The 55236-nt window shown below is 70.9% G+C and carries 58 protein-coding genes (1 of these 58 only partly in view); 32 read left to right on the top strand and 26 right to left on the bottom strand.

Annotation, left to right across the window (positions count from 1 at the left end; all coding sequences use genetic code 11):
* Positions 1-365: the 3' end of a hypothetical protein gene (locus ACFUJ1_RS00290; protein ID WP_378640851.1), read on the top strand. The gene continues 1849 nt to the left of window position 1, outside the view; 365 of the gene's 2214 nt are visible here — the last part of the coding sequence; its start codon lies beyond the left edge, outside the window; the stop codon is at positions 363-365.
* Here ACFUJ1_RS00290 and ACFUJ1_RS00285 read toward each other — a convergent pair.
* A complete protein-coding gene (locus ACFUJ1_RS00285; protein WP_378640849.1) occupies positions 328-1161 on the bottom strand; it encodes a DJ-1/PfpI family protein in 834 nt (277 codons plus the stop codon). The genes ACFUJ1_RS00290 and ACFUJ1_RS00285 overlap by 38 nt on opposite strands.
* Before the next feature lie 87 nt (positions 1162-1248).
* Between ACFUJ1_RS00285 and ACFUJ1_RS00280 the strand changes: the two genes are divergently transcribed.
* The 4 genes from ACFUJ1_RS00280 to ACFUJ1_RS00265 all read left to right on the top strand — a co-directional run bounded on the left by ACFUJ1_RS00280 (position 1249) and on the right by ACFUJ1_RS00265 (position 5041).
* Positions 1249-1902: a GntR family transcriptional regulator gene (locus ACFUJ1_RS00280; protein ID WP_378640847.1), complete on the top strand. Its 654-nt coding sequence runs from the start codon at positions 1249-1251 to the stop codon at positions 1900-1902.
* A 132-nt stretch (positions 1903-2034) separates the two neighbouring features.
* Positions 2035-3348 carry a nucleobase:cation symporter-2 family protein gene (locus ACFUJ1_RS00275; RefSeq protein ID WP_378640845.1) on the top strand — a complete coding sequence of 438 codons (1314 nt, stop codon included), beginning with the start codon at positions 2035-2037 and terminating at the stop codon, positions 3346-3348.
* Positions 3345-4382, top strand: a complete 1038-nt coding sequence (locus ACFUJ1_RS00270; protein ID WP_378640843.1) for a ring-opening amidohydrolase — start codon at positions 3345-3347, stop codon at positions 4380-4382. The genes ACFUJ1_RS00275 and ACFUJ1_RS00270 overlap by 4 nt, the downstream gene beginning before the upstream one ends.
* Positions 4379-5041, top strand: a complete 663-nt coding sequence (locus tag ACFUJ1_RS00265) for an alpha/beta fold hydrolase (protein ID WP_378640841.1) — start codon at positions 4379-4381, stop codon at positions 5039-5041. Before ACFUJ1_RS00270 ends, ACFUJ1_RS00265 begins: the two co-directional genes overlap by 4 nt.
* On the opposite strand, the gene ACFUJ1_RS00260 is transcribed toward ACFUJ1_RS00265, so the two are convergent.
* On the bottom strand, positions 4977-5906 hold the full coding sequence (locus ACFUJ1_RS00260; protein ID WP_378640839.1) for a LysR family transcriptional regulator: 930 nt from the start codon (positions 5904-5906) through the stop codon (positions 4977-4979). The two genes, ACFUJ1_RS00265 and ACFUJ1_RS00260, sit on opposite strands and share 65 nt — an antisense overlap.
* 86 nt (positions 5907-5992) lie before the next feature.
* Here ACFUJ1_RS00260 and ACFUJ1_RS00255 point away from each other — a divergent pair, with 86 nt between their 5' ends.
* The gene (locus ACFUJ1_RS00255) at positions 5993-6862 is read left to right on the top strand and encodes a polysaccharide deacetylase family protein (RefSeq protein ID WP_378640837.1); all 870 of its coding nucleotides are present in this window, start codon (positions 5993-5995) and stop codon (positions 6860-6862) included.
* On the opposite strand, the gene ACFUJ1_RS00250 is transcribed toward ACFUJ1_RS00255, so the two are convergent.
* Positions 6859-7611 carry a MerR family transcriptional regulator gene (locus tag ACFUJ1_RS00250; RefSeq protein WP_378640835.1) on the bottom strand — a complete coding sequence of 251 codons (753 nt, stop codon included), beginning with the start codon at positions 7609-7611 and terminating at the stop codon, positions 6859-6861. The genes ACFUJ1_RS00255 and ACFUJ1_RS00250 overlap by 4 nt on opposite strands.
* Positions 7612-7878: 267 nt before the next feature.
* Between ACFUJ1_RS00250 and ACFUJ1_RS00245 the strand changes: the two genes are divergently transcribed.
* Positions 7879-9141, top strand: a complete 1263-nt coding sequence (locus ACFUJ1_RS00245; RefSeq protein ID WP_378640833.1) for a PucR family transcriptional regulator — start codon at positions 7879-7881, stop codon at positions 9139-9141.
* A 76-nt stretch (positions 9142-9217) separates the two neighbouring features.
* Complete coding sequence (locus tag ACFUJ1_RS00240) at positions 9218-10315, top strand: zinc-binding dehydrogenase (RefSeq protein WP_378640831.1); 1098 nt, start codon at positions 9218-9220, stop codon at positions 10313-10315.
* Between the two features lie 4 nt (positions 10316-10319).
* On the opposite strand, the gene ACFUJ1_RS00235 is transcribed toward ACFUJ1_RS00240, so the two are convergent.
* From ACFUJ1_RS00235 to ACFUJ1_RS00205, 7 genes are all read right to left on the bottom strand, one after another.
* Positions 10320-11045, bottom strand: a complete 726-nt coding sequence (locus ACFUJ1_RS00235) for an SDR family oxidoreductase (RefSeq protein ID WP_378640829.1) — start codon at positions 11043-11045, stop codon at positions 10320-10322.
* Between the two features lie 175 nt (positions 11046-11220).
* Positions 11221-11946, bottom strand: coding sequence for an HAD family hydrolase (locus ACFUJ1_RS00230; protein ID WP_378640828.1), 726 nt, complete (start codon positions 11944-11946; stop codon positions 11221-11223).
* A 243-nt stretch (positions 11947-12189) separates the two neighbouring features.
* Positions 12190-12378 (bottom strand): hypothetical protein, encoded by a 189-nt coding sequence (locus ACFUJ1_RS00225; protein ID WP_378640826.1) that lies wholly within the window; start codon positions 12376-12378, stop codon positions 12190-12192.
* Entirely contained in the window at positions 12375-12731 is a 357-nt protein-coding gene (locus tag ACFUJ1_RS00220; RefSeq protein WP_378640824.1) for a hypothetical protein, read from the bottom strand. Before ACFUJ1_RS00220 ends, ACFUJ1_RS00225 begins: the two co-directional genes overlap by 4 nt.
* A 54-nt stretch (positions 12732-12785) precedes the next feature.
* Positions 12786-13118, bottom strand: a complete 333-nt coding sequence (locus ACFUJ1_RS00215) for a hypothetical protein (RefSeq protein ID WP_378640823.1) — start codon at positions 13116-13118, stop codon at positions 12786-12788.
* Positions 13119-13197: 79 nt separating this feature from the next.
* Positions 13198-13692, bottom strand: a complete 495-nt coding sequence (locus ACFUJ1_RS00210; RefSeq protein WP_378640821.1) for a DNA-directed RNA polymerase subunit beta — start codon at positions 13690-13692, stop codon at positions 13198-13200.
* Positions 13689-14117: a hypothetical protein gene (locus ACFUJ1_RS00205; protein WP_378640820.1), complete on the bottom strand. Its 429-nt coding sequence runs from the start codon at positions 14115-14117 to the stop codon at positions 13689-13691. Before ACFUJ1_RS00205 ends, ACFUJ1_RS00210 begins: the two co-directional genes overlap by 4 nt.
* A 547-nt stretch (positions 14118-14664) precedes the next feature.
* Between ACFUJ1_RS00205 and ACFUJ1_RS00200 the strand changes: the two genes are divergently transcribed.
* The gene (locus ACFUJ1_RS00200; protein ID WP_378640818.1) at positions 14665-15585 is read left to right on the top strand and encodes a hypothetical protein; all 921 of its coding nucleotides are present in this window, start codon (positions 14665-14667) and stop codon (positions 15583-15585) included.
* Between the two features lie 237 nt (positions 15586-15822).
* Here ACFUJ1_RS00200 and ACFUJ1_RS00195 read toward each other — a convergent pair whose 3' ends face one another.
* The 3 genes from ACFUJ1_RS00195 to ACFUJ1_RS00185 form a co-directional block, all read right to left on the bottom strand.
* The gene (locus ACFUJ1_RS00195; protein WP_378640816.1) at positions 15823-17775 is read right to left on the bottom strand and encodes a hypothetical protein; all 1953 of its coding nucleotides are present in this window, start codon (positions 17773-17775) and stop codon (positions 15823-15825) included.
* A 78-nt stretch (positions 17776-17853) separates the two neighbouring features.
* Positions 17854-18489, bottom strand: a complete 636-nt coding sequence (locus tag ACFUJ1_RS00190; protein WP_378640814.1) for an HAD family hydrolase — start codon at positions 18487-18489, stop codon at positions 17854-17856.
* A 776-nt stretch (positions 18490-19265) separates the two neighbouring features.
* Positions 19266-20141, bottom strand: coding sequence for a glycosyltransferase family 2 protein (locus ACFUJ1_RS00185; RefSeq protein WP_378640812.1), 876 nt, complete (start codon positions 20139-20141; stop codon positions 19266-19268).
* Positions 20142-20303: 162 nt separating this feature from the next.
* Between ACFUJ1_RS00185 and ACFUJ1_RS00180 the strand changes: the two genes are divergently transcribed.
* From ACFUJ1_RS00180 to ACFUJ1_RS00155, 6 genes are all read left to right on the top strand, one after another.
* A complete protein-coding gene (locus ACFUJ1_RS00180) occupies positions 20304-21125 on the top strand; it encodes a helix-turn-helix transcriptional regulator (protein ID WP_378640810.1) in 822 nt (273 codons plus the stop codon).
* 68 nt (positions 21126-21193) lie between these two features.
* Positions 21194-21823: a PadR family transcriptional regulator gene (locus tag ACFUJ1_RS00175; protein ID WP_378640808.1), complete on the top strand. Its 630-nt coding sequence runs from the start codon at positions 21194-21196 to the stop codon at positions 21821-21823.
* A gap of 200 nt (positions 21824-22023) precedes the next feature.
* Positions 22024-23217 (top strand): FAD-dependent oxidoreductase, encoded by a 1194-nt coding sequence (locus ACFUJ1_RS00170; RefSeq protein WP_378640806.1) that lies wholly within the window; start codon positions 22024-22026, stop codon positions 23215-23217.
* A gap of 171 nt (positions 23218-23388) precedes the next feature.
* Complete coding sequence (locus ACFUJ1_RS00165; RefSeq protein WP_378641879.1) at positions 23389-23781, top strand: Fur family transcriptional regulator; 393 nt, start codon at positions 23389-23391, stop codon at positions 23779-23781.
* Between the two features lie 34 nt (positions 23782-23815).
* On the top strand, positions 23816-26035 hold the full coding sequence (katG, locus tag ACFUJ1_RS00160) for a catalase/peroxidase HPI (protein ID WP_378640804.1): 2220 nt from the start codon (positions 23816-23818) through the stop codon (positions 26033-26035).
* 118 nt (positions 26036-26153) lie between these two features.
* A complete protein-coding gene (locus tag ACFUJ1_RS00155; protein ID WP_378640802.1) occupies positions 26154-26609 on the top strand; it encodes a hypothetical protein in 456 nt (151 codons plus the stop codon).
* Positions 26610-26627: 18 nt separating this feature from the next.
* On the opposite strand, the gene ACFUJ1_RS00150 is transcribed toward ACFUJ1_RS00155, so the two are convergent.
* Positions 26628-27797 (bottom strand): zinc-dependent alcohol dehydrogenase, encoded by a 1170-nt coding sequence (locus ACFUJ1_RS00150; protein ID WP_378640800.1) that lies wholly within the window; start codon positions 27795-27797, stop codon positions 26628-26630.
* A gap of 18 nt (positions 27798-27815) precedes the next feature.
* Positions 27816-28322, bottom strand: coding sequence for a hypothetical protein (locus ACFUJ1_RS00145; protein ID WP_378640798.1), 507 nt, complete (start codon positions 28320-28322; stop codon positions 27816-27818).
* A gap of 145 nt (positions 28323-28467) precedes the next feature.
* Here ACFUJ1_RS00145 and ACFUJ1_RS00140 point away from each other — a divergent pair, with 145 nt between their 5' ends.
* Positions 28468-29169, top strand: coding sequence for a hypothetical protein (locus ACFUJ1_RS00140; protein WP_378640796.1), 702 nt, complete (start codon positions 28468-28470; stop codon positions 29167-29169).
* Between the two features lie 253 nt (positions 29170-29422).
* A complete protein-coding gene (locus tag ACFUJ1_RS00135; RefSeq protein WP_378640794.1) occupies positions 29423-30142 on the top strand; it encodes a hypothetical protein in 720 nt (239 codons plus the stop codon).
* Positions 30143-30179: 37 nt separating this feature from the next.
* Here ACFUJ1_RS00135 and ACFUJ1_RS00130 read toward each other — a convergent pair whose 3' ends face one another.
* A complete protein-coding gene (locus tag ACFUJ1_RS00130) occupies positions 30180-30572 on the bottom strand; it encodes a hypothetical protein (protein WP_378640792.1) in 393 nt (130 codons plus the stop codon).
* A gap of 20 nt (positions 30573-30592) precedes the next feature.
* Here ACFUJ1_RS00130 and ACFUJ1_RS00125 point away from each other — a divergent pair, with 20 nt between their 5' ends.
* From ACFUJ1_RS00125 to ACFUJ1_RS00085, 9 genes are all read left to right on the top strand, one after another.
* The gene (locus ACFUJ1_RS00125) at positions 30593-31195 is read left to right on the top strand and encodes a TetR/AcrR family transcriptional regulator (RefSeq protein WP_378640790.1); all 603 of its coding nucleotides are present in this window, start codon (positions 30593-30595) and stop codon (positions 31193-31195) included.
* A gap of 260 nt (positions 31196-31455) precedes the next feature.
* Complete coding sequence (locus ACFUJ1_RS00120) at positions 31456-32808, top strand: sensor histidine kinase (RefSeq protein WP_378640788.1); 1353 nt, start codon at positions 31456-31458, stop codon at positions 32806-32808.
* On the top strand, positions 32805-33221 hold the full coding sequence (locus ACFUJ1_RS00115) for a roadblock/LC7 domain-containing protein (protein ID WP_233018191.1): 417 nt from the start codon (positions 32805-32807) through the stop codon (positions 33219-33221). Before ACFUJ1_RS00120 ends, ACFUJ1_RS00115 begins: the two co-directional genes overlap by 4 nt.
* Positions 33218-33580, top strand: coding sequence for a DUF742 domain-containing protein (locus ACFUJ1_RS00110; protein ID WP_233018192.1), 363 nt, complete (start codon positions 33218-33220; stop codon positions 33578-33580). Before ACFUJ1_RS00115 ends, ACFUJ1_RS00110 begins: the two co-directional genes overlap by 4 nt.
* On the top strand, positions 33561-34205 hold the full coding sequence (locus tag ACFUJ1_RS00105) for an ATP/GTP-binding protein (protein ID WP_378640786.1): 645 nt from the start codon (positions 33561-33563) through the stop codon (positions 34203-34205). Before ACFUJ1_RS00110 ends, ACFUJ1_RS00105 begins: the two co-directional genes overlap by 20 nt.
* Positions 34202-35449, top strand: coding sequence for a cytochrome P450 (locus ACFUJ1_RS00100; RefSeq protein WP_378640785.1), 1248 nt, complete (start codon positions 34202-34204; stop codon positions 35447-35449). The genes ACFUJ1_RS00105 and ACFUJ1_RS00100 overlap by 4 nt, the downstream gene beginning before the upstream one ends.
* 97 nt (positions 35450-35546) lie before the next feature.
* Positions 35547-36833: a cytochrome P450 gene (locus ACFUJ1_RS00095; protein WP_378640783.1), complete on the top strand. Its 1287-nt coding sequence runs from the start codon at positions 35547-35549 to the stop codon at positions 36831-36833.
* A gap of 20 nt (positions 36834-36853) precedes the next feature.
* Positions 36854-38059 (top strand): cytochrome P450, encoded by a 1206-nt coding sequence (locus ACFUJ1_RS00090; protein WP_378640781.1) that lies wholly within the window; start codon positions 36854-36856, stop codon positions 38057-38059.
* Positions 38060-38093: 34 nt separating this feature from the next.
* Positions 38094-39803 carry a RecQ family ATP-dependent DNA helicase gene (locus ACFUJ1_RS00085; RefSeq protein WP_378640779.1) on the top strand — a complete coding sequence of 570 codons (1710 nt, stop codon included), beginning with the start codon at positions 38094-38096 and terminating at the stop codon, positions 39801-39803.
* Here the strand turns inward: ACFUJ1_RS00085 and ACFUJ1_RS00080 are convergent.
* A complete protein-coding gene (locus tag ACFUJ1_RS00080; RefSeq protein WP_378640778.1) occupies positions 39800-40687 on the bottom strand; it encodes a helix-turn-helix domain-containing protein in 888 nt (295 codons plus the stop codon). The genes ACFUJ1_RS00085 and ACFUJ1_RS00080 overlap by 4 nt on opposite strands.
* A gap of 363 nt (positions 40688-41050) precedes the next feature.
* On the opposite strand from ACFUJ1_RS00080, the gene ACFUJ1_RS00075 reads away from it, so the two are divergent.
* The 3 genes from ACFUJ1_RS00075 to ACFUJ1_RS00065 all read left to right on the top strand — a co-directional run bounded on the left by ACFUJ1_RS00075 (position 41051) and on the right by ACFUJ1_RS00065 (position 43207).
* Positions 41051-41518 (top strand): hypothetical protein, encoded by a 468-nt coding sequence (locus ACFUJ1_RS00075; RefSeq protein WP_378640776.1) that lies wholly within the window; start codon positions 41051-41053, stop codon positions 41516-41518.
* A gap of 133 nt (positions 41519-41651) precedes the next feature.
* Positions 41652-42503, top strand: coding sequence for an SAM-dependent methyltransferase (locus tag ACFUJ1_RS00070; RefSeq protein WP_378640774.1), 852 nt, complete (start codon positions 41652-41654; stop codon positions 42501-42503).
* A complete protein-coding gene (locus ACFUJ1_RS00065) occupies positions 42500-43207 on the top strand; it encodes a DUF6081 family protein (RefSeq protein WP_378640772.1) in 708 nt (235 codons plus the stop codon). The genes ACFUJ1_RS00070 and ACFUJ1_RS00065 overlap by 4 nt, the downstream gene beginning before the upstream one ends.
* Before the next feature lie 9 nt (positions 43208-43216).
* Here ACFUJ1_RS00065 and ACFUJ1_RS00060 read toward each other — a convergent pair whose 3' ends face one another.
* From ACFUJ1_RS00060 to ACFUJ1_RS00040, 5 genes are all read right to left on the bottom strand, one after another.
* Positions 43217-44089: a cyclopropane mycolic acid synthase family methyltransferase gene (locus ACFUJ1_RS00060; RefSeq protein WP_378640770.1), complete on the bottom strand. Its 873-nt coding sequence runs from the start codon at positions 44087-44089 to the stop codon at positions 43217-43219.
* Between the two features lie 159 nt (positions 44090-44248).
* Positions 44249-45307 (bottom strand): hypothetical protein, encoded by a 1059-nt coding sequence (locus ACFUJ1_RS00055; RefSeq protein ID WP_378640768.1) that lies wholly within the window; start codon positions 45305-45307, stop codon positions 44249-44251.
* An 11-nt stretch (positions 45308-45318) separates the two neighbouring features.
* Positions 45319-46389: a polyprenyl synthetase family protein gene (locus ACFUJ1_RS00050; RefSeq protein ID WP_378640766.1), complete on the bottom strand. Its 1071-nt coding sequence runs from the start codon at positions 46387-46389 to the stop codon at positions 45319-45321.
* A gap of 501 nt (positions 46390-46890) precedes the next feature.
* Entirely contained in the window at positions 46891-47181 is a 291-nt protein-coding gene (locus tag ACFUJ1_RS00045; protein WP_378640764.1) for a hypothetical protein, read from the bottom strand.
* Positions 47162-47452, bottom strand: a complete 291-nt coding sequence (locus ACFUJ1_RS00040) for a hypothetical protein (RefSeq protein ID WP_378640762.1) — start codon at positions 47450-47452, stop codon at positions 47162-47164. The genes ACFUJ1_RS00045 and ACFUJ1_RS00040 overlap by 20 nt, the downstream gene beginning before the upstream one ends.
* A 136-nt stretch (positions 47453-47588) precedes the next feature.
* Between ACFUJ1_RS00040 and ACFUJ1_RS00035 the strand changes: the two genes are divergently transcribed.
* Positions 47589-48011: a VOC family protein gene (locus ACFUJ1_RS00035; protein WP_378640761.1), complete on the top strand. Its 423-nt coding sequence runs from the start codon at positions 47589-47591 to the stop codon at positions 48009-48011.
* A gap of 4 nt (positions 48012-48015) precedes the next feature.
* On the opposite strand, the gene ACFUJ1_RS00030 is transcribed toward ACFUJ1_RS00035, so the two are convergent.
* Positions 48016-48423, bottom strand: a complete 408-nt coding sequence (locus ACFUJ1_RS00030; protein ID WP_378640759.1) for a PPOX class F420-dependent oxidoreductase — start codon at positions 48421-48423, stop codon at positions 48016-48018.
* Positions 48420-50639: an RNA polymerase recycling motor ATPase HelR gene (gene helR / locus ACFUJ1_RS00025; protein WP_378640757.1), complete on the bottom strand. Its 2220-nt coding sequence runs from the start codon at positions 50637-50639 to the stop codon at positions 48420-48422. The genes ACFUJ1_RS00030 and helR overlap by 4 nt, the downstream gene beginning before the upstream one ends.
* A 122-nt stretch (positions 50640-50761) precedes the next feature.
* Between helR and ACFUJ1_RS00020 the strand changes: the two genes are divergently transcribed.
* Positions 50762-51853 carry an alanine racemase gene (locus ACFUJ1_RS00020; protein ID WP_378640755.1) on the top strand — a complete coding sequence of 364 codons (1092 nt, stop codon included), beginning with the start codon at positions 50762-50764 and terminating at the stop codon, positions 51851-51853.
* Position 51854: 1 nt separating this feature from the next.
* On the opposite strand, the gene ACFUJ1_RS00015 is transcribed toward ACFUJ1_RS00020, so the two are convergent.
* Positions 51855-53513, bottom strand: coding sequence for an alpha/beta hydrolase (locus ACFUJ1_RS00015; protein ID WP_378640753.1), 1659 nt, complete (start codon positions 53511-53513; stop codon positions 51855-51857).
* A gap of 104 nt (positions 53514-53617) precedes the next feature.
* Between ACFUJ1_RS00015 and ACFUJ1_RS00010 the strand changes: the two genes are divergently transcribed.
* Positions 53618-54586, top strand: coding sequence for a DUF2332 domain-containing protein (locus ACFUJ1_RS00010; protein WP_378640751.1), 969 nt, complete (start codon positions 53618-53620; stop codon positions 54584-54586).
* On the opposite strand, the gene ACFUJ1_RS00005 is transcribed toward ACFUJ1_RS00010, so the two are convergent.
* Positions 54580-55236: SDR family NAD(P)-dependent oxidoreductase (locus ACFUJ1_RS00005; protein ID WP_378640749.1), on the bottom strand; the 657-nt coding region annotated here is incomplete at its 5' end. The two genes, ACFUJ1_RS00010 and ACFUJ1_RS00005, sit on opposite strands and share 7 nt — an antisense overlap.

The following is a 55236-nucleotide window of genomic DNA, read 5'->3' as shown; positions in this document are numbered from 1 at the left end:
CGCCCGGCGACCCCGCCCTGCCCCGCGCCACCCGCCCCGAGGACGTGCAGTGGGTGGCCTGCGCGACCCGCACCGGCGTCGGCGAACCCGTCGCGAACTGCCGCTACCAGGACGGCTCCGCGCTGACCCTGATCGCGGGCCGCTACCGGCTCACCGTCTACGAGGCCGCCACCGGCCGCACCGTGCACAGCGCCGACGTCCCCGGCGACTGGTTCGCCCCCGGCACCATCCCGATCGGCGACCCCTGTGCGGCAGCGGCGGGCGCGGCACCCGACCAGCCGGGCCAGCGCTTCGGCCGCCCCGCCCCCGACCGGCTGCGCCAGTTCCTCACCGACGCGGCGCGACTGCGGAGTCTCCCGTCCTGATCTCGTCCATCCCGGCCGCCGCGCGATCCGCCGCCCGCACCTGCCGGGTGAACGCCGCGCCGAACGCCCGCGCGGAGTAGGGATCCTGGCCGGTGACCAGCTCCCGGTCGATCACCACCTTGCTGCCCATCGGCAGCCGGGTCTGCTCGACCCGGCCCCCGAGCTCGCCGAGCAGCCGCGCCGGGTCCGGCTCGAAGAGCCTGCCGGGGAAGCGCCGCGCCACCGGGACCGTCTGCAACATCGTGTCGACCACGGTTTTGAAGCAGGTCATCCGGTAGCCGGCGTAGAGCCAGTGCCCGTCCACCTCGGGCGCGGCGGCCAGCGCGGCCGGGGCGTGGCAGATCAGCCCGGTCGGCTTGCCCGCGGCGTGGAAGTGCGCGAGCAGCGCGCCGAAGTCCTCGTTGTGCGCGGCGCCGGTGTGCGCGTCGCGGTAGAGCAGGTCGACCAGCGGGGCGTGCCCGCCGGGCACGAAGAGCCCGTCGTACTGCTCGACGGTGTGCAGCTTCTCCAGCGGGATCGGGGCGCCGAGCCCGGCGTCGAGCAGCCGCGCGTAGGTGGCGAAGGCGGCGTCGCGCTTCGCCCGGGAGAAGCCGAAGTAGGCGAGGCTGCAGGAGGTGCCGTCCAGGGTCGGCGCCCGCCCGCCCGGCGTCGCGAACGACAGCCGCACCCCCGCCGCCAGCAGCGCCGCCGCCGGCTCCACCAGCTCGCCCAGGTAGACCCCGGTCGGGGCGCTACCGCCGCCCTGCAGCGGCAACCGGTCGGCAGCGGAGACGACGACGAGCACGTGACGGGGCATGGCGGATCCTTTCGACGGCGGGCATTCCCCGTGGGGCTACCCCGTCGCCACGCCCCGACGCAGCGCCCCCCTCGCTACGCTCACCCCGTGACCGCCGCACCCGACCCCGCCCTGCCCGCCCCGCGGGACGCCGTGGCCGACGCGGTGCGCGCCGACATCCTCGCCGGCCGGCTCGCCCCCGGCGACCGGCTCCGCGAAACCGACCTCGCCGAGCGGTTCGGGGTGTCGCGGATCCCGGTCCGCGAAGCGCTCTCCCAGCTGCAGAACGAGGGGTTCGTGACGCTGGTGCGGTACCGCGGCGCCACCGTCTCGGTGCCGTCGGGCACCGCGGCCAGGGAGCTGGTGCAGGTGCGGCGCGGGCTCGAGGTGCTGGCCGCGCAGCTGGCGGCGCGCAGGCGCGGCGGCGAGGTCGCCGCCGAGCTCGCCCGCGTGGTCGAGCTGGGCCGCGACCGCAGCCACTCGGCGGCCGCCCGCGCCGAGCTGCCGCCGCTGGTCCTGCGCTTCCACGAGCTGGTGGCCGAGGCGTCGGGCAACAGCCAGCTGCGGCAGCTGCTGGAGCAGCTGCTCGGCCGGGTGTCGTGGCTGTTCGGCAGGCACCTCGACGCGCGCAGCGAGGAGTCGTGGAGCGATCACGCCGCCATCGCGCGCGCCATCCTCTCCGGCTCGCCGGTGCAGGCCGGGTTCCTGATGGACGAGCACATCGCCAAGGACGAAGCGTTGCTGGACGAACTCGACGACTGATTTTGTATACAAACACGCCGAAAACATCGCGCCGCCCACGGTGAGTTAACGCAATCCACCCGGACGGTAATCGACCGGAAACAGAAGTTGTATACAAAAGCGGGGTAGCTCAGCAGAAACCCGGAGGTCCCCGTGTCCGTACTCGCCCCGGCGGAATCCCCGCCCGCCGCCACCCTGCCCTGGTGGCGCACCGTGCTCTTCGGCATGCAGCACGTGCTCGTCATGTACACCGGCTGCGTGGCGGTGCCGCTGGTCTTCGGCGCCGCGCTCGGACTGGACCGCTCGGTCATCGCGGCGCTGGTCAACGCCGACCTGCTGGTCGCCGGGATCATCACCGTGGTGCAGGCCGCCGGGGTCGGGAAGCTGCTCGGCGCCCGGATGCCGGTGGTCGCCGGCGCCTCGTTCACCGCCGTCACCCCGATGATCCTGATCGGCCAGGAGTACGGGCTCTCCGCCGTCTACGGCTCGATGATCGCCGCGGGCATCTTCGGCGTGCTGGTCGCGGTGCCGTTCTCCCGCCTGCAGCGCTTCTTCCCGCCCGTCGTGCGCGGCGCCGCTATCGCCATGATCGGGCTCTCGCTCATCGGCAAGGCCGTCACCATGACCTTCGGCGAGGAACCCGCGGGCGGCGCCCGGCTGCTCGTCGCCGCGGGGGTGATCCTGCTGATCCTGGCGCTCATGCGCTACGGCCGCGGGCTGCTCGCCCAGTCCGCGGTGCTCGTCGCGCTGGTGCTCGGCACCGTCGCCGCCGCCGCGCTCTCGCTCACCGACTTCTCCGCCGTCGGGGCCGCGGGCTGGCTCGGGCTGCCCGACCTGTTCCCCTTCGGCGCGCCGACCTTCCCCATCGCGGGCATCGTCTCGATGTGCCTGGTGATGCTGGTGATCTTCACCGAATCCACCGCCTACCTGCTCGCCACCGCCGAGCACACCGGGCAGCGGGCCACCCCGGCCGTGATCGGGCGCGGGCTCGCCGCCGACGGCCTCTCCGCGGTGCTGGCGGGCGTACTGACCTCGTTCCCGGACACGATCTTCGCGCAGAACGTCAGCCTGGTCCGGATGACCGGGGTCGCCGCCCGCAGCGCCGTGGTGGTGGCGGGCGGGCTGCTGGTCGTGCTCGGGCTGGTGCCCAAGATGGGCGAGGTGGTGGCGAGCCTGCCGGGGCCGGTGATCGGCGCGGTCAGCCTGGTCATGTTCGCCACCGTCGCCGGGGTCGGCATCGCCACCCTCGCCACGGTCGACTACGCCCGCACCGACAACCTGCTCATCGTCTCGCTCGCCATGGGGGCGGGCATGATCCCGATCGTCGCGCCCGAGCTCTACGACGGGCTGCCCACCTCGCTGAAGGTGATCGTCGGCGGCGCCATCACCAGCACCGTCCTCGTCGCCTTCACCCTGAACCTGGTCTTCCACCACCTCACCCGCACCCCGGAGGAGCTGCCCGCATGACCGGCATCGCCCTGCTCACCGTCCCCACCGCGGGCCCGGACGACCTCGCCCCGCTCACCGCGCTCGGCCCCGCCGGGCTGCGCTCCGAGGACGTGCTCGCCGTGATCGGCAAGACCGAGGGCAACGGCTGCGTCAACGACTTCAGCCGCACCCTGGCCGCCGCCGTCTGGGAGCCGCGGCTGCCCGGCGCGATCACCGTCTTCTCCGGCGGCACCGAGGGCGTGCTCAGCCCGCACGTCAACCTCGTCGTGCGCGACCCCCGCGCCCACCCCGGCCACGACCGCGGGCTGGTCGCCGCCGCCGGCCGCACCCGGGCACTCGACCCGGCCGAGATCGGGCGCCCCGCCCAGCTCGGCGCGGTCGCCGAGACCGTCGGCAAGCTCGTCGCCGAACTCGGCGCCGACCCCGGCGACGTGCACCTGGTCCTGGTGAAATGTCCGCTGCTCACCTCCGACCGGATCGCCGCGGTGCGGGCGGCCGGCGCCGAACCGGTCGCCGCCGACACCTACGCCTCCATGGGGCACTCCCGCGCGGCCGCCGCGCTCGGGGTCGCGGTCGCGCTCGGCGAATGCGACACCCGCACCGCCGAAGCCGCGCTCGCCGGGCACGCCGACGTCGACTCCGCGCGCGCCTCCACCAGCGCGGGCGCCGAACTCGACGACTGCCACGTGCTGGTACTCGCCGAGAGCGCCCGCGCCGCCAACCCGCTGCGCGCCCTGCACGGCCGGATGCGCGACGCCATCGACATCGCCACCGTGCGCGGGCTGCTGGACGAGGTCGCCGCGCGCGGCGGCACCGTGCGCCAGATCTTCGCCAAGGCCGACGCCGACCCGGCGGGCACCGTGCGCGGGCTGCGGCACACCATGCTCACCGACTCCGACCTCCCCGCCACCAGGCACGCCCGCGCCGCCGTCGGCGGGCTGCTCGCCGCGCTCAAGGGCGACGGGGCCGTCTACGTCTCGGGCGGGGCCGAGCACCAGGGGCCGCCCGGCGGCGGCAGCATCACCGTGGTGTTCGAGGTGCCGGGCAGGTGAGGGTCGTGCTGGTGCACGGCACCGCCACCGACGGCCGGGTCTGGGCCGGGGTCGCCGCCGCGCTCGGCGCCGGATACGAGCTCGACTGCCCCACCCGCCCGCAATCCGGTGACCTCGACACCGAGATCGCCTTCCTCGCCCCGCGCTGCGCCGGAGCGGTCGTCGCCGGGGTGAGTGGCGGCGCCACGCTCGGGCTCGAGCTCGCCGCGCGCGGCGTGCCGTTCGTCGCCGCGGTGCTGCACGAACCGGCCGCCGGGTCGCTGGTCCCCGGGCTGCTCGCCCCGGTCGCTGCGGCCTTCGCCGACGGCGGGACCGGCCCCTTCGCCCGGACGCTGTACGGGGACTCCTGGCACGCCGGGCGCACCACCGCCGACCCCGGCACGATCGCCGCCGAGCTGCGCATGTTCCGCGCCTTCGAACCCCGCCCGCTGCCCGCTGGCATCGCCGAGCGCGTGCTGCTCACCGTCGGCGCGGACTCCCCCGCACCGCGCTACCGGGCCGACGCCGCCCTCACCGAGTTGCTCGGCGTGCGCAGCCGGGTGGCGCCCGGCGCGCACGCCCTGCACCTCGACCACCCGGCGGTCCTCGCCGCCCTCATCCGGGAGGCCGCCGGGCAGGAACAGCCGCTGCCACGACCGGGCGACCGGCCTTCAGCATGACCGCCTCGATGAGCGCCCGCACCCGCACCGTCTCGCGCCCGACCGGCCACGTCAGCCCGTACTCGATCGGCGGCGCGTCCCGGAGCGGGACATAGACGATCCCGGGCCGCGCGTTGTACTCCGCCGACCGCAGCGCCGCGATCGACACCCCGGCCCCCGCCGCCACCAGCGACTGCACCTCGGAGAACCCCGGCGCCGCCGCCCCGCGCGCGATCGGCAGCCCGGACGGCGTGCGCGGCGGATACCGGTGATCGATCCAGTACGCCGGAACCGCACCGGCCACCGTCACCAGCGTGACCGCGGCCAGCTCCTCCACCGAGACCGAATCCCGCCGCGCCAGCGGATGCCGGGACGGCACCAGCAGCGCGGCCGGCTCGGCGAAGACCACCGGCCCCGTCACCAGATCCGGCTCGTCGACCGGGAATTCGGAGAGCTGCAGGTCCAGCTCGCCCGCGCGCAACCCGCCGAGCGGATCGTCCAGCGGCACCTCCTGCGGCGCGACCGTCGCACACGGGTACCGCTCGCGCAGCAGCGCGCCCGCGGCCAGCACCAGATCGGCCGACCACTGCCCGGAGAACCCCACCCGCAGCACCCCGTCCACCCCGCGCGCGTAGGCGACCGCGCGAGCGTAGGCCGCCTTGACCTCGCGGTAGGCGGGAGCCAGATCGTCGCGCAACTGCGCCCCGACCGGGGTCAGCGCCACCCGGCGGCTGGTCCGCTCGAACAGCGGCACCCCGATCCGCTGCTCCAGCCGCTTGATGGTCTGGCTCACCCGCCCCTGCGCCAGCCCGAGCCGCTCCGAGGTGCGCCGGAAGTGCAGCTCCTCCGCGAGGGTGAGAAACGCCTCGATTTCGTACCGCTCCATGATGACCTCGATCGGTGAGTACAGCTCACCGATCGTAGAACAAACAGCTCTCGTTCCGGCCGCGCGGACGGCCGAAACTGACTCTCATGACACGCCCCACCGTCCCCTTCGACTACCGGCCGATCACCGAGCGGCCACCGCTGAGCTGGCCCGGCGGCGCCGGCGTCGCCGTCTACGTCGGGCTCAACGTCGAGCACTTCCACCCCGACAAGCCGTCGACCAGCATCTGGCCCGGCACCGCCGACCTCGTCCCGGACGCGCTCAACTACGGCTGGCGCGACTACGGCGCCCGGGTCGGCTTCTGGCGCCTCGCCGAGATCTTCGACCGCAACGGGGTCCGCCCGAGCGTGCTGCTCAACGCCGAGGTCACCGAGCACTACCCGCAGATCGTGCGCGCCGGGGTCGAGCGCGGCTGGACCTGGCTGGCACACGGCCGCACCAACTCGGCGCTACACACCGGCTTCGCCCCCGGCGCCGAACGCCGCGAACTCACCGAGATCGTCACCGCCATCACCGAGGCCACCGGCGCCCGCCCGCGCGGCTGGATGGGCCCCGCGCTCACCGAAACCTTCGACACCCCGGCGCTGCTCGCCGAACTCGGCCTCGACTACGTGCTGGACTGGACCAACGACGATCAGCCCTACCCGCTCACCGTGCCCGGCATGCTGAGCGTTCCCTACACCGTCGAACTCAACGACATCGGTCTCTTCGTCGGCAAGAACACCACCGGCCCCGACTTCGTCCGGCTGGTGCGCGACCAGTACGAGCAGCTGCGCGCCGACGCCGCGGGCGGCAGCGGCCGGGTGCTGCCGATCGCGCTGCACCCCTTCGTCATCGGGCAGCCGTTCCGGGCCCGCTACCTGGACGAGGCGCTGGCCTTCCTCGCCGCGCAGCCCGACGTCTGGCTCACCACCAGCGACGAGATCGCCACCCACTACCGCGACAGCATCGGCTAGCGGCTCTCCGTGCCCGCCGCCTCGGCGATCAACTGCGTCATCTCGGTGATCTCGCGCCGGATCCGCCTGCGCATGGCCCGCCCGAACTGCTCGTCGGCCACGGTCCGCGCCACCGGGCGCAGCTCGGCGACGGCGCCGATCAGCCGCTCCAGGTTCTCCGGGGTCGGGTCGTCGAGCATGCGGTCGAGCACGTGGCTGCGGAAGGCGTGCACGAAGGAGAAGGCCATCCGGTCGAAGGCCGCCTCGATCTCCCAGCTCATCGCGAGCACCGTGCGCAGCGGAATGCCCACCGCGACCAGGGTCAGCGTCGCCTCCAGCAACCGGGCGCTGGGGTGGCTGTAGTGCTCGCCGCGGCGGCGCAGGTACCCCAGCTCGATCGCCTCCGCGAGCACCTCGGGGGTGAGTTGCTCGCCGAAGCGGGCGCGCAGCTCGGCGGCGGTCAGCTCGACCGGGTCGCTGCGCGTCCAGTCGACGGTGGCGACCGAGCCGAAGCCGAGGATCTCCGCCAGCCCGCGCCCCTTCTGCGCGGCGGTGAGCAGTTCCTCGATGCCGTCGAGCCGGTAGCCGCGGGCGACCAGGTCGCCGATCAGCCGCAATCGCTCCAGGTGGGCCGCGCTGTACCAGGCGGTGCGGCCCTCCCGGCGGGGCGGCTGGAGCAGCCCGCGCTCCTGGTAGTAGCGCAGCGTGCGCACCGGGATCCCGGCGTGCTCGGCCAGTTCGGTGACCCGGTACTCGCGCTGCTCGTCCACCGGGCCATCCTCGCCTCGCTCGAACCCTGCCGCCGCGCCGCGCCGTCCGCGGTGCCGCCCGATCCTGCCACCCGGCGCCGGGGACGGCCACCGACCGGCAACCATTCCACCCCGAGGTGGCAGCAAACTCCCACTTACCATAGCGTTCACTACGGAAAACCCGGCATCGAAACAGGTTCCACCCTGGTTATCGATCACGTACGCTGCAATTGTGACAGTTGCCACTGGCTGATCGAGTCGATGGGCAACCCAGCCAGGAGGGCAACGGTGATCGAGAACGCGCCCGCCACAGCGGATCTGCTCGTATCGGGGCGGCCCGCATCCGCCCACCTGCGCGACGTCCGGACCCTGGCGCGCCGCCTGGTCGGGCACTTCGCCGACAATGTGGTGCCCTGCGGCACCCTGCCCGGTGACGCGCTGAGCGGCGAGATCACCGTGGTCACCCGGATCTGCCTCGAGCTCGCGCTCGACCTGCTCGACGGCAGGGAGACCACCGACAAGACCGAGCGGGTGCAGGAGGCCGCCGCCGACTGGGCGCGCGAGGGCATCCCGATCGACGCCATCCACAACGCCGTGCACGAGGGGCTGCGCATCGGCTTCGACCTGATCGTGGCCAAGGCAGGCGCGCACGACTCCCCCGCCATGGTCGACCTGGCGCGCAAGTTCATGGAGATCCAGGACCGGATCACCCGCGCGGTCTCCACCGCCTACGTGCGCGAGCTGAAATCGGTGGTCTCCGAGCACCACACGGCCGTGCACACGCTCACCTCCGCACTGCTCGGCGGGCGCAGCACCTCCACCATGGCCAGGGAGAGCGCGGTCGCCATCGCCGACTCCTACCACGTGCTCGCGCTCGCCGTCCCGCCGCACCGCGACGAGCACAACATCGCGCTCGACACGCAGGTGGTGGCGCGGCGCAAGCTGCGCAGGCTGCAGGCCGCGCTGGCCGATCACTGCGGCGGCGACGCGCTGGCGCTGCTCAGCGTGGACGGCGGCACCGTGCTGCTGCCCACCGACCGCTACACCGAGCAGGCGCTGGACACCCTGATCGACCAGCTCGCGGTGGCCGCGCAGGTGCCGCTGGTCGCGACCACCGTGCGGGCCGGGCGCGAGGAGATCCCGCTCGCCACCGACCAGGCGCACGAACTGCTCGACGTGGTGCAGCGGCTCGGCTGGCCGCACCGGCTGCACCGCTTCGACGACCTGGTGCTCGAGTACCAGCTCGCCCGGCCCGGCCCGGCGCGCACCGTGCTCGCCGCCGCGCTCGAGCCACTCGACGGACAGCCCGACCTGCTGCAGACCCTGCGCACCTACATCGCCAAGGACCTGAACCGCCAGCGCACCGCGCGCGCCCTGCACGTGCACGCCAACACCGTCGACCACCGGTTCCGCCGGATCGGCCAGCTCACCGGCTTCGACCCCGGCCAGGCGCACGGCCTCTGGTACCTGCGCTCGGCGCTGATCGCCCGCGCCTTCGAGGCCGGAGCGGCGGCACCGGTGCGCCGTGCCGAGGATTCCGCTGCCGGATAGCCCGCCCGGCTGACACGATGGCCGCGAGAGCCACCGGCGAGCGAGGCGGTGGGAGCGGCGAGGTGAGGAGGGTGCGGTGCTGGCAGCCGTCTACTACGGTTCGGAACCCCGGCTGGTGATCGAGGACATCCCGCGCCCCGCGCCCCGGCGCGGCGAGGTGCTGCTGCGGGTCACCGCCTGCGGGGTGTGCCACACCGACCTGCACGTGCTGCGCTCCGAGGTCGCCTTCCCCACCCCCGCGGTGCTCGGGCACGAGGTCTCCGGGGTGGTCGCCGAACTCGGGCCGGAGGTCACCGGCGTCGCCGTCGGCGACGAGGTGGTGTGCAGCTTCATCATGCCGTGCGGGGACTGCAGGCACTGCGTGCGCGGCATGGAGGACCTCTGCGAGAAGTTCTTCGCCTACAACCGGCTCAAAGGGGCGCTCTACGACGGGGAGTCCCGGCTCACCGCCGCCGATGGGTCACCGCTGGCCATGTACTCCATGGGCGGGCTCGCCGAGTACTGCGTCGTCCCGGCCACCGACGTGTTCCGGGTGCCGGACGGGGTCGCGCTGAACCAGGTCTCCATTTTGGGGTGCTCGACCTTCACCGCGCTGGGTGCGCTGCGCACCGCCGAACTCGGGATCGGCGCGCGCATCGCGGTGGTCGCCGCGGGCGGGGTCGGCTCCTCGATCGTGCAGCTCGCCGCCGCGGCCGGGGCCGCCCAGATCATCGCCGTCGACCTCGGCGCGGAGAAATTGTCCGCCGTGGCCAAGCTCGGCGCCACGCACACCGTCGACGCCGCAACCGAGGACGTGGTCGCCCGGGTCAGGGAACTCACCGACGGGCACGGCGTCGACATCGCCTTCGAAGCGCTCGGCAATGCCGCCACCTTCGGCACCGCCCTCGACATCCTCGACGACGGCGGGCGCGCGGTCGTGGTCGGCATCGCCCCCGCCGGCTCCACCGGCGCCGTCGACTTGGCCCGGCTGGTACGCCGCAAGCTGGAGATCCGCGGCTCCTACGGCGCCAAGGCGCGCACCGACATGCCCGCGCTGCTGCGCCTGGTCGCCGCGGGCAGCGTCGCCCCGCAGGAGCTCATCACCCGCCGCTACCCGCTGGAACAGGCCGACGAGGCGTACCAGGCGCTCGCCCGCGGCGAGATCGTCGGCCGGGCCATCATCGAGATGGGCTGAACCGTCAGCGCTGCCGCGCGGGCCGCACCACGATCTCGTTGACATCCACCTCGGCCGGCTGGTGCAGCGCGTAGTCCACCGCGGCCGCGATCGCCTCCGGAGCCATGGCGTGCGCCCGATAGCCACGCATGGCCTCGGCGGCGCCGGGGTCGGTGATCGAGTCGGCCAGTTCGGAGGTCACCACCCCCGGAGAGACGGTGGTGACCCGAATCCCCGGCGCGCTCTCCTGCCGCAGCCCCTCGGTGATCGCCCAGGCCGCATGCTTGGTCCCCGAGTACACCGCGCTGGTCGGCACCACCTCGTGCGCGCCCACGTTCGCCACCGTGACGAAATGCCCGCTGTCCTGCGCGGTGAACCGGGGCAGGACAGCGGCGATGCTGTGCAGCAGCCCGCCGATATTGACGTCGAGCATGTGCTGCCACTCGTCCACGAGCAGCCGGTCCAGCCGCGAGAGCGGCATGACGCCCGCATTGGCGACGAAGGCATCGACCCGCCCGTACCGCTCGGCGGCCCGGTCGACGAAGTTCCGCACATCGGCGAGGTCGGTGACATCGACCCGCACCGGATGGATCCGGTCGTCGCGCTCGGCCAAGGCCCGCAGCCGGTCGGTGCGCCGCGCCCCGGCGAACACCCGGTGCCCGCGGGCCGCCGCCCGCAGCGCGACGGCTTCCCCGATGCCGCTGCTGGCACCGGTGACGAGGACGATCTTGCTGGTTTCGGTAGTGGTCATGGCTTCCACCGTGCTCGGCGCGCGGAGTCCGCGGCAGGGCGAGAAGTTCCTGGGAGCAGCGCACCCAGGCTCGCCCCCGCCGCCTACCGTCGGGGGCACAGCTTCCACGCAGTTCGGCGTGTATCCGAAAAGCGCAGCGCGCTCAGCTTGACCCGGCTGCGACGGATTGCCAGCATCAACGACTGTTGATCGACTCCATCGCTCCTCGGATTGCCTGCACGACCGCGTCGGGTTCCAAACGGCTGACTATTGCGTCGGGTAAAAGCTGCGCCAGCTCGTCGGCCGGCAGTCTGTGCGCTACCGCGACGACCCCGAAGCCTGCGTGACGTGCGGTCGCGATATCGTTCGGCGCATCGCCGATGATCACGGTCCGTGCCGGATCGAGCGGATATCCGAACCGCGCCCGAAATCGGTTCGCAACGAAGGCGGGCAGGTCGAACCGCTCGCGCGCATCCGAACCGAACGCACCGAGGTCCAGATCGAGGCCTGTCGCGAGACCCGCGACCCTGAGCTTGAATTCGGCTGATACACGCAGGTTGCCAGTGAGAACGGTCTGGACGAACCCGTTCTCCGCCAGAGCGGCGATGGTGTCGGCAGCGCCGGGGTACGCGGCCTGATCACGGGCAAGCTCCGCCTTGCCCTTGGCCATAACATCCATGAGCACGTCGGCGTACCGACCGAAACCTTGCTCCGCCGTGGCCTCGGCGACTCCGGAGGCGATAGCCGTATCGATGACGATCGACTCGTCGGTGTAGCCGTGAACGCGCGATGCGGGGAACACAACCGCCGACTCATCCAGGTGGTAGGTGCGAGCCACAGCCCGCCGAAGCCACCGCAGATCCGCCGGGATCAGAGTGCCGTCTACGTCCCAGACAACGAGTCCCGCATTTGTCTCAACCATGTTCACGGATTTTTGCAGACGAAGTTGCCGGCCGATGGCGCACCCGAGCAGCGCGAGCGTGACGGTTGATCAGCTTACGTCTGGAGTAGGTGACTGACCCATCGCCGGGTGAGAGATCAATTACGCGCTCTTCGCCCGTACCACCCGGCTTTATGTCGTAATCGGAGCCAACACCCGGTGGGGTGTGGCAGCCTTCAAGCCGTTGGCGGCACTTCCTCGGCCAAGTGGCCGACGAAGTATCGTTCACTGCAGTTCCTGGTCGCGGAGAAGGGCGAATTCGACGTCGGTCAAGGTCCCGGATTCCACGACTCGCCCGTCGGCGGTGACCAGTTCCCACCCGTAGGGCGGGGATTGGCGCCGTCGCACCTTCATGCCCTTCATCGCCGCGTTCTGCCTGGCTTCGAGCAGGCGTCTTTCGACTGAGTCACTCATCCGGCTCCTCGATGTCGACGAATCGAACTGTCGGCGTATCGGTCGAGGCGTTGGCCGGGTGGTTGCGGGCGGCGGCGGATAAGACCGGTGGGAACCAGCAGGTCGCACGCGAGTGTCATCGCGGCGTATCCGGTGCCGAAGTGAGCAAGGTCCGGGGCGATGACGGTATCGGCCCCGGCCTGGACAGCGGCGGCAATGGCGTAGGTGATGGGCATGTAGGTGTCGTGATCGATGGTCACGATTTCAGCCACCTGGAGCGCTTCAGCGTTGGCGAGGTCTTCGATGACCGCGCGATGGGTGGACATATCGCCGAGCAGGTCGAGATGAACAAGTCCGATTGCTCTGTCGCGCAATTTCTTCCGCCTCACTCATGGTGCGACCAGACCGATACTCGTCCTGGTTGCGGTTCAGAACGCGACGTTGTCGGTGGCCTTGTCATAGAGCCTGGTAGCACTAGGGACTCCGGACGTGGTGTAGGCGTTGACCAGCAGTGCCACGTAGTCCGCGGCGTGGGGATGGTCGGTGGTCGTGGTGGCGATGACCTGCAACAGCTTTTCCCGCGCCGAGTCCTCAAAGTTGCGGATACCGAGTTCGTCGAAGATCGAGGAACCATCGACTCCTTCTCTGCTGACCACCGCATCGGTGTTGAGCCATACGACCTGGTTCGCCAGCAGGAACACCGCGTACAGCAAGCGGGCGTGCGGGTGGTGGCGTGGGACATGGCCTGCGAGTGCGGCCATCAGCTCAGCCGAGGACGGCAGAGGTGTGGGCTCGGGAGCTGGGAGGGGGTTCGGTTCGGTCATTGATGGCCGGGGCCTTTCACGCTCGGGCAGGGATGCGGGGAATACAGGTGGTGATCGAGTTTTGATTCACCGCTGACAGCACGGTTCGGACGGAAGTGAGCACGGCCAGGCCGGAAGGGCGATACGGGCCGGGGGTGAGGGTGATCCACCGCCGGTAGAACACACCGCGCCCCTGCGGTGAGGGCAGGGGAACCTTGCCTGCCGGGCTCAAGGATCGCAACCCGCTGACTGTTCCAGAGCGGGCCTCCTGAGCTGCGACTGCGGCGGGAACATCGGAGCGGGTGAGAAAAGTCCATACCGCCCGGCACGGATGGCAGACGATCGGGCCACCGCCCTGCCGTCGCCGATCGAGGTCACCTTTCGCCAGCTGACCGATATACGAGGGCATCTCGATTGCCCAGATCAACCCGACGCGTACGTTGATCCCGCCGGTGGCCGGGTTGATCGTCGCTGGTAGGTGGAAGGTGTTGCGGTAGTACAGGCACCGGCTTCGTGCGCTGTCGGTGGTCATGCATCTTCTCCGAATCCGGTTCGCGCTTCCGCCACCGCGTCAACGGCTCGGACGTGTGCGATCAGCTCGGCGACGGCCTCGGCGGGCGGTTGGGTGGCGTAGGTGGCGGCATCACGAGCGGTGATCAGGTCGTCGGCCACCATGTGTTCCAGCAGCCGGGAATAGCCCCCGGTGCCGGGCGTGCACCTCTCACATCGGACGCGCAGCGCCCGCGCGTTCCCAATCTGCCGGTGGACGTTCGGGATGGTTTCGTTGTCTGCGGTAGCGCTCACCATGCGCGTCCCTTGCTTCTCTTCGGTGTGGACACCTCCCGTGCCCTCCAGAGCAGGCAGGGACTTCCACAGCAAGCCCGGATAACGCCGTGGAGAGCTGGTGTCGCTCTGGATGCGCGGTGCGGCCGCTGCCTGAATCGGTCGATCGGTCATGCGTCGCTCCTCCGGTTCGGCGGTGGGGCGGCACCTCTTGCCGCTTGACCACCCTTGAGCGCTGAGCGAAAACCCAACCCCGTGCAGATAGGCTGACGCAGTCGTGCGGCCGAAAGAAGGACAAACAAGGGGACATTGATCGGCCATTCTGGCTGCATAGCCTCACAAGATGGCCTATCTGAGGACTATTCTTGGCGGTATGGCAACTACTGGGAATGCCGCACTGCGGGCAGCGCGCCAGGCACTGGGGCTGCGGTCGCAGGGAGCGCTTGCAGATGCGCTCACAAGCGCCGCACGCGCGATAGGACTTCGTATCGAGGTCTCGGCCCGTACTGTCCGTCGATGGGAGTCCGCGGAACCGCCGTGGCCCCAACCTGAGCACGCGGCAGCGCTGGAGGCACTGTTCGAAAGACCAGTTACCGAATTGGGCTTCGCAGCTCCGTGGGCGGACGAATCGTCGGACGCCCCGAATCACCCGCAAGACGGGGTTTCCCGGGCACGGGCCAGCGGTGTCCGCCGGAGACAGGCAGGCGAGGTCCCGGCGCGCGTGGCCTACGAGTACGCGGCGATCACTGCCGCGCACCGCCGGCTGTACTGGTCCCTGCCTGCGGGTCAGCTCGAGAAGTCAGTAGCCGACCATGCTCGCCTCGGCCACGAGTTGATCCCCGAGATCGCAGCCTCCGCGACAGCCACTCTGGCCCGCGCCGTCGCCGAGTCGGCCCTGCTGGCGGGACGACTGGAGTTCTTCGATCTGAATCACGCAGGCGAAGCACAAGCCAACTTCGTGCTCGCCCTTCAAGCAGCACACGAATCCTCCGATGCCCTGCTCGGCGCCGCAGTGCTTGCCCACATGGCGTTCATCCCGGCCTTCTCGGGTGAAGCGATCCGCGCCGAAGAAGCGCGGGAACGGCTCCGCGCTGCGCGTGCTTTCGCCAGGCGCGGGGATGGCAACGCCGAGTTCACCGCCTGGTTGGACGCAGTAGAGGCCGAGGTGGAGACACGGTTCGGCGACACACGCGCTGCGCTGAGCCTGATCCGGCATGCCGAAAACGTCTACGGCACCCACGACCAGAACACCACACCGTCGCCGGAGTGGATGGACTGGTTCTCCCCGACACGACTCGCTGGATTCAAGGCCAACACCCTCATCACCACCGGCCACGGCCGGGAAGCGTTGGCGACACTGGAGCAGGTCCTCCGTGAGCTGCCACCCGAGTCGGTGAAGCAGAGGTCGGTCTATCTCGCTGACGCCGCCGCAGCGTGCGCACTTGAGCAACGTCCGGAAGATGCGTGCAGCTACCTTGAGCAGGCCTTAGACGCGACCAGGAAACACTGGTACGCAACAACAGTGGAAAGGGTGAAAACCGTCCGCCAGACCTTGCGGAAGTGGGACTCGATCCCGGCCGTGCGAGCCTTAGACGAGCGACTGTATGACTGGCACACGACAGTCAACTCCGTCTCGCTTTGAAGGTTCCAACAGGATCGGTTAGGTACTATTTTTGATCTCATGGCGCCTGTCCAGTCGTAGAGGTGCGATGCCAACGATCGTGGACGATGAGTTGTCGGCAGCGGTCAAGCCGTGCAGTCGGGGGCAAGGATCGGAAACGTTGAGGCCGGCAGGCCGTGGGGATAGACAACCTCGATGTGGTGTATTTCGACTGAGAAGGAATTCGAATTCGACAACTGATCGGTGTCTCGTCTCAGGTTACGGCGAAAACAAGTTCTTCAAATTTCCACCTTTCCTGAGGATATCGATCCTCCGGCGGTATTCGTCTCGCTGACGTGTTGCATAAGTATTCACTTCTTCGCCGATGACAATCGCCCGGATAACGGTATTCAGAGCATTACGCCCCATTATCAGAGCGAAATCAGCGATGCTTTCGCAAGCTGCGGCAGATAAGGTGCCTCCGTGGATCGCGGCGTTTCGGGACCGCGTCAAACGGTTCACTCGAGCTTCGAGTAGTCGGAACTCGGAATCGAAGGAGCGCCCGAGTGTCGTCGTTGAACAGAGCAAGTCATCGGTTTCGCTGAGCTGACGTACCAGCCAATGTTTCGAATAAATTTGCCTCAATGTTCCTACATGCGCCAGAGCTTTCTGGTTATCGATTCTCATGCTCCAGCCCGATTCCTCAATTTCTTCCCGTATCGCCCAGAGGTCAGGTTGGTCCGGCGCGCCAGGTGTGCGGTCCGGCGTATATTTGATAACGGCCGCAAAGACATCGTGTCCGATACGATCTACTAATTCTGTGACCGCGTACTCATCGAATAGATACGCCTCAGCAAACCCGTACCAACGGTATCTCTCGAGAGGTGCCACCCAGGTGTTGCAGTGCTCAATAGCCCTGACCGCGGCTGTAACAACCCCCTGCGGGTCTTCCCGGGGAACGCTCGTAAGCGCAGTAAGTAGCGCGAGGACTGGCTGCAACCGTTGCGCACCCTCGCTGGTGACCAGAAATCCACTAGCAGTCATCTCGCGCAGATTAGTGGAGAAGTAATCGTTCTCAAAGAATATTGTATCGGGCCTCGGCCGCTTCGGTCCCCATTCAGTCGGCCGCGGATTGTAGGATTGGTTGCCAAAAATCAGCGTGCCGCCGAGAATCTTCCACATCTGCTCAGGTATTCCAACTACCGTCATTACCGTATCCAGGTACAGTCGAGCCACCTGTACGGCACGGTGCCGTTCGACTCCTTCGACGGTAACTCTGGCGTAAACGAGCCGTGGACGATGCTCAAACCCAGTGAATTCATCCATCTCGTCGGACAATTGATGGTCACGAATCTGGTCGGTCAGCAGTTCCTCGGGCACGACCGGGAATGTTTTCCGTGCACGCTCGTGGTCACAGAGTGCGCTGGCGAGCTTTTGTGCGCCGTAGAATGTGACCGAGCCGTGGGTAACGCATGGGTAGCCTTTGACGAAAGCCGGCTCAAGACGGAACCAGATTACGTAATCCCTAGTCGGTGGCGTCGCCACGATGCAACGTTTGGCGAGGTCGGCAAGTTCATTGCCGCTCAAAGTCGATGGCGCACGAATATCGGCCAGTGAGAGCGGCTCAACTGGGTCGCCAACCATAATTTGAGCATCCCTCACGCTATTGACGTAGCCAAAGAGAACATTCACAGCGGTTGACATTGGGCTCCAAAACCAGCGCCCTTGCCGACGCAAATCACTCAACCCAACTAATGTGTCTCGAAGATATGCAATCCGCTCGTACGGATACTTAATATAGTCGATATCACGGCAGGCTTGCACCAGGTCACCCCAAGCTGCGGCTAGCGCTTCGTCGGGGCTCAAAGCTTTGGCCAGTTCATCGACCTGTTTGGCAAGCTGGGGCCTTATGCTGTCGTTGACGTCATGCACTCTCCCCTTCTTATGCACCAGAAGTTGGTTCATGATTGTTTTGTGAACGACCGCCGATTCGGAGGCGACAATTGAATTAAGATTCGGACCGATCCAATCGACAGCTTCGCTGAGGTCCGAGGCCATCGACCGCCAGTCGCGTACTTGCTGTCCAGTGTGTGTGCGTGCATCGATACAGGCGGTTGAGATTTCGTCAACGATTGCGGTCAGGGGCATGAGGCCAGCAGTACAGGTGATTAATTCTTCCCGCCCCGTATGCTCATTGAGTTCCTCAAGCCACCGATCTCGCTGTTCGAACATCCAACCTCCCTGGTGAGTGCTGAATTGATAACAGAACTACACGATTTAGCGGCGGTGCTCAGTTCGAGGCCGCCAGTACTAGCCATGGATCTGAACGATGTCCACCAACTCGGACAGGCTCGTAATGCGCCAGTCGGACAGATCGGCAACGTCTTTCCGCCCGCGGTGAATCCAGCCCCATGGACCCCGCTGGATGTAGGCCGTGCGCATACCGACCTCGGCCGCCGGCGTGATGTCGTTGTCGATCCGATCCCCAACGTAGACGATCTCCGACGCTAAGAACCCCGACACCTCCACCACCTTTTCGAAGAAGGCGGTGTCCGGCTTCTGAATCCCCCAATCGTCCGAGGTAGCGACAAAATCACATGGCAACTCAAGCCCTCGGAGCAACCCACCTGCGCGTGTGGTCTGGTTGCCGACGACGCCGACCCAGATGCCCCGCTCACGTAACGTTGTCAGTGCTGGGCGGACATCGGCGTACAGATCATCCTCACCGAACCACTCGGGCTGTCCGGCATCTGCACGAGCCTGCCGCTCGCGGTCCAAGTCGAATCCCGGGCGGAACACCTGGAAGGTCTCCCGGTAGTCCAGTCCCTGCGAGAGGATCGCTCCGAAGACAGCAGCGAAAGTGTGGCGTGGAACGCCCAGCCAATCGGCCCATGTCCCGTACTCGCGTGTCTCGTCCACCAGCGTTTCGCCGACGTCGAACACCACAGCTCGAATGGGCACTGCTCCTCCTGATGCGGTCGGGATACGCGGCATCGCCGCCGTCTGCGCGGGGCCAGTCTAGGACGGCGGGCCGCGCACGATTCAACAGCGCAGTTCTGCGGTGCGACCGTCCGATAGCTGCAGGTCGGGTCCGTGGCCGCAGTCGTGTTGTCGATCGCACTGGAACAGTCCTCTGCGCCTCACCAGCCGAGTCCGAGGCTGATTCTGGGCCGCAACTGGCGTAAGAGTCGGGGCTGAACTCGGCGTCGTAGACCGGCTCGTGGTCGGAGAGGTCACCGGGAGCGGCGGCGTCGATAGCGTCCGTGATGGCTCTCCCCATCGGGGCCGGCTCGAGCTCGGGAGTGGTCGGTGGTTTTGCTTCCGGCTCGGGGTGTCGTCGTAGCTGGTTGGGGGTGCGTTCTGGGAGTTGGATCTCGGCGCGGTCTATTTCGAGGCGTGCCCAAAGTGCGGCGGCGGCCATCTCGCCGGTTAGTGGTCTTGCCCGGCTGGCGTGGGTGAGCTGGTATTCGATGTCGTGTCCGGCTCTAACGGCGGTGTCGAGGTGGGTGGCGATAAGTGGCCAGGTGGAGTCTGTGCTGATGTGCGGGTCGATTCGGTCCACGGTGGCGGCCCACCGATGTTGCGATGAGTGTGTGTCGTCGCTGGTCTCGCGGCTGCGGCGGTCGAGTAGTTGTTGATAGTCGCGTTCCGCGGCGAGGAGCCGATGGGACGGTGGTCGGGGTCGGGGATGTGGAGCCCGGCTCGCCAGCTGGCGAAGTCGGCTAGCGGTTGGCCGTGCGCTGGCGCAGCGCTGTCAGTGCCACCGCGACCGCGCCGCGCACGATCAGTCCGGCCGCGACCAGCGGCGCGAACACCAGCCACCCGGTGCCCCGGTGGTAGTCGCAGTAGAACCGCAGGGCGCTGCGGTGGTGGGTGCGGACCTTGCGGTACGGCGCGGACCGCATACTGCCGCCCTCGCGGTGGCGGATCTCCACGCTCGGATCCAGCACCACCCGGTATCCCGCGCGGTGCATATCTAGCGCCATCTTGGTTTCCTCGAAGTAGAGGAAGTAGCGGTCATCGAAGCCACCGACCGCGTCGAACGCCTCGCGCCGGAACAGCATGCAGCACCCGGAAATCCAGTCCACGTCGGTCACTCCGGTTACCGGGGTGCCGAAGTAGCGCCGCGTGGCCGGGTTGCCCGGCCAGACGCCGCCCAGCAGGGCGTGGGCGATGCCGACTGCCAGTGACGTGAATCGCCGCCCGCTCGGGTACGGGGTGCCGTCCAAGCGGGCGATCCGCGGCCCGATCATGCCGATACGCGGATCGGAGGCCGCCGTGTCGACCAGTGTTGCGATCGAGCCCGGCATCAGCTGGGTGTCCGGGTTGGCGACGAGAATCCACTCCGCACTGGTCGCGGCAGCACCCTGGTTGATCGCCGCGGCGAGCCCGACGTTGCGGGGGTTGCGGATGACGCGGCCACCGAACTCTTCGACAATTTCGGCGCTGCGGTCGCTAGAAACGTTGTCGACACCGATCACCTCGACCGCGTACGGCTCCACGGCAGCCGCCAGCGTCTCCAGGAATCCGGGCAGGTCCTCGGCGCTCTGGTAGGTCACCAAGGCCAAGCTGACGGTCTTGTCATCCGAGCTGAGCATGTCGGCGAACCTACCACCGCCGAGTGGCCCCCGAGCCACTAAATACGTCACCGACCAGGCGGTTTGTCAGCTCGATACGCGATTTAAATGCCGGCAGGGCGGGAAGTTCCTGGGAGCAGCGCCCCCAGGCTCGCCCCCGCGCCGCCACCTACCCTCGAACCCATGGCTTCCACGCAGTTCGGCGCCTATCTGAAAGCGCGCCGCGCCGAGCTCGACCCCGCCACGATGAACCTGCCGAGCACCGGGTACCGGCGGGTGCCGGGGTTGCGGCGCGAAGAGGTCGCGTTGCTGGCCGGAATCTCCGTCGACTATTACGTCCGGCTGGAGCAAGGCCGGGAGCGGACCCCGTCGGCGCAGGTCGTCGAGGCGCTGGCGGCGGCGCTGCGGCTGGGTGACGATGCCCGCGAGCATCTGTTCCGGCTGGCCGGGCTCGGCCCGCGGGCGCGCGCCGCGGGCGGGCTGGACCGGGTCGATCCGAGCCTGGCGGCGCTGCTGGCGGCCTGGCCGGACAACCCGGCCGTCGTCTACAACCGCGCCTACGACGTGCTCGCGTCGAACCCGATCGCCGACATCCTGTTCCACGGCTGGGCGCACTCGACCAACCTCGTGCACGTGGTCTTCACCGACCCGGCCGCACGCACCTTCTACCGCGACTGGCACGAGGTCGCCCGCAATACTGTGGCCGGGTTCCGGCTGAACCACGGCAAGGCGCCGGACGATCCGCGCATCCGGCGGGTGCTTGCCGAACTGCTCGCCGCGAGCCCCGACTTCGCCGAGCTGTGGGGCAGGCACGACGCGCGCGGGAAGGCGCTGGAGAGCAAGCGGTTCCAGCACCGCGACGTCGGGCCGTTGACGCTGACCATGCAGACCTTCGACGTGCGCTCCAGCCCCGGGCAGGAGCTGGTCGTCTACCACGCCGAGGAGGGGTCGGCGAGCAGCGACGCACTCACTCTGCTCGGGGCGCTGGCGGCTACGCGCGGATAGGGGTTCTCCCGGATTCCGCTTCTTTACTCGCGGGCGTATATTCGTCTGCGAGTAAAGGAGGCGGGATCGTGGGTGCGCGCAAGGTGGACAACCTGCTGGCGCTGGCGGTGCTCTCGGTCATGGTCGAGCGGCCCATGCACCGCTACGAGATCGCCGCTACCCTGCGCTCGCACGGCAAAGATCAGGACATGGACATCAAGTGGGGTTCGCTCTACACGGTGGTCCGCAATATGGAGAAGGCCGGCTTCCTGGAGATCGTCGGCAGCGAGCGCGCGGGCGGCCGGCCGGAGCGGGTGATCTACCGGATCACCGAGGCGGGCCGCACCGAGCTCGTGGACTGGACCCGGGACCTGGTTGCCCGGCCGCAGCGCGAGCAGAGCCGCTTCGTGGCCGGGCTCTCGGTGCTCGCCGTGCTCTCCCCCGACGAGGTGGTGTCCCTGCTCGAGCAGCGCGCCACCGCGCTCGAGGAGACCTTGGCCGAGATCCGCGCGCAGGTCGGCGCGGTCGAGGGGCTGCCGCGGTTGTTCCTGATCGAGACCGAGTTCGGCGTCGCCATGCTGGAGGCCGAGTTGGGCTGGGTGCGTGGGCTGCGCGCCGAGCTCGCCGACGGGACCTTCCCCGAACTCGACTCCTGGCGGCAGGTGAACCGTGCCCTGTTCGACCCTGCGGCCGAGGGGTGGTCGACGAATCCAGGCTGAGCGGAAGTCACCGCGCGGGCCGCCGCCCGCGAACCACGCACACCGGGCCCGGCAACGGTGCGGCAACACCATCGCCGAGCCCGGATCTACCGTCTCGAACCGCGCCCGCAGAAGCGCACCCGGCCACGAGGCTGGCACCACGAGGGTATCCGGGTGGGCACGCGGGACGGTTCGGGCTGCCCGAATCAGGAGAAATACCCATGTCCACTCCCGCAATCCGCACCGCGATCGTCGCCGGTGGCGGCATCGCCGGAACCGTCGCCGCCACCGCGCTCCGGCTGGTAGGCATCGATGGCCGCGTGTACGAGGCGTACCCGGCCGACAGCTCGTGGCCCGGTTCCGGGCTCGCGCTCGCCCCCAACGGGCTGGCCGCGCTCGACATCATCGGTGCCGGTGACGCCGTGCGCGCCATCGACGTCCCGGTCCAGCGCACCCGCATGTCGGTCGGGCGCCGCACCCACGAGCTGCCCGGCCTCGACGACCTGCCGCCGCTCTCGCTAGTCGACCGCGCCGGCCTGGTCCGGGTGCTGCGCGAGCACGCGGCCGCCGCCGGAGTGCCGTTCGAGTTCGGCGCCCGGCTCACCGGTGCCGACGAGCACGAGGGCGGCGTGACCGCCCGGTTCGCCGACGGCCGTACCGCCACCGCCGACATCCTGATCGGCGCGGACGGCATACGCTCCGCGGTGCGCGGGCTGATAGACCCGGGCGCGCCCGGACCGGACTACACCGGCATGCTCGGCTTCGGCGCCGTCGTCCCGTGCGAGGTCGGCATCCCGGCGGGCACCATGCAGTTCGCCTACGGCAAACGCGCCTACTACCTGTACTGCCCGCTCGGCGACGGGCGGGTCATGTGGGGCGCCAACCTGCCGCACCCCGAGTACCTGACCTCCGCCGAGGCCAGGGCGATTCCCGCCGAGCGGTGGCTGCGCACCCTGCGCGAGACCTACGCCGAGGACACCCCCGGCGCCGCGCTCACCCGCGCCACCACCCCGGAGACGCTGGAGGTCTGGGGTGCGCTGCACATCATGCCGCCGGTGCCGCACTGGCACCGCGACCGGCTGGTCCTGGTCGGCGACGCCGTGCACGCGCCGTCCAACAGCTCCGGCCAGGGCGCCTCGCTCGCGATCGAGAGCGCCGTCGAGCTGGCCCGCTGCCTGCGCGACCTGCCCACCCCGGCCGCGGCCTTCGCCGCCTACGAGGCGCTGCGCCGGCCGCGCGTCGAGGGCATCGCCGCGCGCGCCGCGAAGATCAACCACAGCAAGGCGCCGGGTCCGGTCGCCCGGGTCGTCATGAACCTGCTCATGCCGATCGCCATGCGCCTGATGGACCCGGAGAAGATGCTCGGCACCGAACAGCGCTACCGCATCGACTGGTCCGCGCCGGTCGGCGTGTGATCGCGGGGCGGGCCGGGTACCGCGGCCCGCCCCTGCTACTCCGATTGGAGACCCGGTTCACGGCCGCGCGAGGGTTGCGCGCGACGTGATCAATTCCACCGCAAACCCTTGACTGATTCCAAAGAAAGAACGAGACTCTCGGTTGTGCCGACGGCGACCGAGTTCCAGCAGATGCTGCGGGGCGTGTCGCTTCGGGTGACGGCGCCGCGTATGGCCGTGCTCAGCGCGGTGCACGAAAACCCGCACGCCGACACGGATTCCATCATCCGCGCGGTGCGCGGCCGCCTGGCAGCGGTCTCGCACCAGGCGGTCTACGACTCACTGCACACGCTCACCGCGAGGGGGCTGATCCGGTGCATCCAGCCCCTCGGATCGGTCGCCCGCTACGAGACCAGGGTCGGCGACAACCACCACCACGTGGTGTGCCGCAACTGCGGCGCCATCGCCGACGTCGACTGTGCCACCGGCCCGGCCCCGTGCCTGACCGCGACCGACGACCACGGCTTCTCGATCGACGAGGCCGAGGTCATCTACTGGGGCCGCTGCCCCGCTTGCAAGTCCTGATCGCAGCCCACAACCCCCCTCAGGAAGGAACGTCGTGACCTCCGACAGCCGTCCGCCCGCTCCCGACACCGCTACCGCCAGCAACAGCGAGAGCGAGAACCCGGCGCTCAAGTCCCCGACCGCGCACCCCGAGCGCCGCCCGCACACCAACCAGGACTGGTGGCCGGAGCAGATCGACCTCTCGGTGCTGCACGCGCACTCCTCGAAGTCGAACCCGCTCGGCGCGGACTTCGACTACAAGAAGGAGTTCGCCAAGCTCGACGTCGACGCGGTCAAGGCCGACGTCACCGCCGTGCTGACCGACTCCAAGGACTGGTGGCCCGCCGACTTCGGCCACTACGGCGGGCTCTTCATCCGCCTGAGCTGGCACGCCGCGGGCACCTACCGGATCGCCGACGGCCGCGGCGGCGGCGGGCAGGGCGCGCAGCGCTTCGCCCCGCTGAACAGCTGGCCGGACAACGGCAACCTGGACAAGGCGCGCCGGCTGCTGTGGCCGGTCAAGCAGAAGTACGGCAACAGCCTGTCCTGGGCCGACCTGCTGGTCTTCGCCGGCAACGTGGCGCTGGAGTCCATGGGCTTCCAGACCTTCGGCTTCGGCTTCGGCCGCGCCGACGTGTGGGAGCCGGAGGAGATCTTCTGGGGCCCGGAGGACACCTGGCTCGGCGACGAGCGCTACAGCGGCGAGCGCGAGCTCTCCGGCCCGCTCGGCGCGGTCCAGATGGGGCTGATCTACGTCAACCCCGAGGGCCCGAACGGCCGCCCCGACCCGCTGGCCGCCGCGAAGGACATCCGCGAGACCTTCGCCCGGATGGCGATGAACGACGAGGAGACCGCCGCGCTGATCATCGGCGGGCACTCCTTCGGCAAGACCCACGGCGCGGGCAACGCCGACCTGGTCGGCGTCGAGCCCGAGGGCGCGCCGATCGAACAGCAGGGCCTCGGCTGGAAGAGCGCGCACGGCAGCGGCAAGGCCGGCGACGCCATCACCTCCGGGCTCGAGGTCATCTGGACCTCCACCCCGACCCAGTGGAGCAACGGCTTCCTGCAGAACCTGTACGGCTTCGAGTGGGAGCTGCACAAGAGCCCGGCAGGCGCCTGGCAGTGGAAGCCGAAGGACGGCGCGGGCGAGGGCACCGTCCCCGACCCGTTCGACGGGCCGCGCCGCGCCCCCGGCATGCTCACCACCGACCTGGCGCTGCGCGAGGACCCGATCTACGGCGAGATCACCCGCCGCTGGCTGGACCACCCCGAGCAGCTCGCCGAGGCGTTCGCCAAGGCCTGGTACAAGCTGCTGCACCGCGACCTCGGCCCGGTCAGCCGCTACCTCGGCCCCTGGGTGCCCGAGCCGCAGCTGTGGCAGGACCCGGTTCCCGCCGTCGACCACGAGCTGGTCGGCGAGCAGGACGTCGCCGCGCTCAAGGCCAAGGTGCTCGAGTCCGGGCTCTCGGTCGCGCAGCTGGTCAAGACCGCGTGGGCGGCGGCGTCGAGCTTCCGCAGCACCGACTTCCGCGGTGGCGCCAACGGCGCGCGGCTGCGGCTCGACCCGCAGAAGAACTGGGAGGTCAACGAGCCGGCCGAGCTGGCGAAGGCGCTCCCGGTGCTGGAGCAGATCCAGCAGGACTTCAACGCCGCGGGTGGCGCGAAGATCTCGCTGGCCGACACCATCGTGCTCGCGGGCAACGCCGCGGTGGAGAAGGCCGCGAAGGACGCGGGCCACGAGGTAACCATCGCGTTCTCCCCCGGGCGCACCGACGCCACCCAGGAGGACACCGACGTGGAGTCGTTCGGGGTGCTCGAGCCCCGCGCCGACGGCTTCCGCAACTACGTCCGCCCGGGTGAGAAGGCGACGCTGGAGCGGCTGCTGCTGGACCGCGCCTACCTGCTCGACGTCACCGCGCCGCAGCTCACCGCGCTGATCGGCGGGCTGCGCGTGCTCGGCGCCAACTACGCGGGCAAGGAGCACGGCGTCTTCACCGACCGCCCCGGCGTGCTCTCCACCGACTTCTTCGTCAACCTGCTCGATCAGGACATCGAGTGGAAGGCCTCGAAGTCCGAGGAGAACGTCTACGAGGGCACGAAGGGCGGCGCGACGGTCTACACCGCCACCGCCAACGACCTGGTCTTCGGCTCGCACTCGCAGCTGCGGGCGCTCGCCGAGGTCTACGCCCAGAACGACGCGGGCGCGAAGTTCGTGAACGACTTCGCCGCCGCGTGGGCCAAGATCACCGACAACGATCGCTTCGACCTGCGCTGATCCCCGCTCACGAAACCGGGCCGGTCCTTCGGGGCCGGCCCGGTCTCGTTCGGGCCGTACACTAACCTTCAGTCAAGCTGAAGGTCCGCACGGGCCGGGTCGAGAGGGAAGTCCGCCGATGACGAAAGTTCTGCTCGCGCTGCACGTCGTGGCCGCGATCGTGGCGATCGGTCCGGTCACGGTCGCCGCGAGCATGTTCCCGCCCGCTGCCCGGCGCGCGGACGGCGAGTCGGGTGTCGCGCAGGTGGCGCTGCTGTACCGGATCTGCCGGGTCTATGCCGCCATCGGCATCGCGGTGCCGCTGTTCGGGCTGGCCACCGCGATCGCGCTCGGCGTGCTCGCCGACACCTGGGTGGTGTTCTCCATCGCGCTCACCGCGGCCGCCGCGGGCGTGCTCGGGCTGATGATCCTGCCCGGCCAGGCCGAACTGCTGGCCCGGCTGCGCGGTGCGGGCCCGGTGCTCGTGCGCGCCGACACCGCGCAGCTGGCCATGCTCACCGGCGTCTTCAACCTGCTCTGGGTGGTGGTCACGGTGCTGATGATCGTGCGCCCCGGGTCGACCACCGGGGTGTGAGCGAACGGGCACCCTGTTTCAGGGGCGGAACACCGCGCGCACGCAGCCGTCCTTCTTGTTCTTGAACAGGTCGTAGCCGCGCACCGCGTCGTCCAGCGGCAGGTCGTGGGTGATCAGCCAGGACGGGTCCAGATCGCCCCGCTGCACGTAGTCGAACATGCGCGGGACGTAGCGCTGCCCGTGCTGCTGGGCGGTGCGCAGGGTGAGGCTCTTGTTGGTGAGCACGCCCATCGGGAACTTGTCGGTGACGCCGTAGACGCCGAGCACCGAGACCACCCCGCCCTTGCGACAGGCCAGGATGGCCTCGCGCAGCGGGGTCGCCCGGTCGGTCTCCAGCCGCAGCGCCTGCTTGGCGCGGTCGTAGAGCTGCTGCACGCCGGTGCCGTGCGCCTCCATCCCGACCGCCTCGATCACCGCGTCCGGGCCGCGCCCGCCGGTCGCCTCGCGCAGCGCGTCCTGCACGCTGTCCACCGCGCTGTAGTCGAGCACCTCGGCGCCGACCTTCCGCTCGGCCAGCGCGAGACGCTCCGGCAGCCGGTCGATCACGATCACCCGCTCCGCGCCGAGCAGCAGCGCCGAGCGCGCCGCCATCAGCCCGACCGCGCCGCCGCCCCACACCGCGATCACGTCGCCGGGGGTGATGTCGCAGAAATCCGCGCCCATCAGCCCGGTCGGCACCGCGTCGGAGAGGAACAGCGCCTGCTCGTCGGTGATGCCGTCCGGCACGACGAAGCAGTTCGCGTCGGCGAAGGGCACCCGCACGTACTCGGCGTGCGAGCCCTGGTAGCCGCCGAACGGGTGCGTGTAGCCGTAGATGCCGCCGGTCGGGTGGCCGAGCAGCGGCTGTTGCAGCTCGGGGTTGGGGTTGGTGGTGTCGCAGGCCGACGGCAGGTCGTGGCGGCAGTACCAGCACGAACCGCAGGAGATGAAGGACGGCACGGTCACCCGCTCACCGATCCGGCGCTCCCGCACCGCGGGCCCCACCTCGACGATCTCGCCGGTGAACTCGTGGCCGAAGACGTCGCCCGCCCGCATGCCGGGCAGGTAGCCGTCGATGAAGTGCAGGTCGGAGCCGCAGGTGGTGGTGAGCGTGACCTTCACGATCGCGTCGTGCGGGTTCAGCGGGGTCGGGTCGTCCACGGTCTCGACCGCGAGGTCGTTCACGCCGTTCCAGACGAGTGCGCGCATTCGGGGCGTCTCCTTCGATCAGTGGTCCGACTCGCGGGCGGCGGGCTGCGGCTGCAGGGTCGGGATCTCCCCGGTCTGCAGCAGTGCCCGCGCCCGGTACAGCACCTTGAAAACGGCGGCGTCGGTGAGGATCCCGGGGACCGGGGCCGCTACCCGCGCGGTCACCTCGGTGCCCCGATCGGCCGGGGCCGGGGCGAAGGTCAGCCGGATGTGCGGGCCGTCGGGGTCGTCGGTGGTGCCGAAGAGCAACCCTTCGGCATCGGCGCTCAGGGTGGTCTCCCACTCGGTGTCCCGCTCCCCGTGCAACACCCAGGTGTAGCCGTCGCTGCCGCGCGGCCGCACCTCGCCGACCGTGCCGAGTACCAGGGACAGCTGCTCCGGGTCGTGCCAGAACCGCTCCACCTCGGCGCGCGGACGCTCGATCGTGATCGACTGTGCGCGTTCGCCTTTGCTGCCGAACACAGTGCTCGCCAGCCCGCTCAGGCGTTTGGTGGCGGTGCCGACGGTCTTGTCGACGATGCTCATGCGGATCTCCTCCCGTCGTCGTTCGGCGGGCGGCTACCCCTGGGCTGTACGGGCAAACGGGGTTTCCGGGGCCGCGGCGAGGGCAAGCGGAGTGCATCGCCGCCGGTTATCGACCGGCGAACAATCGCCTACCCGGAGGCTTCCCGTGTTCGCTCGCCGTCTCGTCCTCGCCGGCGTCGTCGTCGGCGCCTGCCTGCACGGGGCCCCCGTCGCCGGCGCCGGCCCCGCCGCGGACGCCGTGCCGGCGCGCACCGCCTTCTCCGTGCGGACCCCGCTCGGCGGCTGGGGCACCGGCACCGAGAATCAGCCGCGCGCCGCGCTCTCGCTGGCCAAGCTCTACCTCGCCGACTACGCGGTGCGGCACGGCGACGGCTCGCCCGCCGACCTCGCCGCCGCCGAGCGCGCCATCCGCCGCTCCGACGACGCGGCCGCCGATACCCTCGGCGCCCGCTACCCGCAGGCCGTCGCGGCGACCGCCGCCGAATTCGGGCTCGCGCAGACCGGCGGCGGCTACTGGGGAACCGCGACCACGAGCACCGCCGATGTCGCCACCTTCCTGCTGGCCAAGGAGACCTGCGACCCGGACTCGCCGATCCTGCTCTGGATGGCCACCGCCGCACCGGTCGCGGCCGACGGCACCGCGCAGGACTGGGGCACCGCCGACGTCCCCGGCGTCATCGGCACCAAGTGGGCCTGGTCCGACACCGGCATCGCCGAGGTCGCCTCCGCCTCCTTCGGCCCCGGCTTCGTGGTGGTCGCGCACACCACCGGCAGCACCGGCGAGCACACCGCCGATGTCTTCGCCGGGGTGGCGGCGGCCATGGCGGACACGGTCCTGCCCGGCTGAAACCGGCACCGGCGAGCCGGGTGCGCCCTGCCGGAAGCGCTTGCGGCGGTCGCAGGGCAGGCCCGAAGGCGTAACCCGCCGCCCGCGCCGGAACGTGCTACTTTGCTCCGAGTTCGCCATCGCGGCCGAACCTCCGCGCAGCGGCACCGACGCGGGGCCGCGCCAGGTTTTGCCGTCGCGAACCCGGGCATGCGGTCTTTATCCATCCCCGGTTCTCCGCCGGGACGCGTCATCGATTCCGCCGGAGGTTCCCGTGTTCGCACGGTTGCTCTGTACCGCGCTCGCCGTCGGTATCTGCTGTGTCCTTCCCGCATCGGTCGCGGGCGCCGATCCCGCGTCGGTGACCATCGCCACCGACGACGTGCCCGCCAGGACCGCGTTCTCGACCCGCACCCTCCGCGGCGACGGCTGCGGCTCCGCCAACGAGAACGAGCCGCGCGCCGCGCTCTCGCTGGCCAAGCTCTACCTCGTCGACTACGCCCTGCGGAACGGCACCCACGGGACGATGGACCTGGCGGCGGGCGAGCGCGCCATCCGCTTCTCCGACGACGCCGCGGCCGACACCCTGGACGCCGCCTACCCGGACGCGGTGGACGCGATCGCCGCCGAGTACGGGCTCACCCACACCCGAGGCGGCTACTGGGGCACCTCGACCACCAGCACCGCCGACGTGGCCACCTTCCTGCTCGCCAAGCTCGGCGCCGATCGGGATTCGCCCATCCTGGAGTGGATGGCCGACGCCGCGCCGGTCGCGGCCGACGGCACCGAGCAGAACTGGGGCACCGCGGAGCTGCCCGGGGTACTCGGCACCAAGTGGGCCTGGTCGGACACCGGGATCTCGGAGGTGGCCTCGGCCTCGTTCGGCGCGGGTTACGTCGTGGTCGCCAACACCATCGGCAGCACCGGCGAGCACACCGAGGACGTCTTCGCCGGGGTCGGCGCCGCCACGCGCAAGGTCACGAACTCGCGCTGACGGAAGAGACCGCGGAACGGTGCCCGGCGCCGAATTCTCAGCTCCGGCCCGCCGGTGTGCCCGACACCGCCGCCCCGATCCGGCGCAACATCTCGCGCACCACGATCCGGTGCCCGCCGGACCCGATCACCAGCGCCTTGTAGACGGTTCCGCGCAACCCGGGGAACTCGGCCCAGGTCTGCGCGCGCACCCGGGTGCCGCTCGCCTCGAGATCGTCGAGCTCGAAGATCAGCGCGTAGCGGGAGAACCAGTGCCTGCCGCGCAGGACCAGCCGGTGCGGTGCATCGGCTTCGTCGACGCGGAAGCCGCGCGGGACGGTCGCGGGGTCGTCCGGGTCGCGGCAGACCACGGTCAGCAGGGCGCGCCACACCCGGGCCGGATCGGCGTCGAAGGATCTGGCATGCTCATCGATATAGGGTAAACGCTCCATATAGAAGGAACGTACTAGTAGTGGCACCTCCCCGCAAGCACGACACCGATGTGATCCTCGACGCCGCACGGGCTCTCGTGCTCGCCGACGGCCCGCGCGCCGCGAGCGTCGCCGCCATCGCCGCGGCCAGCGGCGCCCCGGTCGGCACGCTCTACCACCGCTTCGGCAACCGCGACGGCGTGCTCGGCGCGCTCTGGCTGCGGGCGCTGGAGCGCTTCCAGCACCGGGCGCTGGCCGCCGCCGAGGCCGCCGACCCCGTCCAGGCGGGTATCGCCATGGCGCTCGCCACCCTGGAGTTCGGGCGCGACCTGCCCGACGACGCCCGGCTGCTGCTCGGCGTCGGCCCGGCCGACCTCCTCGACAGCGGCCCCGGCGCCGCCTTCCGCGCCCGCCGCGACGAACTGAACGTCCCCCTGCGCGCCCGCCTCGACGCCCTCGCCACCGCTTTGACCGGCAGCGCCGACGCCCGCGCGGTCGAGGCCGTCACCCGCGCCGTCGTCGACCTCCCCTACGCCGCGCTGCGCAGGCACGCCCCGGCCCCGCCGGAGTGGCTGGAGGCCGATCTCGCGGTCGCCGTGCGCGCGCTGCTGACCGTCCCGAACCTGGGCGTCCGACTAGATTGATTCACCTTTCCGGCCCTCTGGGCGGTGTCCGCCCCGGTCGGGGAACTTGGAGTGGCGGCTTTACCCACTGGCCGCTATTCTCAACCGCGAAATTTTCGGATCTGCTTGCCGGGCTGCGACTTCGGTTATCCAGATCGCCGCAGCAAGGGTCGGAGGCGCCGACACGACGCCCTCCGGCGAGCGCGAAAGTGCAGGACGTGTCGGATTCTTCGCAACCGCGGGCAAGCGAGCCCGCGAGTCCAGGGTCGCGCCCCCTCGTGGTGGCGCTGCTGTCGATCGTGGTGGTCATCGTCGGGTTGGTCGTTCCACCCGGCGTGCTGACCTCCGGTGATACCAGGGTCATTCTCTCCGTGGTGGGAGCGGCGGGTGGTCTGCTGTTCACCGTCGCGGTGCTCATCGGGCTGCGCTTCCACCGCAAGGCCGCCGAGGCCGCGGCCGCGGTGGCCGCCGCCGAGACGCGGACGCTGGAGGCGCAGGACCGAACCCTGGAGGCGCAGCAGCGGACCGCCGAGGCCGAGCACCGGGTGGCGGGAGCGGAGGCCGAGCGCGCGCAGGAGGGCGCCGCCACCGACGACGCGGTCGGCCGGGCCAGGGAGAGCGAGCACCGCAGGGCCGCCGCGATGGCCGCCTTCGCGGGCGCCGCCGGGCGGATGCAGGCCATGACCACCAGCATGCTGGCCGAGCTGCGCGAGATGGAGCACCGGCACGCCGACCCCAAGGTGCTGGCCGACCTGCTGCACCTCGACCACCGCACCGCGCAGGCCGGGCGGCTCGCCGACAGCATCGCGGTGCTCTCCGGGGCGCGCTCCGGGCGGCGCTGGGCCAAGCCGATCGCGATGGAATCCATCATGCGCGGCGCGATGGGACGGGTCGCCGGCTACCAGCGGGTCCGGCTGCGCGCCGTCGCCGACGTCGGGATCGCCGGGCACGCCGCCGAGGGCGTCATGCACGCGCTCGCCGAGCTGCTCGACAATGCCTGCAACTTCTCCCCGCCCACCACCGAGGTGCACGTCTACGCGGCCGAGGTGCCCGCGGGCGTGGTCGTCACCATCGAGGACAGCGGCCTGGTGATGAGCGAATCGGCGCTGCGCCGGGCCGAGTTCGCGGTCTCCGGCGCCGGCGCGGGCGGCCGCGGCATCTCCTCGGCCGACCTCGCCTCGCTGACCGGAACCAGGCTCGGGCTCGCCGTGGTCGGGCACCTGGCCCGCAAGCACGGCCTCACCGTCTCCTACCGGCCGTCGGCCATCGGCGGCACCGCCGTGGTGATCGTGGTGCCGCGTGACCTCACCGCGCGGGTGGACCGCACCCGCCGCCCCCAGCTCGCCCCCGCCGGACCGGCGGAGGCGGCACTCGCCGTCGAGCGCGTCGAGGCCGAACCGGCCGCGCTGCCCGACGGCGACGCACCGCTGCCCAAGCGCCGCCGCGGCAGCACGCTCGCGGCGGTGCACCCGGCCGGGATCGGCGCCGACGCCGCCCCTGCCCCGGCCACGGGCACCGCACACACGGTCGAGCCATCCGCGCTCGGCGCCTTCCAGCGTGCGGTCACCGGCCGCGACGATGCCGTCGCGCCGCCGCACTCCTCCCCCTCACCCGCCCTGGAGAACGATCGATGACTACCTCCACCCCCGCGCAACTGGGCTGGCTGCTGGAACAGCTGCTCGCCCGCACGCCGCACGCCAGGCACGCGCTCCTGCTCTCCGGGGACGGGCTGAAGATCTGCCACACCCCCGAGCTCTCGGTCGACAAGGCCGACCAGCTCGCCGCCATCGCGGCGGGCATCCAGAGCCTCTCGCACGGCGCCTCCGCCGAGTTCGGCGACGGCCGCAGCGGCGTCAGGCAGTCGATGACCGAGTTCTACGGCGGCATCCTGTTCATCGTCGAGGCCGGGCGCGGCTCGCACATCGCGGTACTCGCCGCCGAGGAGGCCGACGCGGGCCTGGTCGGGCACAACATGCGCGAGATCGTCGAGCAACTCGGCGAGCACCTCGCCATGGCGCCGCGGGTCGCGGGAGCGAGCCTGTCGTGACCAGGCCAGGTCGCGACGACGACCCCGATCGGCTCTATACGCTCACCGGCGGCCGCACCCGCCCCGATTCCGACGCGTTCGACCTGGTGACGCTGGTGGTCGGCGAGTGCGAGCCCGCGCCGGGCATGCAGTCCGAGCACACCGCCATCCTCGAGCTGTGCCGGGCGCCGATCGCGGTGGTCGAGATCGCGGCCGAGTTGCGGCTACCGGTCGGTATCACCACGATTCTGCTGTCGGATCTGTTGCACGCCGGGAAGATCACGGTGCGCCATCCGCACGGGGCGGACGGCGCCTACCGGATGCCGCCCGCAGACTCGACCACTCTGGAGAAGGTGCTCGTTGGACTCCGCAATCTCTGACCACCGGCCCAGCCGTGCCGATGCCCCCCTGCAGGCCAGCACCAACCAGGGGCTGAAGATCGTGGTGGTCGGCGGATTCGGCGTCGGCAAGACCACGCTCGTGCGCGCGGTGAGCGAGATCCGCCCGCTCGACACCGAGGCCACCATGACCGACGCCGGGCTCGGCATCGACGACACCAGCGGCGCGCCCGGCAAGACCACCACCACCGTCGCCTTCGACTTCGGCCGCATCACCATCGACGCCGAGCACGTGCTCTACCTGTTCGGCGCGCCCGGCCAGGAGCGGTTCTGGTTCCTCTGGGACCGGCTCTTCGCCGGCGCGCTCGGCGCCATCGTGCTCGTCGACCGCCGCCGGATCGCCGACTCCTGGTACGCCATCGACCGGCTGGAGGCGCAGCGCACCCGCTTCGTCGTCGCCTGCAACAACTTCGGCGGCGCCGCCCGGCTGGAGGAGGTGCGCGACGCGCTCGACCTCGATCCGGGCGTCCCGCTGCTCGACTGCGACGCCCGCTCGCGGGACTCGGCCAAGCACGTGCTCATCGCGCTGGTCGAGCACCTGCACCACACCGCGACCGGCGCCGCACCGCCCGGGCGCGGCATCGTCGCTCCGGGGGCGCGATTTTGACCAACTCCGAACCCCGGTCGCGCGCGGACGCGGTGCCGCTCGTCGGCCCGCGCTTCCACACCGACCCGCAGCGGCACTACGCCGAGCTGCGGGCCGAGCACGGCCCGGTGGTGCCGGTGGAGCTACCGGGTGACATCCCGGCCTGGCTGGTGATCGGGTATCGCGAACTGCACCAGGTGATCACCGACACCACCCTGTTCCCGCGTGACGTCTCGCTGTGGAACCAGTGGCCGCGCATCCCCGACGACTGGCCGCTGCTGCCCATGGTCGGCAGGCACTTCACCTCCCCCGAGCAGTCCCGCAGGCACAGCACCGTCGTCGAGTTCGCGCTGGAGTCGGTGGACGCCTTCGCGCTGCGCAGCTCCACCGAGACGCTCGCCGACCGGCTGATCGACGGCTTCTCCGGGGCCGGCCACGCCGACCTGGTCACCGACTTCGCCGAGCCCGTCCCGGCGCTCGCGCTGGCCTGGATGCTCGGCTTCCCGCCGGACGCGGGCGACAAGCTGGCCCGGATCATGAAGGCCATGGCCGACGGCGGCGCCGACGCGCAGTCCGCGCACGTCGGTTTCGCCGAGCACATCGGGCACCTGCTCGGCCGGGCCCGCGCGCACCCCGGCACCGACATCGCCTCGCTGCTGCTGGCCCGCCCCGAGGCCTTCACCGACGACGAGGAGTACGTCCTCGTGCTCATGGCGATCATGCTCGCCGGGCACCTGACCACCGCGGACTGGCTGAGCAACACGGTGCGGCTCATGCTCACCGACGACCGTTTCGCCGCCGCGCTCGGCGCCGGGCGGCACAGCGTCGGGCAGGCCATGAACGAGGTGCTCTGGGAGGACACCCCGAGCCAGATCCTCTGCGGCCGCTGGGCCGCGCACGACACCAGGCTCGCCGACCGGGTGATCCGCGCGGGCGACCTGCTCATGCTCGGGCTGGCCGCCGCCAACGCCGACCCGCACATCCGCCAGCACATCGACGGCACCGTCGGCGAGGACCCGGTGTACTCCGGCAACCAGGCGCACTTCTCCTTCGGCCACGGCACGCACCGCTGCCCGTACGCCGCCCAGCAGATCGCCGAGATCATCGCGCGCACCGCGATCGAGGTGCTGCTGGACCGGCTGCCCGACCTGGACCTCGCGGTCCCGGCCGCCGCCCTGACCCGGCGGCCGTCCCCGTTCCTGCGCGGCACCACCGCGCTGCCCGTCCGCTTCACCCCGGTGCCCGCCATCGGCGCCGCCCGGTGAGCGTCAGCCCCGCCCCTGACCGTCAGCTGCGGCCGCAAGGCCGCCGGACCCACCGGAGAACCTCGATGCCCGATCTCGTTCCCGCCCCTGGTGTCTCGTGACGCGCCCCGACAACACCGCGAGGATGGCGGGCTGCCCGGTGAACCCGCAGGCCGCGGTGCCGCTCAGCGGCCCCCGCTTCCACACCGACCCGCACCGGCTCTACACCGAGATGCGCCGCGACCACGGCCCGGTGGTCGCCGTCGAGCTGCCCGGCGGGGTGCCCGCCTGGCTGGTCATCGGCTACCGCGAGCTGCACCAGGTGACCAGCGACCCCGACCTCTTCCCGCGCGACGTCGGGCTGTGGAACCAGTGGCCGCACATCCCCGAGGACTGGCCGCTGCTGCCCATGGTCGGGCGGCCCATGCCGTCGATCTACTTCAGCGCGGGCGCCGAGCACCGCAGGCACCTGGCCATGGTCGAGCCCGCGCTGGAGGCGGTCGACCCGTTCGCGCTGCGCCGCACCTGCGAGCTGCTCGCCGACCGGCTCGTCGACGGCTTCTGCGGCCGCGGTGAGGCCGACCTGGTCGCCGAGTACGCCGAGCCGCTCCCGGTGCTCGCGCTGGCCTGGATGCTCGGCTTCCCGGACGAGGACGGCGCGCAGCTGGCCTGGACCATGAAGACCCTCGCCGACGGCGGCGCCGACGCCCAGGCCGCGCACCTCTCCTTCGGCGAGCTGATGCAGAACCTGCTCGCGCTGGCCAAGTCCCGGCGCGGCGACGACCTGGTGGCCAGGCTGCTCGCGCACCACGAGCGCTTCTCCGACGAGGAGTACGTGCTCGACCTCATGGCGATCACCGCCGCCGGGCACCTGCCCACCGCGGACTGGATCGGCAACTCGGTCCGGCTCATGCTCACCGACGACCGCTTCGCCGCCGCGCTCGGCGCCGGGCGGCACAGCATCGGCCAGGCCATGAACGAGGTGCTCTGGGAGGACACCCCCACCCAGATCCTGGCCGGGCGCTGGGCCGCCCGCGACACCAGGCTCGGCGACGAGACCATCAGGGCGGGCGACATGCTGCTGCTCGGGCTGGCCGCCGCCAACGCCGACCCGCACGTGCGCCAGCACGCCGACGGCGCAGGGGGCCACGCCGACCCGACCTACTCCGGCAACAGCGCGCACTTCGCGTTCAGCCACGGCGAGTACCGCTGCCCGTACCCGGCGCAGCAGATCGCCGAGATCATCGCCAGGACCGGGCTCGAGGTGCTGCTCGACCGGCTGCCCGACCTGGATCTGGCGGTCGCCCCCGGCAGCCTGGTGCGCAGACCGTCGGCCTTCCTGCGCGGAATGACGTCGCTCCCTGTACATTTCACGCCAGTCCCCGCAGTCGGAGGTTTTCTGTGAGTTCATCGTGCCCGCATGCCATGGCCATCGATCCGATGGTCGGCGATCTCGCGGGTGAGACCGATCGGCTGCGCGCGGCGGGCGCGCTGACCCGCATCGAGCTGCTCGGCGTGCCCGCCTGGACCGTCACCGAGCACAACCTGGCCAGGCAGCTGCTCACCGACCCGCGGCTGGTCAAGGACATCGGCTCCTGGAAGCTGTTCACCGACGGCGTCGTCACCAGGGAGTGGCCACTGATCGGCATGATCGACGTCAAGCGCTCGATGTTCACCGTGGACGGCGCCGAACACCGCAGGCTCCGGATCAAGACCACCCAGGCGCTGTCGCGGCGCAGGCTGGACGCGCTGCGCCCGATCGTCGAGCGCTACGTCGCCGAGCTCCTCGACGACCTCGAGGCCGCGGGCGCCGCAGGCGATCCGGTCGATCTCAAGCAGGTCTTCGCCTACCCGCTGCCCATGCGGGTCGTCAGCGAGCTCATGGGCGTGCCGCACACCGACAACGAGCAGCTGCTCACCTGGTACAAGGCGTTCTTCTCGCTGCTCACCCCGCAGGACGAGCGGCTGGCCACCATCGACGAGCTGACCACCTACTACACCGCGCTGGTCCGCAAGAAGACCGCGACCCCGGCCGACGACCTCACCTCCGCGCTGATCCACGAGAACGGCGACGGCGAGGAGCCGCTCACCGAGGAGGAGGTGATCGGCAACCTGGAGGCGCTGGTCGCCGCGGGCCACGAGACCACCGTCAACCTGATCCTGGCCACCGTGCGGGCGCTGCTGAGCAACCCCGAGCAGCTGGCGCGGATCCGTGCCGACGAGGTCTCCTGGGCCGACGCCGTCGAGGAGACGCTGCGCTTCGACGGTCCGGTGATCCACCTGCTCATGCGCTTCGCCACCGAGGACATCGTGCTGGACCAGGGCGTCATCCCGGCCGGTGACGGCGTGGTGATCTCCTACCGGGCGATCGGCCGCGACACCGGCGTGCACGGCGCGGACGCCGACGTCTACGACAGCAGCCGCCCCACCGCGCACCGCAACATCTCCTTCGGCTTCGGCCCGCACATCTGCCCCGGCGCCACGCTGGCCCGGCTGGAGGCGGCGGTCGCGCTGCCCGCGCTCTTCGCCCGCTTCCCGAATCTGCGCGCGGCAGGCGACCTCGCGGCGCTGCCCAACATGCCGGTGCTCACCCAGAACGACCTCTCCGCGCTGCCGGTCCTGCTCACCTGAGTTTCGTTGCGGCACAGGCGGGAATTGCCCGGCGGTGCCCCGTAACGACACCGCCGCACCGCGGCGCGACAAAGGCGTCGCCGCACTCTGGCGCGCAGGAAAAGCCGCCGTGCGGCGCGGCAAGACCCGTCCGGCCGCACGGCGGCGCGACCTCTGCCGGGTCGCGAAGGAGACCTTCGGCTGGCCGGACCTGCGCACCGGCCAGCTCGACGCCATGCTCCCGCTCACCGCGGGCCGCGACGTGCTCGCCGTCATGCCCACCGGGGCGGGGAAATCCGCGATCTACCAGGTGCCTGCGCTGCTGCTGGACGGCCCGGCGCTGATCGTCTCCCCGCTCACCGCGCTGCACCGCGACCAGGTGCAGCAGCTGTCGCGGACCGCCGCGCCGCTCGCCGTCGCGATCAACGCCACCCAGTCCGCCGCGGCCACCGAGCAGGCGTGGGCCGCCCTGGCGGACGGCACCGCGAAGTACCTGTTCCTCGCCCCCGAGCAGCTCGCCAAGACCGAGCTGCTGGACCGGGTCGCGGCGCTGCGCCCCGGGCTCTTCGTGGTGGACGAGGCGCACTGCGTCTCGGCCTGGGGCCACGACTTCCGCCCGGACTACCTGCGGCTCGCGCACGCCGCCGAGCGGGTCGGCAGGCCGCCGGTACTCGCGCTCACCGCCACCGCCAACGGCCCCGTCCGCGAGGACATCACCCGCGTGCTCGGCCTGCGCGACCCGGCCACGATCGTCGCAGGCTTCGACCGGCCCAACCTCTCGCTGACCGTGCGCGCCACCCGCACCGCCGGCGACCGCGACGCCGCCGTGCTCGACCTCGTCACCACCGGCCCCGCCCTGGTCTACACCGCCACCCGCCGCGACACCGAACGGCTGGCCGCCGCCTTCCGCGAGCGCGGGGTCGACGCCGCCGCCTACCACGCGGGCATGAAGCCCGCCGAGCGCAACGCGGTGCACGAGCGCTTCCGCACCGACCGGGTCGCGGTGGTGGTCGCGACCTCGGCCTTCGGCATGGGCATCGACAAGCCCGGCGTCCGCGCCGTCGTGCACGCCGCCGTCCCGGACTCGCTGGACTCCTACTACCAGCAGATCGGCCGCGCCGGCCGGGACGGCGACCCGGCCGAGGCGATCCTCTGCTTCCGCGCCGAGGACCTCGGGCTGCAGCGCTTCCTCACCAGCCGCCGGGTGGACACCGACGGCCTACGCGCCCTCGCCCGCGCCCTGCACGGCAGGAAGGAGCCCGCGACGCTCGCCGAGCTCACCGCGGCGAGCGAGCGCTCACGCCGCCGCACGCTCAACAACCTGAACCTGCTCGAGGCCGCCGGGCAGGTGGAGAGCACCACCGACGGCCGCTTCCGCGGCACCGGCGCCGACCCGGAGGCCGCGCCCGAGCGCGCCGCCGAGATCGCCGAGCGCCGCCTGCAGCTCGACCGCTCCCGGCTGGAGACCATGCGCGCCTACGCCGAGACCCCGCTCTGCCGCAGGCAATTCCTGCTCGGCTACTTCGGCGAGGTGCGCGAGGAGCAGTGCGGCAACTGCGACACCTGCCTGGCGGGCACCGCGCCGCCGATCGAGCGCGTGGACGGCCCGTTCCCGGCCGGCGCGGCGGTCCGGCACCCCGTCTTCGGCGACGGCGAGGTGGTCCGGCGCGAACCGGAGACGGTGACGGTGCTCTTCACCGAGGCCGGGTACCGCAGCTTGTCGCTGGCCGCGGTCGAGGACGGCGACCTGCTGCGCGAGCGCTAACCCCGCATCTCGCCGAGCAGGTCCTCCAGGAAGCCGGTGCTCTCCGCGGGCGAGAGCGCCTGCACCGCGAGCCGGTTCATGACCGCGAGGTACAGCTCGACGTCGCGCTGCTTGTCCAGGTAGATGGAGCTGGTGAGCTGCTCGGTGTAGACGATGTCGGGCAGCTCCGGCTCCGGGAAGCGCAGGATGCTGAACGGGCCGCCCGCCGCCGAATGCCCGCCCGCGGCGTAGGGCAGCACCTGGATCCGCACGTGCGCGTGCTCGGCCATCGCCACCAGGTGCGCCACCTGCTCGCGCAGTACGTCGGCGCCGCCGACCGGGCGGCGCAGCGCGTTCTCGTCCACCACCGACCACAGCGTCGGCGGGGCGTGCCTGGTCAGGATGCGCTGCCTGCGCATCCGCATGTCCACCCTGCGGTCGGTCTCGTCGGAGTTGCCCAGCTCGATCACCGCGCGGGCGTAGTCCGGGGTCTGCAGCAGCCCGGGAATGAACTGCGCCTCGTAGGTGCGGATCGTGGTGGCCGCCTGCTCCAGCCCGATGTAGGTCTCGAACCAGCTGGGCAGCAGGTCGCTGTAGCTCTGCCACCAGCCCGGGTCGTTCGCGCGCTTGGCCATCGCCAGGAACGGCGCTCGCGCCTCCGGATCGTCGACCCCGTAGAGGGTCAGCAGATCGCGCAGGTCCCGCTCCTTGAACCCGGTGCGCCCGAGCTCGAGCCTGCTGATCTTGGCGTGCGAGCCGCGGATGGCGTACCCCGCCGCCTCCCGGCTGATATCGCACTCCTGGCGCAGCTGCCGCAGCCTGCTCCCCAGTGCGACGCGCAGCACCGTCGGCCCCCGCTCGGCAGCGAGGAACTCCGCGAAGCCGCTGTTGTCGTCGTTGGTCATGGACCGCCTCCGGCCGGTGAACGAATACCCCTGCACGCGAAAGTCGCTCCCGGCACACCGCCATCCCCCGCGTCGCGCGCCGATACTACCGCCTCGCCGCGCGCTCGGGAGCACGGGTGAATCCCCGTTTTCCATTGGCATTACTGTGAATTCGCGTATCGGGCGTTTTTCGGAGCACTGTTCCGTACCGACCGGCCCGAATGTCAGCTACCCCGAAACACGCTCTCCGACAGTGCGATCGGATCGCCGGTTATCGAGCGGAGCGCGGGGCGGGTGCGTAGAGTGCGCGGCAAGCGGCGCCGGACGGGGTACTCCGGCGGTTCCGCCGTAGCGCAACGAGGATCGAAAGCCAGGGGGCCGACCGTGACGTCGCACGAAATCCAGCTCACCGACGGCGAGGTGGCCGATCGGCTGTCCGCCATCCTGACCAGCACCAGCATCGATCTCGCCACCTCGAAGGCAGGTGCGAACTGGTGCTCCAACGCCTTCTTCGCCGAGCGCGGCGGCGATCCGTTCCGGCTCCTCGTCGTGCTGGAGTCGAGCGGCCGCACCCTCGATTCGCTGCGCGCCAATCCGCAGGTGGGGGTGAAGGTGGTGCCCACCGGCTTCCTCGAACCCTTCGCGCAGGGCGTCGGCACCGCGGCGGTGCGCACCGAGTCGGAGGCGCGGGAGGAGATATTCCGCACAGTGGTGGACAAGGAGCCCGCGCTGCGGCCGTTCCTGTCCGCCCCGGTCGAGGCGGTGGAGATCACCGTCGACTGGTGGCGGGTCACCCACGTCGGCGCCGGTCTGCTGCCCGGCCGGGTGCTGGAGCGCCCGGCGGTGCACTGATGCCGAACCCGAATCAGCAAGTCGCTCAGTACATTCGGCTATTGTCGCCGCGCCGGTGACGCTCCTAGGCTTGGCCAGCCGCGGTGGATCGGCACCCGATCCCGCGGCCTCGCACCCGCACAGAGAGGTCCCCATGTCCGAAGCCACACCGCAGACCGGCGTTCGCGCCCCGGTCGGCGTGGACACCACCCGGGCCAGCATCGCCCGCGTCTACGACGCCACCCTCGGCGGCAAGGACAACTATCCGATCGATCGCGAGGTGCGCGACCGGGTCGCCGAGGTCGCACCCAGGCAGAGCGACGTCGCCAGGATGAACCGGCGCTGGCTGCACCGCGTGGTGCGCTACCTGGCCGGTACCGCGGGCATCGACCAGTTCCTCGACATCGGCGCCGGGCTGCCCACCGTCGGCAACACCCACGAGATCGCCCAGCAGCAGAACCCCGAGGCCACCGTGGTCTACGTGGACAACGACCCGGTCTGCAACGCGCACGGCCGGGTGCTGCTCGAGCAGAACGAGTTCACCCACTTCGTCCCGGCCGACCTCACCGAGCCGGACACCCTGCTCCGGCACTCCGAGGTCACCGCGCACCTCGACCTCGAGCGCCCGCTCGCGCTCATCCTCTGCGGCATCCTGCACCACGTGGACGACGCGCTCGACCCGGCGGGCATCATGCGCCACTACATCGAGGCACTTCCGCCCGGCTCCTACGTCGGCATCACGCACTTCTACGACCCCGCCGACGGCGGCGCCGCGCACGACATGGCGCTCGAGCTGCAGCGTCGCTTCACCGAGATGGGGCTCGGCTCCGGCTGGTACCGCACCGCCGACCAGATCGCCACCTTCTTCGGCGACCTCGAGATCGTCGAGCCCGGCCTGGTCGAACTGGACGACTGGTGGCCGCCGGGCCCCGCCCTCCGCCCCCGGCTCACCGAGGAGCGGCTGCTGCTCGGCGGCCTCGGACGCAAGCCGGAGCAGCTGCGATGACCGGCTACGACGACCTCACCGGCCCCGCCGTCGACCTCGAGCGCTGGCAGTACCTCGAGGTCCCGCTCGGCCCGGACGAGACCTGGCGCTACGCCGACCCGGCCGCCGAGGTCACCGTCTCCGGCGGCGCCGTCGCGGTGCGCATCCCGGAGTTCACCCTGGCCAACCCGGCGGTGCAGATCCTGGACAACCCCAAATTCCTCATGGTCTCCACCGCCGAGTTCGACCTCACCGCGGGCCCGCGCACCTTCGGCGTGCGGATGGCCGCGACCAACCTCGGCACCGACGGCGCCGACTACCGCGACGGCTTCGCCGCCTTCAACGTGCTCGACATGGCCACCGCGCAGGTCTTCGACGCCATCGCCACCGGGCGGCACGCCTACGCCATCCACGAGCGGCTCCTCGTCCCCGGCGTGGTCGACCCGGCCGACGCCTTCACCCACGTCGCGCACGCCCCGCTCGCGGGCGAGGCGGTGAAGGCCGGGGAGTTCCAGCACTACGCGGTCACCATCGACCGCGCGGCCGAGCGGGTCGAGTGGCGGGCGGGCGGCGCGCTCGTCTACACCGTGCGCGCGGCCGCGCTGCCGGAGCGGGTGCGGATCGGCTTCGGCATCATCACCCTGCACCCGCTCGCCGACGGGCGCAGCACCTCGCTGCGCGGCCAGGGGCTCGCCGCCGCCTGGCGCGACTTCACCGTCGACTGACCTACCCGGTCAGGCCGCGCCGGGCTTGGCGAGGCTGAACTGCATGATGTCGATGTAGCCGTCGCGGAAGAACTCGGCGCAGCCGGTCAGGTACTTGATGTAGGTGTCGTAGGTCCGCGGCGAGGTCAGCGCGATGGCCTCGTCGCGGTGCGCGCGCAGCGCCTCGGCCCAGCGATCGAGGGTGATGGCGTAGTTCGGGCCCAGCGGGTGCACCCGGGTCACCTCGAACCCGGCCCGCTCGGCGCCCTCGATCACCCACTCCGGCTGCGGCAGCTCCCCGCCGGGGAAGATCTCGCGCGCGATGAAGCGGGCGAACTCCAGCACCTCCCGGTCGATCGGCAGCCCCTTCGCCCTGATCTCGTGCCGGTCGAACTGCACGATCGTGTGCAGCAGCATCTTGCCGTCCGACGGCAGGATGGCGTGACAGCGGTCGAAGAACTGGTCGTAGCGCTCCCGGCGGAAGTGCTCGAAGGCGCCGATGCTGACGATCCGATCGACCGGCCGGTCGAACTCCTCCCAGCCCTGCAGCAACACCTCGGCACTGTGCTTGCCTCGGTGCTGCTCGAGCAGATCGGCGACGTGCTCGTGCTGGTTCTTGCTCAGCGTGAGGCCGACGACGTTCGCGTCGTAGCGCTCCATCGCGCGCAGCATGACCGAGCCCCAGCCGCAGCCCACATCCAGCAGCGTCATCCCCGGCTCGATGTCGCACTTGCCGAGCGCCAGCTCGACCTTCGCCCGTTGGGCCTGCTCCAGGGTCATATCCGGGTGTTCGAAGTAGGCGCAGCTGTAGGTCCGGGTCGGGTCGAGGAAGAGCGCGAAGAAATCGTCGGACAGGTCGTAGTGCGACTGCACGTCACTGAAGAAGGGGGCCAAGCCGGTCACGACACGCTCCTCGAGTCAGGGGGTCGAACGATGGCACAACGGCGACGCTATACCTCAGCATATTCGCGGCAAACTAAAAATCCGTGCCCGGTTCGTTCCCGGGCGCCGCGAACACGCTCGCGAACCTCACCGACTTGCTCCAATGCCGGCAGTTCCGCCTCAGGAGTCGAGGTGGTCCCACCACCAGCGGATGGACGAGAATTCGGGGATGCGCGTTGTCAGCGTCGGGGGGATATCCGATACAGCGAGTCGGAACAGCGGCGAGCCGTCGTCGTCGTGGTAGCGGCCGGTACGGGCCCGGGAGTGGTAGTCGATCGTGCCGCGGAAAGTGTGTCCGAGCGCGTCGAGGAACTGCAGCAGGGCGGGGCTCGCTTCGGGCGTGAGGCGATCACGCAGGTCCACGAACAGCACCATGACTTGGTCGAACAGGACGGCTGTTTGGGCCAGCGCCTCGCTCAGCGACAACCCGCGCAGGCGGGCCAACAGCGACACCAGATTATAGGAGTCGCCGACCCCGTCGCGGGCCTCTTTCCCGTAGGAGCACAGGTCGTTGGCGAGACCACACAGCGTGCACGCCGCCTCGAAAAGGGCGTCCACTGCGGGCGTGTCGCGGTCTGCGATGGAGACGTCGCTGGCCGCCTCCAGCAGAGGCACCAGATAGGGCAACCCGATTGTGCCGAGTCGGCGAACAAGGTAGTGGTTAGGGTCCAGCACCGTGTCGGCCTGACTGGTCTGCTCCCATACCATGCAATCCAGCCACCGCCCGACACCCTGGGCCCAGCGTCGTGCTCGAGTGGCGTCGGTGCAGGCATGGATGCGGCGGGCGACGTCGATCCAGGGAGCTTCGAACCGGTTGCCTGGATCCAGCAGCCCGGCCTCCGGCACGGCCAGGGTGTAGGGCACCCGCTGGGCATAGGCCGTCATATACGAAATCTTTTGCCGGCCGGCAGAGCCGGACTCACCCATCGCGTCGTCGAAGATAAGACCGAAATATGACATATCGCTGTGGATCTGGACCAGATCAGTGGGACCGACGGGCATAGACAGTGCGGCGGCTTCGGCGGTGTTGTCGGCGGCTATCCGTGCCGGGTCGGGCACAAGCCCGTACCGGTGCAGCCAGTCCAGTGAGCGGGCTTCGAGCCGATCGACTTCAGGATGCATGGCGAATGGTATGGGACAGTAAATCGTCGGAGCGTCGACATCAGCGCGGGCGGCCATCGTCGGGTTCCTTATTTGTCTCGGGTGATGATCAGATCGGCCAGCGCGGTGAGTTCGGTTGCGGCGGGACGAGCTGGATCCGCCGCATCCAGGTGTTCGAGCGCTCGGCTTCGATGGTGTTCGGCTCGCGACATCGCCCAGGCACGCCCTCCCGCTTGCTCCACGAGTTGGATGCCCCACTCGATCTGCTGCGGGGTCAATGGGTCCCGGCTGTGGTACAGGTCGGTGAGTTGTCCCGCCGACGCGCTCGTGGTGGTCAGTGCATAGACGATCGGCAGCGTTTTCCTCCGTGCGGCCAGATCGGTGCCGACGGGTTTACCCGTGCGAGGCAATCGGCCCCACAATCCGAGCAGATCATCGGTGTATTGAAACGCCAGCCCGAGGTGGTGACCGAACCGGTACAGATGAGTCACCGTGTCGTCGTCCGCTCCGGCAGCGACAGCGCCCAACGCGCATGCCCGGGCCATCAACACAGCTGTCTTGGCTGCCGCTACCGCCTCGATCTCCGCCACCGTGGTGGTGTTGTGCCCGTTGGTGACGGAGTCGGTGTACTCGCCGTGGATCAGGTCGCGCACGGTCTTTGCCAGTGCGCCCACACCCGTGGTGGCGAGGCGGCCGCCCGTCTCGGTGAGGAGTTCGACGGCCAGGAAGAAAAGGGCGTCACCGGTCAGCAGCGCAGCCGGAGTACCGAAACGCACCCATGCCGCCGGCCGGGCGCGGCGGAACCGATCGGTGTCGATGATGTCGTCGTGCAGCAGCGAGGCGTGATGCACCAACTCCACCGCCACCGCGGCCACAATCGCCTGCTCCTGGTCGCCGTCGGCGGCTTCACACGACAGCAACGTCAACGCCGCCCGGATCGCCTTCCCGCCGTATTCCGGTCGCGACGCGTCGCGAACATCCAGACCGCAGTGGTAGGCGGCAATTTCCTCGATTCTGCCGGGCAGCCTCGTGATCGCTGTGCGCACGGCCGGCCCGAGGATGGCCCCGGTCGCGGTCAGAATCTCCGCCGCCGATCGCACGCCGACAGTTTCGGTAGACGACGTTCGCGGTGGCGGCTGGTCAGCGGGCGTCGTATTCATAGTGCCTCCGTGAATCAAGGCTCCATCGCGCCTGGGTTCAGCGCGTAACCTCATGGCTACGGCGGCCCTCTCCCCCACCAGGCAAATTCAGATGGCTCCTACCTAGGATTATGCCACCGCAACCCGTCGGGTGATGTCAAAATCTCTGGATACCAACACTTTCCGGTTGAGTGGAATTGTCGAGGTGCCCGATCAACGGTGTATCGAGCGCAATCGGGACTCCCGATCGTTCTAGACAGATCGTGTCAATGACCTTCGGCGGCCAGGATTAGCGCCCGGATCCTGGCCGCGTGGATCACCCGGACCGAGGGGGTGTCGGTGTCGCACCACTATGTGGCCGAATTGTGGCGGCAGCGGGACGGCTGTTGGACCGCACGCTCGGCTGGCTGTGGGACGGCATCGCCGAACCTGTCCTCGAGGCGCTGGAGCTGACCGGTCCCTCCGCCGCCGGAGCCGAGCTGCCTCGCCTCTGGTGGATGCCGACGGGCATGCTCTACGCCGTCAGGCGGTGCGGCGCTCCGTTGCGGCGTCGCCGATCCAGGTGGAGACGACTTCGTCGACGCTGAGGTGAGCGGCGCGGGCACTGTCGATCAGGACCTGGTCCTGGTCGGCGGGCAGGCTGAGCGAGACCGTGCGGCGCACCCGCAGGGTGCCGCGCTCGTGCTCGGGTACCTCGTCGGCGGGAGCGTCGGGGGAATCGGGACGCAGCTCGGTAATGCTCCAGTCCGGCCCGAACTCGGCCACGAGTGCGTCGCGGACCGCTTCGACGGGGTCACCCTGTGAACGGCTCATCGGTACGCTCCTCCCAATCCTCGAACGCGGCCAGATCGGCACCGGTCAATTCCTCGGCGCCGAGGACCAGCCAGTGGAACGTCCCGACTCGGTGCACTGCCACGAACAGTGGCCGCCCCGCTTCGGTGCGTCCAGCTATCAGTGTGACCCGTAGTGACGCTCCTGTCGACGGCCGGGGCCATTTGTGGCGCCCGCTCAACACCTGGTCGATCTCATCGGGGGTCACTCCCCGCAGCTTCGACTCCGCCCATTCGGGCAGCTCGTAAGGCATGACCGGAAACCCTACCCTGCTCGGAAGAAGGTTCTTCGCCGCCAATGCTGTTGCTGCGCAGACAGTATGGTCCGCGCACCGGACGATGTCCGATTCGTACAAGACCGGGAGCCTGCCGAGGGGGTTCACTGGCAGCATGACGATCAGTGCGATCACCCTCGGGGTGCGGGACCTGGAACATTCGCTGCGGTTCTACCGCGACGGCCTCGGACTGCCCTTCCCCGGCATCATCGGCACCGAGTTCACCGGCGACGCGGAGAACCCCGGCGGCAGCACCGCCATGCTGACGCTGGGCAGCGGGCTGATCCTGTCGCTGTACGGCCGCGACGACCTGGCGAAGGACGCGGGCGTCACCCCGGACCGGGTGACCGGGTCCGGGGTGAGCCTGGGCTGGTTCGTCGAGAGCAGAGGCGAGGTCGACGAGATCCTGGAGCGGGCCGCGACGGCGGGCGCGACGATGGTGCGCGCGCCGCTGGAGCGGCCGTGGGGCATCTACGCCGGCTACTTCGGCGACCCCGACGGGCACCTCTGGGAGGTCGTCTACTTCCTGCCCGGCTGAGCGGTCAGTGCCGCTTGCCGACGGCGGTCGGCCGGACCACCAGGATCACCCGGTCGGCGGCGTCCTTCGGGTCGTCCGGGCCGTAGGGGCCGCTGTAGCGGGCGTTGAGCTCACGGAAGTAGCCGCCGGTCGGGTCGGGGTCGATCCGCTCGACCACGCCGCGCACCTCGACGTACCGGTACGGGTTCTCCGGGTCCACGATGGAGATGGCGACGGCCGGGTTCGCGCTGATGTTGCGGAACTTGCGCCGGAAGTTGGTGTGCGTGAAGCGCAGCAGCTCGCCGTCCCAGCCGAACCACATGGGGTTCACCTGCGGGCTGCCGTCCTCGCGCACGGTCGCGAGGTTCGCGATCAGCGGGCGCTCCAGCAGGTCGCGGAGCTCCTCCGGGACGATTCCGGTGGCGGTGGTCATCTGCTCTCCTGTCGCTCGGGTGTCGCCGCTGGGCAACGCGGCCGCTCCGAACCGTATTCCGCGAGCCCGCGCAGCGCGGGCGGCAGCTGGCCGCGGTGCAGCACCCCGAGCCGCTGGGTGGCGCGGGTGAGCGCGACGTAGAGCTCGGCGGCGCCGCGCGGGCCGTCGGCCAGGATCGCCTCCGGCTCGACCACCAGCACGGCGTCGTACTCCAGTCCCTTGGTCGCCGCGGCTGGCACCGCGCCAGGCACCCGGGGCGGCCCGATCACCACCGCCGTTCCCGGCTGCTCGGCCTCCGAACGCACGAACTCCTCGACGGCCGCGGCGATCTCGTCCGTCGCGACCTGCCGGGACCAGGGCCTGATCCCGGAGGCCCGCACCGACTCCGGCGGGCGCACCGCGGGCGCGAACTCGGCCAGCACCGCCGCGGCGATCCCCATGATCTCGGCCGGGGTCCGGTAGTTCACGGTCAGCGACCGGTACAGCCAGCGCCCCGGCACGTACCGGTCGAGCACCGCACCCCAGTTGTGCGCCCCGGCGGGCGAGCGGCGCTGCGCCAGGTCGCCGACGATGGTGAAGGAGTGGCTGGGGCAGCGCCGCATGAGCACCCGCCAGTCCATGTCGGAGAGCTCCTGCGCCTCGTCCACCACCACGTGCCGGTAGGTCCAGTCCCGGTCGGCGGCGGCGCGCTCGGCGAGGTCGCGGGTGTCGCGCTCGACGAAGCGCTCGGCCAGGTCGGTGCCGTATAGCAGGTCCGAGGCGAAGAGGTGGTCCTCGTCGTCCATGGAGTCCTCGCGGTTCACCAGGATGTCGAGGACGCCCGCGGCGTAGGCGGCCTCGGCGCGCTGCGCCCGCTCGGCCGCGCCGTCGTCGCCGTGGGCGGGGCCGAGCAGGTCGGTCAGCTCGTCGAGCAGCGGGACGTCCGAGACCGTCCAGGCCGTGCCGTCGGCGCGCCGCAGCGCCGGGTCGGCGCCTGCCGCGGCCAGCCGCTCCGGCGATTCGTAGAGCGCGGCGAGCAGCTGGGGCGGGGTGAGGACGGGCCACAGCTCGTCCAGGGCGGCCGCGAAGGTCTCCAGTTCGGCGAGCTCGGCGGTGAGGTCCTCGCGCAGGTTCGCCCACGCCTCGCGGTCGTCGCGGGTGAGCCAGCCCCGGCCCACCCGGGCGGCGGCCCGCTCGGTGAGCACATAGCTCACGATCTCGGTGAAGACCGCGCGCGCCTCGTTGTGCGGCCGCCCGCTCGCCCGCGCCTCCTGCCCGGCCCACTCGGCGGTCTCCGCGTCGAGCCGGACCGTGACGTCGCTCAGCGCGAGCTCGATCGGCCGTTCCGGCAGCCGCTGCCGGTCGGCCACCGCGGCGGCCAGCACCGGAAGGATGTCGAGCGAGCCCTTGAGCCGGGCGGCCGCCGGGGTGTCCTCGGCGGTGACGCGCAGCCCGGGCACCAGGTCGCCGGTGGTCGTGAACACCACATCGGTCTCGCCGAGCGAGGGCAGTACCCGGCCGATGTGCCGCAGGAAGGCCGGGTTCGGCCCGACCACGAGCACGCCGTTGCGCGCCATCTGCTCGCGCTGGGTGTAGAGCAGGTAGGCGACCCGGTGCAGCGCGACGACGGTCTTGCCGGTGCCGGGGCCGCCCTCGATCACCAGCACCCCGGCGTGGTCGAGCCGGATGATCTCGTCCTGCTCGGCCTGGATGGTCGCGACGATGTCGCGCATGCCGTCCCCGCGCGGCGCGTTCACCGCGGCCAGCAGCGCCGCGTCCCCGCTCTCGCCGCCCGCGGGGCGGCCGAGCACCTCGTCGGTGAAGGCGGTGATCGTGCGCCCCCGAGTGTGGAACTGCCGCCTGCGCCGCATGTTCTCCGGGTGCGCGGCGGTGGCCACGTAGAACGGGCGCGCCGCGGGCGCCCGCCAGTCCAGCAGCAGCGGCTCGAATTCGGCGCGCTCGTCGAGCAATCCGATGCGGCCGATGTAGGAGCGCTCGCCGGTGGTGGAGTCGAGCCTGCCGAAGCAGAGCCCGTTGTCGGCGACGTTCAGCCGCTCGACCTCGCGGGCCAGCGCGCGCACCTCCGCGTCGCGCTCCAGCGGCGAGTTGCCCGGCGTGCGCAGCGCCGCCGCGTGGCGGTCGCGGGCCAGCGCGCGCTCGGCGTCGAGCCGGGTGTAGAGCCCGGCCACATACTCGCGCTCGTCCCGTAGTTCCGCGTCGTACCCCTCGGCAGTCATGCCCCTCACTTCCCGCGTTTCCGCAGCGTCCGGCTTCGGCGGGCTATTCTGCGGGAAGACCGGGGCCTTGCCGCAAGCCCCGGGGTCCGGGATAAAATGAGGACGGGAACACGGACGTGCGCATGCCCCTGGAGCTTCCCGACACCCCCTTCGCCCTGGTCGACCCGGCGCGTGTCGACCGCAATGCCGCTCGCCTGCGGGACCGCCTCGACGGGCTCGGCGTCCCGCTGCGGCTGCACGTGAAGACGGTCAAGTCCGTCGAGCTGGTCCGGCGGGCGCACGGCCGCGCGCCGATCACCGTCTCCACGCCGGCCGAGGCCGAGTACTTCGCCGCCGCCGGGTACGACGACATCGTCTACGCCGTCGGCATCGACCCGCACAAGCTGCCCAGGGTGGCCGCGCTGCGGGCGCGCGGGGTCGCGCTCACCGTCCTGCTGGACAGCCGCGCCCAGGCCGAGGCGGTCGCGGCGGCCGGGATTCCGGCGCTCATCGAGATCGACGCGGACGGCAGCCGCGCCGGGCTCCGCCCCGACGACCCGCTGCTACCCGAGATCGGGGCGGTGCTCGGCGACCGGCTGGCCGGGGTGCTCACGCACGCGGGCGGCTCCTACCACGCCTTCACCCCCGAGGCGCAGGCCGCGGCGGCGAAGGGCGAGCGGGACGCCGTCGTCGGCGCCGCCGAGGTGCTGCGCGCAGCCGGACTGGACTGTCCGGTGGTGAGCCTCGGCTCGACCCCGACCGCGCACACCGTGCGCGACCTCACCGGGGTCACCGAGGTCAGGGCGGGTGTCTACCTGTTCTTCGACCTGGTGATGGCCGGGCTCGGCATCTGCACCCTCGACGATCTCGCGCTCTCGGTGGTCGTCACGGTGATCGGGCACCGGCCGGACCGGGGCTGGATCGTGACCGACGGCGGCTGGATGGCGCTCTCCCGCGACCGCGGCACCGCCGAGCAGCCGGTGGACCAGGGCTACGGCCTGGTCACCGACCTCGCCGGGACCCCGCTCCCCGACCTGCTCGTGACCGGGGCCAGCCAGGAGCACGGCATCGTGGCGCTGCGCCCTGGCAGCGGCCGCCCGCTGCCCGAGCTGCCGGTCGGCACCCGGCTGCGGGTGCTGCCCAACCACGCCTGCGCCACCGCCGCGCAGTACGCCTGCTACCACGTGCTCGGGGACGGCGCGCTCACCCGGGTCGAGCGGCACACCGGCTGGTGAATCAGTTTCCGCGCAGGGCGTTCTCGACGCGCTCGGTCGCGGCGGCGTTCCAGCCGGGCGGGTCGAGGATCTCGGCCCACAGCTGCGCGGCCTCGGGGCCGTAGGTGTGGCCGAACCCGGCGGGGACGTCGGCGGAGAAGACCATGTCCATGGTCACCTGCCAGAAGGTGACCATCGGGATCCAGCGCATGCCCGGGTCGACGTCGGGGCCGAGCGGTTCGCGCAGCCAGTCCGGGCGGTGCCAGGCCAGGTCGAACGACCACCAGGTGATCGGGTCGCTGGCGTGCTGCCAGAACACCAGCCGCGGGAACTCCCACGGTGCGGCGAGTGCGGTGTCCTCCGGGCGGGAGGCGAAGCGGATGTGCTCGCCGTCGTCCACCACCGGCAGCCGCTCCGGCGAGCCGGGGTCGCGGCCCGCGGTGATCCGGCCCCACGGTTCGGCGAAGTTCGGCGTGCCGACCAGCAGCGCGCCGTCGGTGCGGGCCACCAGGTCCGGGCCGGAGGCGAAGGCCGCCTGCCCGCCGTAGGAGCCGAGGCTCTCGCCGAAGACCACCAGCTTCGGCCGCCGGTCCTCCGGGCGCGCGGCCCACACCTTGTACACCGCCTCGAACAGGGCGCGCCCCGCCACCTGCGGGGTCTCCCGGTCGGCGACGAAGGAGAGCGCGCTGGGCAGGAACGAGTACTGCATGGCGGCGATGGCGGTGTCGCCGCCTGCCACGTACTCGAAGCTCGACGCCACGTTCGCGTTCACCCAGCCGCGCCCGGTGGTGGTGACCACCGCGAGCACCCGGCGGTCGAAGGCGTTGGTGCGCTCCAGTTCGGCGACGACCCGGTCCGCGATCCCGGCGACGGTGTCCGCGGATTCGCGGCCCGCGTACACCCGGATCGGAGTCCGGGCGGGCGCGCCGGTGACCTCGGCGATCCGCTCGACGCTCGGGCCGCCAGCCACGAAGGTTCTGCCCTCGGCGCCGAGCGAGTCCCAGGGTTCGGCCGAGGCGGGCGAACCGGAGCGCTCCGGGAGCCGCGGCTGCTCGACCCCCTCCGCGGTGCCCTTGTCGGCGGCCTTGGCCGACTGCTCGGCCACCCCGAGCAGCCCGCGGTACAGGGCGCCGTTGAGCAGCACCACCAGGATCACAAGCACCAGCACCACCGCGCCCAGCCGGGCCACCGGCGCGGGCAGCCAGCGCCCGCCGAGCCGGGTCAATCCGGCGGTGGCGGCGCCGATCCCGCGCCCGGCGGCGAGCAGCAGCAGCGCGACGACCACCGCGATCAGCAGCACCAGCAGGTAGTAGGAGCGCTCCGCACGCGGTACCCCGACCAGGTCGCGGATGATCTGCTGCCACCACGAGCCGAGGACCAGGAACAGCGGCACCAGGATCGCCGCCGCGGCGGCCAGCGCCAGCCAGCCGATCCGCTTCGTGCGCGCCGACCACTCGGGCTCGACCCCGCAGCGCCGGATCACCCAGGCGACCAGCACCCCGATCCCGTACCCGGTGATCATGGACAGCCCGGTCGCCACGCCCTGCAGGTACCAGACCCGGGGCAGCAGCGACGGCGTCATGGACCAGACGAAGAACAGCAGCGCCCAGGCCAGCCCGACGGGGTGCGGGGTGCGCAGGAAACCGCGCGCGGGCGGCTCGGGGTCGGGTGAATCGAGCACGGCCATGCTCCTCTCCGGGCGCGACCGGCGGGGTCCTGGCACGATCGCGTGTGAGCAGGGTACACAGCGGACACCGCTCGCGGCAGGTCATATCGTCCGCCGGGATGGGGGTGGGAAGCGTGCTGCGAGCCGACGTGAGCGGGCGGTACCGGGTCTTCGCCGAGCGTGAGGCCCGTGGCGAGTCCCCGCGATACGAGGCCCTCGCCCTGAGCGTCGCCGCCGACCCGCGCGCGACCGCACTCGTCGGCGCGCTGCCCGGCGACAGGCAGCAGCCCAATCTGGTCCTCGCGGCGGCGCGGCTGCACGGCGCCGATGTGGTCGCGCCGGAGGATTTCCCGGCGTGGCTCGCCGAGCACTGGGCCGAGGTGCGCGCGACCGCGCTGGCCCGCAGCACCCAGACCAACGAGGTGGGCCGGGCGGCGGTGCTGCTGCCGGTCCTGGCCGGGTTCGCCGGGCCGCTGGCGTTGCTCGAGGTCGGCGCCTCGGCGGGGCTGTGCCTGTACCCGGACCGCTTCGGCTACCGCTACACCGGCGGCCCGCGGCTGGAGCCGGCGGACGGCCCGTCGCCGGTCCGGCTGACCTGCGCGGCCACCGGCCCGGTCCCGTTCCCCGCCCGGCTGCCGCAGGTCGTCCACCGGGCCGGGATCGACCTGCACCCGCTGCACCCCGCCGACCCGGACGACCGGCGCTGGCTGGAGACCCTGGTCTGGCCCGGGCAGACCGAACGGGTCGAGCGGCTGCGCGCGGCACTCGACATCGCCGCCGCCGACCCGCCGAGGCTCGTCGCGGGCGACCTGAACGAGCACGTCGCCGACCTCGTGCACGATCTGGCTCGCGACGCCACCGTCGTCGTCTTCCACAGCGCCGTCCTCGGCTATCTGCGCCCCGCGGATCGGGAACGCTTCCGCCGCACCGTCACCGGACTCCCCTGCCACTGGATCTCCAACGAGGCCCCCGCGGTCTTTCCGGACCTGGCGCCCGAGGCACCACCCCGGCAGTTCGTGCTCGCGGTGAACGAGCGCCCGGTCGCCTTCGCCGGGCCGCACGGCCAGTCGCTACGCTGGATTCAGTAGTAGATCGGGCCGGGAACCCCGCCACCCGCGGCGATGGCGTCGCCGGTGAGGGCGATGCTGCGCGGCGAGGCCAGGAAGGTGACGACGTCGGCGACCTCGCTCGCGTCGACGATCCGGCGGATCGAGTTCTGCGCCAGCCCGGCTTCGAGTTCGGCGACGCCGGTGCCGGTCTCGGCGGCCTGCGCGGTGAGCCGGTCGGTGAGGCGCTCGGTGCGGGTGCGGCCGGGGTGCACGACGGTGACATTGACCCCGTACGGGCCGAGCTCGTCGGCCAGGTTCTTGGTGAGCGCGGAGACGCCGACATTGCGGATGGTCTGGGCGATGGAGTTCGCCTGGCGGGCGCCGAGACCGCTGATATTGATGATCCGGCCCCAGCCCTGCGCCACCAGGTGCGGCGCCACCGCGCGGGCGGTGCGCAGGTAGCCGAGCACCTTGATCTCGACCTCGCGGCGCACCAGTTCGTCGGAGGTGGCGGCGAGGTCGGCGGGGGCGCCCGCGCTCCACGGGGTGGCGGCCGAGTTCACCAGGATGTCGACGCCACCGAGTTCGGCGACGGTCCGCTCGACCAGGGCCCGCACCTGCTCGTCCTCGCCGGTGTCGGTGGGCACCGCGAGCACCCGGCGCCCGCTCGCCGCGGCCAGCGTGCGCGC

The sequence above is a fragment of the Nocardia sp. NPDC057227 genome (assembly GCF_042669725.1).
Taxonomy (GTDB): Bacteria; Actinomycetota; Actinomycetes; order Mycobacteriales; family Mycobacteriaceae; genus Nocardia; species Nocardia asteroides_A.
Note: the sequence above shows the minus strand (reverse complement) of the source record. Positions and strands in the feature narration are given on the sequence as shown.

What these genes read in the sequence shown, in the direction of transcription:
- ACFUJ1_RS00255 (WP_378640837.1), top strand. Translation starts at nt 5,993, where the DNA reads ATGACACGCCCCACCGTCCCCTTCGACTACCGGCCGATCACCGAGCGG.
- ACFUJ1_RS00215 (WP_378640823.1), bottom strand. Translation starts at nt 13,118, where the DNA reads ATGGCCGCACTCGCAGGCCATGTCCCACGCCACCACCCGCACGCCCGC.
- ACFUJ1_RS00270 (WP_378640843.1), top strand. Translation starts at nt 3,345, where the DNA reads ATGACCGGCATCGCCCTGCTCACCGTCCCCACCGCGGGCCCGGACGAC.
- ACFUJ1_RS00010 (WP_378640751.1), top strand. Translation starts at nt 53,618, where the DNA reads ATGGGGGTGGGAAGCGTGCTGCGAGCCGACGTGAGCGGGCGGTACCGG.
- ACFUJ1_RS00230 (WP_378640828.1), bottom strand. Translation starts at nt 11,946, where the DNA reads ATGGTTGAGACAAATGCGGGACTCGTTGTCTGGGACGTAGACGGCACT.
- ACFUJ1_RS00170 (WP_378640806.1), top strand. Translation starts at nt 22,024, where the DNA reads ATGTCCACTCCCGCAATCCGCACCGCGATCGTCGCCGGTGGCGGCATC.
- ACFUJ1_RS00040 (WP_378640762.1), bottom strand. Translation starts at nt 47,452, where the DNA reads ATGCCTTACGAGCTGCCCGAATGGGCGGAGTCGAAGCTGCGGGGAGTG.
- ACFUJ1_RS00235 (WP_378640829.1), bottom strand. Translation starts at nt 11,045, where the DNA reads ATGACCACTACCGAAACCAGCAAGATCGTCCTCGTCACCGGTGCCAGC.
- ACFUJ1_RS00065 (WP_378640772.1), top strand. Translation starts at nt 42,500, where the DNA reads ATGACCGGCTACGACGACCTCACCGGCCCCGCCGTCGACCTCGAGCGC.
- ACFUJ1_RS00055 (WP_378640768.1), bottom strand. Translation starts at nt 45,307, where the DNA reads ATGGCCGCCCGCGCTGATGTCGACGCTCCGACGATTTACTGTCCCATA.
- ACFUJ1_RS00090 (WP_378640781.1), top strand. Translation starts at nt 36,854, where the DNA reads ATGGCCATCGATCCGATGGTCGGCGATCTCGCGGGTGAGACCGATCGG.
- ACFUJ1_RS00130 (WP_378640792.1), bottom strand. Translation starts at nt 30,572, where the DNA reads ATGGAGCGTTTACCCTATATCGATGAGCATGCCAGATCCTTCGACGCC.
- ACFUJ1_RS00145 (WP_378640798.1), bottom strand. Translation starts at nt 28,322, where the DNA reads ATGAGCATCGTCGACAAGACCGTCGGCACCGCCACCAAACGCCTGAGC.
- ACFUJ1_RS00045 (WP_378640764.1), bottom strand. Translation starts at nt 47,181, where the DNA reads ATGAGCCGTTCACAGGGTGACCCCGTCGAAGCGGTCCGCGACGCACTC.
- ACFUJ1_RS00035 (WP_378640761.1), top strand. Translation starts at nt 47,589, where the DNA reads ATGACGATCAGTGCGATCACCCTCGGGGTGCGGGACCTGGAACATTCG.
- helR (WP_378640757.1), bottom strand. Translation starts at nt 50,639, where the DNA reads ATGACTGCCGAGGGGTACGACGCGGAACTACGGGACGAGCGCGAGTAT.
- ACFUJ1_RS00285 (WP_378640849.1), bottom strand. Translation starts at nt 1,161, where the DNA reads ATGCCCCGTCACGTGCTCGTCGTCGTCTCCGCTGCCGACCGGTTGCCG.
- ACFUJ1_RS00260 (WP_378640839.1), bottom strand. Translation starts at nt 5,906, where the DNA reads ATGGAGCGGTACGAAATCGAGGCGTTTCTCACCCTCGCGGAGGAGCTG.
- ACFUJ1_RS00050 (WP_378640766.1), bottom strand. Translation starts at nt 46,389, where the DNA reads ATGAATACGACGCCCGCTGACCAGCCGCCACCGCGAACGTCGTCTACC.
- ACFUJ1_RS00195 (WP_378640816.1), bottom strand. Translation starts at nt 17,775, where the DNA reads ATGTTCGAACAGCGAGATCGGTGGCTTGAGGAACTCAATGAGCATACG.
- ACFUJ1_RS00080 (WP_378640778.1), bottom strand. Translation starts at nt 40,687, where the DNA reads ATGACCAACGACGACAACAGCGGCTTCGCGGAGTTCCTCGCTGCCGAG.
- ACFUJ1_RS00225 (WP_378640826.1), bottom strand. Translation starts at nt 12,378, where the DNA reads ATGAGTGACTCAGTCGAAAGACGCCTGCTCGAAGCCAGGCAGAACGCG.
- ACFUJ1_RS00180 (WP_378640810.1), top strand. Translation starts at nt 20,304, where the DNA reads ATGGCTTCCACGCAGTTCGGCGCCTATCTGAAAGCGCGCCGCGCCGAG.
- ACFUJ1_RS00020 (WP_378640755.1), top strand. Translation starts at nt 50,762, where the DNA reads ATGCCCCTGGAGCTTCCCGACACCCCCTTCGCCCTGGTCGACCCGGCG.
- ACFUJ1_RS00070 (WP_378640774.1), top strand. Translation starts at nt 41,652, where the DNA reads ATGTCCGAAGCCACACCGCAGACCGGCGTTCGCGCCCCGGTCGGCGTG.
- ACFUJ1_RS00150 (WP_378640800.1), bottom strand. Translation starts at nt 27,797, where the DNA reads ATGCGCGCACTCGTCTGGAACGGCGTGAACGACCTCGCGGTCGAGACC.
- ACFUJ1_RS00210 (WP_378640821.1), bottom strand. Translation starts at nt 13,692, where the DNA reads ATGACCACCGACAGCGCACGAAGCCGGTGCCTGTACTACCGCAACACC.
- ACFUJ1_RS00185 (WP_378640812.1), bottom strand. Translation starts at nt 20,141, where the DNA reads ATGCTCAGCTCGGATGACAAGACCGTCAGCTTGGCCTTGGTGACCTAC.
- ACFUJ1_RS00205 (WP_378640820.1), bottom strand. Translation starts at nt 14,117, where the DNA reads ATGACCGATCGACCGATTCAGGCAGCGGCCGCACCGCGCATCCAGAGC.
- ACFUJ1_RS00115 (WP_233018191.1), top strand. Translation starts at nt 32,805, where the DNA reads ATGACTACCTCCACCCCCGCGCAACTGGGCTGGCTGCTGGAACAGCTG.
- ACFUJ1_RS00030 (WP_378640759.1), bottom strand. Translation starts at nt 48,423, where the DNA reads ATGACCACCGCCACCGGAATCGTCCCGGAGGAGCTCCGCGACCTGCTG.
- ACFUJ1_RS00155 (WP_378640802.1), top strand. Translation starts at nt 26,154, where the DNA reads ATGACGAAAGTTCTGCTCGCGCTGCACGTCGTGGCCGCGATCGTGGCG.
- ACFUJ1_RS00165 (WP_378641879.1), top strand. Translation starts at nt 23,389, where the DNA reads ATGCTGCGGGGCGTGTCGCTTCGGGTGACGGCGCCGCGTATGGCCGTG.